This is a genomic window from Kribbella sp. NPDC056951, from assembly GCF_042674205.1.
GTDB lineage: Bacteria > Actinomycetota > Actinomycetes > Propionibacteriales > Kribbellaceae > Kribbella > Kribbella yunnanensis.
In genome coordinates, this window is record NZ_JBHUQZ010000001.1 from 1,340,255 (window position 1) to 1,397,925 (window position 57,671).

Genomic DNA, 57,671 nt, shown 5'->3' on the forward strand with positions numbered 1-57,671 from the left:
CTCGGCCACCACCTGTCGGACGAACTGGTCGTCGTACCGGTCATTGATCTCCCGCCCAGCCCAGTAGTAGCTGCCTGGTCTGCCAGCGACACCAACCCGCTGATCCCCACCTTCGTGCAGCTCGCAGCGACGGCGTACACGCCCTAGTGCATCACCGTCGCGATTAGCGCGGTCCCTGGAGCGGTGCGGCCGCCGGGGCCGGGTGTGGGCGTGACGTGCTCGGTGTCGAGTGGTTCACCACACTCGGAGCAGGCGACTGTCGGGGTCGTCCGGTGACCGCACGTCGTGTGGGTGAACTGGATCGGCGGGCCGCCGTCCGGAGTCACCCACCGGTCGCCCCAGGCGGTCAGCGCCATCAGGATCGGCAGGAGCTCGCGGCCGGCCTCGGAGAGCGTGTACCGGTACCGCACCGGGTTGTCCTGGTACGGCGTCCGCGCGATCAGACCGCCGTCCATCATGGTTTCCAACCGGTTGGTTAGTAGATTCCGCGAGATGCCCAGGTCGGTGACCAGTTGGTCGAACCGGTCCAGACCCAGGTAGAGATCGCGCAGGATCAGCGGCGACCACCAGTCGCCCATCACCTCCAGCGACTGGGCGAGTGAACAGTGGAATCCCGCGAACGACGTGTTCCGCATGATCTCCATCCTAGTCAGTTGCGTTATTGAACGCACTATCCGTAGGTTGGGTGGTGAAGCCGAGTCAGAGGAGTGAGCGATGTACCACCGATTCGTTGCGGCCCAGGTCCGGAAGGCCTTCGCCGAGATCACCGCCGGCAACTGGGAGGCGATGGTCCAGGGCATGGCGCCGACCTTCACCTACCGCTTCTACGGCGACCACGCCCTGTCGGGCGAGCGCCACACCCACGAGGCGTTGCGCCGCTGGTGGGAACGAGCCTTCCGGCTGCTGCCCAACACCCGGTTCACTGTCGACGAGATCCTGGTCTCCGGCTGGCCCTGGAACACCCGCGTCGCCACCGCCGTCACCGTCGACGTAGGCCTCGCCGACGGCACGCGGTACGAGAACGTCGTCAACCAGTTCATCCGGATGAGCTGGGGCAAGATCACCGAGGTCCGCACCCTGGAAGACACTGCAGTCCTCCAAGCGGCCCTAGACCGCCTAGCCGCCGCCGGCTACCCCGAAGCCCACGCCGACCCCATCACCGGCTGACCTATCCGGACCTGCGCCACTCACTAACCCTCCTTTGGGCACGTCGGGCGGCGGACGTTGAGCGTGAACTGCATCAGCTGAGCGAAGTTGATGAGTGGGGGCGGTCCGCCCTACGCGACCAATCCGGCGGGGCCGCGGCTCCGAAGCACCTCCATGGCGACGAGAGCGGTACGGCGATTCGCGGGCGTGGTCGGTGGAGTTGTGGCGGCCGGTGCCGCACTGGCGGTCGGCTACCTGGTCGCGGCCGTGACAGGCGGCCCCTGGCCGGTCGACGCAGTCGGTGTCCAGGTGATCGACCTGTCGCCGGGCCCCGTGAAGGACTGGGCGGTCCGCGAACTCGGTACCGCGGACCGCCCGCTCCTGCGCTTCGGCATCTGCGCAGTACTCGTCGTGGTAGCCGCCGTCGCCGGCCTCATCGCCAGCCGAGGCGGTCGCCGCATCGCGGTGGGGTTGGCAGCCGGCCTGGGCTTGGTAGGCCTGGCCTTCGCCATCATCAGCCGCTCAGCCGCCTCCGGCCTGCTGGACCGCCTGCTGCCGTCCATCGCCACCCTGCTCACCGCAGTCATCAGCATGTCGCTGGTGGCGCGAGTATTCAAACCCGAGCCACCGCAGGCGGGTGAGAAGGAGCAGTCGCCCGGGCATGGGCCGGCGGAGTCGGCGGGGCTTGGGGCGGAGGAGCCGCCGGCATCTGAGGAGCAGCCGGTGGGGTTTGATCGGCGGCGGTTCTTGGTGACTGTGTCGGCGTTGGGTGTGATGGGTGCTGCGGGATGGACTGCGACGAGGGTGCTGCCGGTTCGGGCCGGGGAAGCGTTGCGGGAGAAGTTCCGGGTGCCGGTGCCGGGTGATCCAGCGAGTGCGGTTCCGGCGGCGGCGCAGGTCGACGTACCGGGGGTGACGAGGTTTGTGACGCCTAATGCGAAGTTCTATCGGGTCGACACGCTTCTCGAGGTTCCGCGCATTGATCCCGACGACTGGGAACTGCGGATCCACGGCATGGTGGACAAGGAACTGCGGTTGTCGCTCAAGGAGCTTGTCGATCGGCGGTTGGTCGAGCGCGACATCACGTTGACCTGTGTCTCGAACGAGGTCGGCGGACCGTATGTCGGCAACGCCCGGTGGATCGGCGTACCGGTGGCGGACCTGCTGAATGAGGTCGGGGTCCGCGCGGGAGCCGATGCGGTGAAGTCGACGAGCGTTGACGGACTCACGATCGGTACGCCGTTGGCCGCGCTCACCGACGGTCGCGACGCGATCCTCGCCGTCGCGATGAACGGGGAACCGTTGCCGTTCGAGCACGGATTCCCGGTTCGCATGGTGGTTCCAGGCCTGTACGGCTACGTGTCGGCCACCAAGTGGATCGTCGACTTCGAGGTGACCCGGTTCCAGGACTTCAGCGCCTATTGGACCGACCGCGGCTGGTCCGTCGAGGCCCCGATCAAAACAGCATCCCGAATCGACGTGCCCAAAGGGTTATCCACCATCAAAGCCGGTCCCGCGATCGCCGCTGGTGTCGCCTGGGCTCAGCAGCGTGGGATCGAGAAGGTCGAGGTGCGCGTCGACGACGGCGAGTGGCAGCCCGCCGTACTCGCCGCCGAGGACACCATCGACACCTGGCGCCAATGGACGTTCCGCTGGAACGCGACCCCCGGCATGCACCGCCTCACCGTCCGCGCCACCGACAAGGCTGGCGAAGTGCAGACCGCCGCCCAGGCAGCACCCCGCCCGAACGGTTCCTCCGGTCTGCACGACGTCGTCTTCACTGCCGAAGAGATTTGACCGTCTCGATGACCTGGTCCACTTCTTCGTCGGTGTTGTAGTAGTGCGGTGACAGCCGCAGACACCAATTGACGTTCTTGTCGCCGAAGTCGAACTGCGCAAAGTTCCGGAAGCTCAACGCCGAATTGATGCCTTGGGCATCCAATGCGGACTTGAACTCTTCCGGCTGCCAGTCATCGACCGCGATCGTCACAAGCGCGCCCAACTGCTCACCACGGTCGAGCGCCCGCACACCTGGGATCGCGTCGAGCCCGTCGCGCAACCGGGCGGCCAGTTGAGGGGTCCGCCGGGAGATCGCCTCGATACCAACCTCCCGGGCATACCGTACGGCGGCCGCGCAGCCGAGGACCGTTGCGTACGGGAACTCCCATTCCTCGAACCGGGACGCGGTACGGCTCGGGGTATACGCGCCCGGCGCCGTCCAATTCGCACCATGCATGTCGATGAACAACGGCTCGTGGCCGGCCGCGAGCACCCGGTCGGACACATACAGGAATCCAGATCCGCGCGGTCCGCGGAGAAACTTCCGGCACGTTCCGGTGAGGAAGTCGGCGCCGACTTCCTCGACATCGATCGGGTACTGGCCGACCGACTGACAGGCGTCGACCAGGTACAGCAGGCCGAGTTCGCGGCAGTGCCGGCCGATCTCGGCGACCGGCTGGACCAGGCCGGAGTTGGTCGGGATGTGGGTGGCGGCGACCAGTCGGGGCCGGTGCTCCTTCATCAGCAATGCCATCGCCGCCACATCGACACCACCCTCGGGCAGATCGGGCGCATGGACGAGTTCGATGCCGAATCGCTTGCGCAGCGACAGGAACGCGATCTGGTTGGAGATGAAGTCGTTCCGCGTGGTGAGGATGACATCACCTCGCTCGAACGCGATCGACGACAGCGCGGTCGAGTAGGCGTGGGTCGCGCTACTGGCGAAGGCGAAGTTGTCCGGCCGCCCGCCGAGCAGTGCAGCCAGTTCCACATAGAACTCACGAACCTCGGCAGCGCGGGCCGCGGATGCCTCGTAGCCGCCGATCTGGGCCTCGAGTTGCAGATGCTCGAGCATCGTCGTCAGCACCGGAGTCGCGAGCAGCCCGCAGCCGGCGTTGTTGAAGTGGATGACCTGTTCGCAGCCCGGGGTGTCGGCGCGGAGTACGGGAAGCGATTCTCCCCAGGTCGCAGAAGCGCTACTATGTGCTCTCATGAATGACAGTAGCACTTCTGCAGAGCTGCTGACGACGCTACGAGCTGTCGTCCGCGAACTGGCCCCGGGGGACCGGTTGCCGAGCAGTCGTGAGCTGATCGACCGGCATCGGGTCGGTCCGGGGACGGTCGCTCGGGCCATCGCGCAACTCACCGCGGAAGGTGTCGTCATCACCAGGCCCGGCAGCGGCACCTACGTGGCGCCGCGCGCACGCCGTACCGAGGCTGTGATCGACACCGGCTGGCAGACGGTCGCGCTCGCCGACCGCAGCGTCGACGCCCAATCACTGGCCGACTCCGCGGCGCCGGAGGGGGCGATCCGGCTGGACGGCGGCTACCTGCACGGCTCGCTGCAACCAGCGCGGGCGTTGACCGCGGCGCTAGCTCGCGCAGCGCGACGGCCTGATGCTTGGGATCGCGCCCCGGCGGCCGGCTTGAGTTCGCTCCGGACTGTCTTCGCGGCACTGGCCGACGCTGACGTCCGCGCGGACGACGTGTTGATCACCTCGGGCGGGCAGAGCGGATTGTCGATCGCCTTCCGGGCCATCGCAGCGCCAGGAAGTCCGGTGCTGGTCGAGTCGCCGAGCTACCCGGGCGCCTTGGCGGCGGCCCGCGCGGCCGGGCTGAGTCCGATCCCCGTTCCGCTGGACGAGTACGGCGTACGGCCCGATCTGCTCGCGGAGGCGTTCGCTCGGTCGGGAGCGCGGTTGTTCTACTGTCAACCGACGTACCAGAATCCGACCGGAACCGTACTGAGCGACGAACGGCGGCAGCAGGTACTCGCGGTTGCCCGCGCGGCCGGCGCGTTCGTGCTCGAGGACGACTTCGCGCGGCTCCTTCATCACGGTGGAACTGTGCCGAAGCCCTTGCTCAGCATGGATCGGGACGGGACAGTCATCTACCTGACCTCACTGACCAAGCCCGCCGCGCCGAGTCTGCGCATCGGTGCACTGATCGCGCGCGGGCCAGTGCTCGAACGGTTGCGAGCGATCCGGCAGGTGGACGACTTCTTCGTCGCTCGTCCTTTGCAGGAGGCAGCGCTCGAGTTGCTCAGCTCGCCGACCTGGGACAGGCACCTGCGCGGTCTCGCGGTGGCGTTGCGCGATCGGTGTGGAGCGCTGGTCAACGCACTCGCCGATGCTCGGCCGGACTGGCAGGTGAATCAGGTCCCGACCGGCGGTCTGCACCTCTGGGTGCGTCTGCCGACCGATGATGTAGCCGCTGCGGTCGAAGCGCGGCAAGCGGGCGTCATCGTCAGCCCCGGCGACCGCTTCTTCGCCACCGAGAAGCCGGCCGCCTGGCTCCGCCTGAACTTCGCCGCCACCGCAGACCTCGCCGACCTGTCAGCCGCCGCCGATCGCCTGGGGAACGTTTCCAGTCAGTAACGAGACACTATGTCTCGAATCTGATAACCTCAGTACGGCGAGGTGCGTTGCCTCGTTCACGCTGGGGAGGAATGCCATGTGCCGGGCCTGCGGCTCGACCGACCATCAGCCGGGTCCCGCCCGGTCGCCACGTTTCGCTGGACTGCGCAACCGTGATGCGCGGCCGTACCTGTTCGGGACCGGGCTGGCGATGATGGGCGACAACGTCGAACACGTCATCACCTACTGGGTGCTGTGGCGTGAATTCCATTCACCCGCGCTGGCCGGCTTCCAGGTGATCAGTCACTGGTTGCCGTTCCTGCTCTTCTCGGTGCTGTCCGGGTCGCTCGCCGATCGGTACGACTGCCGGCGGATCATCCAGTCCGCGCAGGCGTTGTTCATGGTCGTCTCGCTCTGCTGGGGTCTGCTCTTCCTGACCGACTCGCTGCAGATCTGGCACGCCTGTGTCCTGCTCGTATTGCACGGCTGCGCCGGCGCGCTGTGGGGCCCGGCCGAGCAGATGATGCTGCACGACTTCGTCGGTCGCGACGACCTACCAAGCGCCGTACGGCTCAATGCGACGTTCCGAAGTCTGGGTGTGTTGTGCGGCCCGGTCGTCGGCTCGCTTTTCCTTCTCCTGCTGGGACCGACCGGCGGCATCTTCGCCAACATCGCCATTTACTTGCCGTTGACAATCTTCTTGTTCCGCACCCGCTTCACCGGCCACCTCCGCGAAGGCGTCGTCTCCCGCGCCCGCCTCGGACCCATCGCCGCCCTGCGCGCGAGTCGCGGCGTACCGCTCGGCCCGACCATCGCCGGCATGATCGTCCTAGCCGGGCTCGGCTCGTTCTTCGTCGGCGCCTCGATCCAAACCGCGATGCCCGAGTTCGCCGAGGACCTCGGAGCAGGCTCCGCCGGTCTCACGTACGGCGCTCTGCTCTTCGCCAGCGGATTCGGCGGCGTCGTCGGCGGCCTGGTCATCGAAGCCACCGGCTGGCTCCGACCGACCGTCAGGACCGCCGTCGCCGGCACAGTCCTCTACGGCCTCAGCATCGTAGTCTTCGCCATCACCAGCAACTACGTGCTCGCCCTGGCGGTCCTCGCCATCAGCGGTGTCGCGAACTTCGTCTCGATGTCGATCTCACAAACCGTCGTACAACTGGAAGCCCCACCCGCCGACCGAGGCCGAATCATCGGCCTCTACAACACCTCCTCCGGCGGCCTCCGCATCGGCAGCGGCCTCACCGTAGGCCTCACCGGCGCCGCCATAGGCATCCAACACTCCCTAGCCCTAAGCGCCGCCATCCTCACCATCGCCGCCCTAGCCACCGGCGCCTACGCAGCCCTACCCCGAAAACCCCTCCCCATCTGACCCCCTCACCCCCACCCATTTGACTCTCGGGGCAATCGGGCCATCCACTGCCGCCGCGACCGAAGCCACTGTGCGCCCGCGACCGAAGCCACTGCGTGCCCGCGACCGAAGCCACCGTGCGAGTGCGAGGAGTTGCCCGGCGAGTGGGAGGACCGTGCTCCCGGAAATCGAATTCCAGCGACATACTCGCCCCACTCGAGTGGCAGCCGCACGGTGAAGCCAGTCGGCGAGCGCACGGTGGCTTCACTGGGCGCCGGGGTGGGCGCAGGGTGGCTTCGGTCGCGGGGGTGGGGCCGACGGGTGGGCGCGTCGAAGGGTTGGGCGTGCGCGGCACGGTGGCTTCGGTCGCGGGGGCATGGTGGTGCGGACCTGGGGGCCATCACAAGTGGATGTTCTGAGGGAGTTTGAGCGTGGGGGCGGGGGAGGGCGGGTGATTGTGATGGGCTGTGGGTTCGGGCGCAACGAGGACCGGCCCGGCAGTCGGGAGACTGGCGGGCCGGTGGGGTTGTGGGTTAGTTGGATCGGGCGGCTAGTGCGGTGCCGTCGGCGGCGGGTTGGCGTTGGGCGCCTACGGTCCAGAGGCGGGTGCCGGTGGATTCGGCGCCGGTGAGGGTGCCGATTTTGGCGGCGGGGCTGGTGGTTTCGGCGAACTTGCCGTTCTGGAGAGCGATCACGAAGGGGTGCTCGGTGACGATGCCTTCGGAGGAGGTGGTGAACTTCTCGCCGACCGCGATCGGCTTGTTGTTGTGCAGGGTGATGTCGTACAGCTGCGAGTCCGTCTGCGGTGTCGCGACCTGCTTCCACGCCTTGCCGTCATAGTGCAGTACGAGGGGACGCTCACCCTTCACGGTGTGCACGACGCCGGACGCCCAGATGTCCGTCGGGCCGGCCGCGACCATGCCCGTGGGGATGTGTGAACCATCGGCCGGTACGTCGTCAACCAGCTTCCACGATTTCCCGTCGAAGTGCGCGATTCCGCCGTTCAGTCCGAGCCAGGCGTCAGTCGCGGACAGTACCGTCAACGTGTTGCCGTTGATGGAGTTCTCGAGTCCGGCGGTCAGTTGCTGCCAAGCGCCCTTGGTGTAGCGGTAGACGACCGCGTGTTCGCGGCCGCCGACATCCGCCCAGCCCGACACCCACGGCGTACCGTCCGGGGCGATCGTCACGTCGCTGAAGGACCCGGCCGGGACAGACGGTCCGGGGACGACCTTCCACGCCGTACCGTTCCAGCGCATCGCGAACGGCTTCGACTGCTCCGGTACGGCGTGGTCCTCGCCCACCGCCCAGACCTCCTTGGCGCCGGCGACCGCGACGCTGTTGAGAGTCGCGTTCGTGCGCACCGGCTGCGGTGTCTCGACCCAGCGCGTGCCGTTCCAGCGGAACGCCAGGGGCCGGGTATCGCTGTAGGAATCGATCAGGTCGACGCCGACCGCCCAGGTCTCGCTGCCCTTCGAGTCGATGTCAGCCAGCGAAGACGGCTTCGACTTGGTGGGCGTCACAGTCCAGGTCAGAGCTGCCTGGGCGGTCAAGGTCGGTGCCATCAGGACACCAGCCAGGGCAGCGGTCAGTATGGTCTTGCGCAGCATCATCGATTCAGATTCTTTCCGTAGTTGGCGGATGGGAAGCTCCACGAGTTGTTGTCGACCATCTCGAGGAGCTGGTCGATGGAGAGCGGTGGTTCGGGGCGCGTCGCCGGCGTCTTCAGAGCGAGGCTGTTCGTGCTGGTCAGGCTGATCGCGCGCCGGTCCGGGTACTCGAGGATCACCGAGTTGAGGGTGCCCTCGCCGTCCGAGCCCACGTACGACCGGAGGACTGTTCCGTCCGGCCGGACCTGGCAGTTCTGGCTCTCCGGCTGGTTGATGCAGTCGGGGTCGTACTTGACCGTCTGGACGCTCACCTCGAGCCACGCCTTGCCCTTGCCGTCGTCGACCAACAGGCCGACGGCGATGAAGTCGTCGCCCCAGGTCTTGTCGCCGGAGGTCGATAGTCCGGCCGGTAGCAGCGCCTTCAGCGTCTGCAACGTCTGGGCGGGACTGGCCGGAGGCAATGGAACGGGTTTCGTCGAGACCTTCGGCGAAGGCTTCGGCGTCGGCGTGCTGATCCCGGCCACCGGTGGCTGACCGGCGTGCTGCCCCAGATTCGCTTGTACGGCGGCAATCCCGCCGATCGTGATCGCGACCACGGCCGCGGTCGCCGCGGTGCTCACCACCCGACGCCGACGCCGCCGTACGACGCCTCGCTGCATCCCGCGTTCCACCAGATCGGGGTACCGGGGTTCGAGGGTCTCAGTGGCGCGCCGCATCAAATCGGGCAGCCGGTCGTCTGTCGTTTCCACGGGGTCCTTCTCCTGCCTGTTCACAGTGCGATGACCGCCTCGTCGCCGAGAACCGCCCGCACCCGGACCAACGCCCGGGCGGTGCGGTTCTTGATCGCGCCGGCGCTCTTGCCGAGATCGCGTGCCACCTGCTCGACACTGCGATCTTCGAAGAACCGCAGCACCAGCACCGCTCGATCCAGCGGAGGCAATCCGTCCAGCGCCTGCAACAACAGGAGTCGCAACTCGTGGTCCTCAGTTGAGACCGGCAGCTCCGGTACGGCGTCGGTCGGCTGCTCGTGCCAGCTCCGCCGCCGCCGTTGCGAGATGAACGTCCGGGTCAGCACGGTCTGCGCATAAGCCGCCGGCTTCTCCATCCGCCGTACTCGGCCCCACACGCCGAACAGCTTCCCGAGCGTCTCCTGCACCAGGTCGTCCGCGTGGTAGGAGTCCGCGGTCAGCAACCACGCCGTCCGGTACAGCTGATGCGTATGCGCCCGTGCGAAGGCCTCGAAGTCGCCCTCGGTGGAGTTCATCGCCGTCACATCCCTACCAACGCACTGAGCTACTCATCGGGTCACACCCACAACGAAGCTACTTTTCGATGAGGCCAGAAACGCTGTCCGTTACTGGCCAGATTCGTTGACCGGATTTTGCGGCGACTGCGATGGTTTGGGCCCGCACCGACCTGCACCAGCCCGGACGACTGGGGAATCATCGTGAAAGCTCTGGTTCTGCTTGCCTCTGCCTTATTGATCACGGCGACTCCGCTCACCGCAGCAGGTGAGGTGACCGCCACGGCGGCAGCACCCGTGGTGTCGTCTCTGCGGACCAACCACCTGACCGAGCCGCTCGCGGTCGTAGCCGGAGTGCCTCGACTCAGTTGGCAGTTGGCGGCAGACCGTCGTGGATTGAGCCAGCAGCGCTACGAGATCCACGTCGCGTCCTCGCCCGACAAGCTGCAAACTCCCGACATCTGGAACAGCGGCCAGGTCACGTCCGGCCAGTCGATCGACATCCCGTACGGCGGTCCCGCGCTCACCCGCTACTCGACGTACCACTGGATTGTCCGGGTCTGGGACGAGACCGGTACGGCGTCCGCGTGGAGTTCGCCGGCGAAGTTCGAGACCGGCGCACTGCAACCGTCCGATTGGACCGGCGAGTGGATCGGGGCCGATGACACGGTCGGTCCGGAGTGGACCGACTACACGGTCGACGCGGATGTCACTGTCCAACGCGAGGCGCTCGGGGTCTTCTTCCGCGGCCGATACATGTGGCAGCTGAATACCACCGAGGGCCGGATGCGGTTGCGCCCCCATGTCCGGCAGCCCGACGGACAGTACGTCGTACTGGCGGATGTCGACGTACCGGTCGACCTGCGGCAGCGGAACAACCTGCGCATCACCGTGGCCGGTCAGACGATCACCACCTGGATCAACGGGCAGCAGGTCGACCAGCGGAACCGGTCCGACGCTAACGGTCCGGGGCTGATGGGGTTCCGCACCTACGGCCAGGAGGAAGGTGTTGTACACCGGCTCAAGGTGACGAGTGCGGGTGGCGACGTACTGATCGAGAGTGTTTTCCCCGCGTACGACCAGACGTTCCCGGGTGCGCCGCTTCTGCCTGGTGGCGGGCTATCGCTCAAGGTTGCCCAGGGCGCCGAAAGTCATCTGCAGGTACCGAACAACGCGAAACCCCTGTTCCGTAAGGACATCCAGCTTCCGACCGGCAAGACCGTTGTCCGGGCGAGACTGCATGCGGCGGCCCAGGGCATCTACGAGCTGCGCATCAACGGTACGAAGGCCGGCGATCATGAGCTCGCCCCCGGCTGGACGGACTACCGCCAGCGGATTCAGACCCAGACGTACGACGTGACCTCGCTGATCCGGTCCGGAGCCGCGAACACCATCGGCGCCGAGGTAGCCGGCGGCTGGTTTACCGGTCAGCTCGGGGTCTTCCGGCCGGAGCGCTACGGCAAGAGCACGGCGCTGACCGCGCAGCTGCGGATCACCTACGACGACGGCAGTACGGCAGTCTTCGCAACGGACGGGACTTGGCGGACGAGCCAAGGACCGGTCCGAGCCGGCGACCTGCTGCACGGCGAGACGTACGACGCTCGCGCGGCCCAGACGGGTTGGGACAAGCCTGGTTACCCTGCGACCGGATGGAGAGCGGCCGTCGTCAGGCCGTCCGCAACCGCACGGCTGGTACCGCAGGCCGACCAGCCGGTGCGCGTGACGCAGCAGCTGAACGCTACGGCCATCCGTTCCAACGTGCCCGGGACGTTCCTGTACGACCTCGGCCAGAACATGGTCGGCGTACCGCAGCTCACCCTGACCGGGACGCCGGGGCAGACCGTGCGGCTGCGGTTCGCCGAGGTGCTCGACAAGGACGGCAACTTCTACACGGCCAACCTGCGCAGCGCACGCGCCACCGACTACTACACCTTCGCCAGCAGCTCGCCCGAGACGTACCGGCCGCGGTTCACCTTCCACGGCTTCCGGTACGTCGAGATCGCGGGGCTGGCGACGGCGCCGCCGGCCAGTGCTTTGAAGGGGCTGGTGATCGGCACGGACGGCGCGCGGACGAGCCGGCTCACGACGAGTTCGCCGTTGGTCAACCAGTTGCACAGCAACATCACCTGGGGCCAGCGCGGCAACTTCCTCTCGATCCCGACCGACACGCCGGCCCGGGACGAGCGGCTGGGCTGGACCGGCGACATCAACGTCTTCGCGCGGACCGCCGTCTACAACCAGGACTCGCAGGCGTTCCTGAGTAAGTGGTTGCGCGACCTGCGGCTCGAACAGCGAGCCGGCGGCGCGTATCCGAGCGTCGCACCGACCATCCCCGAGGATTTCGACGGCGGGAACAACAACTCCGGCTGGGCCGACGCCGGGGTGAACGTCCCCTGGACGCTCTGGCAGGCGTACGGCGAGACCGGGATCATCAGCGAGCAGTTCGACTCGATGAAGCTGTACGTCGACTCGCTGGCGCCCGCGAGTGGCTTCATCCGGCCCGGCGGTGAGTACAACGACTGGCTGAGTCTGGAGACCATTGCCAGCGACACCAACCTGATCGGAACCGCCTTCTACGCCAAGAGCGCCCGCCAGCTCAGCCAGATGGCGAGCGCGATCGGCCGGACCTCCGATGCGGATCGCTATCAGCGGCTGTACTCCGATATCCGCAACGCCTTCGCCGCCAGGTTCATCAAGGACGGCCGGGTGAGCCAGGGCAACCAGACCGACTACATCCTTGCCATCACCAACGATCTCATCCCGGCCGACCAGGTCGAGGCTGTCGGCAACAACTTCGCCGCGTCCATCGCCGCCGCCGGTCACCTGAAGACCGGATTCCTCGGTGTCGACGGCCTACTGCCGGCGCTGTCGAAGATCGGTCGCACCGACCTCGCCTACATGCTGCTGCAGCGCACCGAATTTCCCTCGTGGGGTTACGAGATCGGCAAGGGTGCCACCACGATCTGGGAGCGCTGGGACTCGATCAAACCCGATGGCAGCTTCGGCGACGTCGCCATGAACTCCTTCAACCACTATGCGTACGGCGCCGTCGGCCAGTGGATGTACGGCACGATGTCCGGGGTATCCGCGCTCGAACCCGGCTATCGCAAGGCGCTGATCGCGCCGACGCCCGGCCCCGGACTCAACTTCGCCGACTTCGGACACCAGACGCCGTACGGCGAGATCGCCACCCGCTGGGAGCGAGCCGGTACCGACGGGCTGAAGCTGGATGTCACGGTGCCCGGCAACATCACGGCCGTCGTTCGCGTCCCGGCGTCGGATCCGAGTCTGATCACTGAAGGGGGAGTCGCGCTGACCGCGGCGCCCTTCGTGACGAACATCGTCGACGAAGGTGACACGGTCGCCGTGACAGTTGCTGCAGGCAAGTACCAGTTCGCCGTACGAGGTGTCGAAGGTGCTTCCGACTATGTGGATCTCGGTCAGTCGGCCTCCGAGACTGCTCATGGGGTGACCGCGGCGCCGTCGTCCGGGACCGGGGTCGAGGCCGGGCGGACCCGGCGGTACTCGGGTCTGCAGGTACCGGGCTCGTGGTTCGAGTTCGACCTGCGGATCCAGGCCGGTCAGCCGTTCGTGATGCGGCTGGTCGAGACCTTCGACCGCGCTCAGGTGAAGGACTACGAGGTGCGGATCAACGGCGTACTGGTGCATCACCGGGTCAACAACCGCTCGAAGGGCGGTCTCGACACCTACCAGTTCCCCGTCGACGACCCGGCGTTGCTGACGAACCCGACCATCCGGGTCCGGATCCAGCACAACGCTGCCGCCTCCGGTTACGACCCGTCGCTGGCTGATGTCTGGGCGCTCCCGCGGACCTGACACGGGACCGGTTGCGCCGAGCGCGAGTCCGTTGTTGACTCCAGTCTCCGGGAGGGGGCTGGGGTCGTGGAGTTCGGAGTACTGGGCGAGGTCGAGGCGCGGACGGATGGCGTCACCGTTGAGCTGGGTACGGCGCGCCAACAGGTGGTGCTCGCGGTTCTGCTGATCGAGGCGGGGCGGTCGCTGCCGGTCGATCGGCTGATCGAGCGGATCTGGGGCGACCGGCCGCCCCAGCGCGCGAAGGAATCGCTCTACAGCTATGTCTCGCGCCTGCGCACTGCACTGGTTGCCGCAGGCGGTCCCGCGATCGAGCGGACCTCGACGGGCTACGCGCTGACTGCGGATCCATCGGCGGTCGATCTTCATCGGTTCCGGCAAGCCGTTGCCGAGGCTCGCGATGCCGGGGACGAGCGGCTCCCGAAGTTGGAGTACGCCTTGGCGCAATGGCAGGGCGAAGCGTTCGCCTCCCTCGACAATGAGTGGCTGAACCAGGTTCGCGCGACCCTGAACGAAGAGCGCTTGGCCGCGGAGCTGGACCGCGACGATCTCCGGCTGGAGGCCGGGCAGCACGCTGCGATGGTGGCCGAGTTGTCCCAGCGGGTCGCCGAACATCCGTTGCACGAGCGGCTGGTCGGCCAGCTCATGCTGGCTCTGCATCTCAGCGGTCGCCAGGCTGACGCACTTGCGCAGTACCGACAGGCCAGGCAGCGGCTGGCCGACGAGCTCGGTGTCCAACCCGGTACGGCGTTGCAGCGGTTGCACACGCGGATTCTCACCAGTGGTTCGGCGGCCGTGTCGCCGGAAAGGTGGCGTCCGGCTCAGCTGCCGATCAACATCGCCGCCTTCACCGGGCGCACGGACGAGCTCGCCCAGCTCGACAAGCGGTTGGCCGACCGCACGGTCGCGGTGATCTCCGGGATGGCGGGAGTGGGTAAGACGGCGCTGGCCGTTCAGTGGGCCCATCAGGTGGCAGACCAGTTCGTCGATGGGCAGCTCTATCTGAATCTGCGCGGCTTCGACCCGTCCGGTTCGCCGCTCACGCCCGAGAAGGCGTTGCGGGCGCTGCTGGAAGGCTTGCAGGTCTCGGCCGAGCGGATGCCGATGGGCCTGGACGCGCAGGTGAAGCTCTATCGCAGTCAGCTGGCCGGCAAGCGGGTGCTCATCATCCTCGACAACGCGCGCGACGCGGAGCAGGTTCGGCCGCTGTTGCCCCAGTCCGAGACCTGTTTCGTTGTGGTCACCAGTCGCAGCAGACTGACCGGGCTCGTTGATGCGCTTCCGGTCAAGCTTGATCCGCTGGCGGCTAACGATGCCCAGACGCTGCTGGCCAACCGCATCGGCCGCGCCCGGGTGCTCGCCGACCCCGAAGCGGCCGAGGCGATCGTCGACCTGTGCGCGCGACTGCCTCTGGCGTTGGCGATCGTGGCGGCCCGGGCCGCCGTACAGCCCGGGTTCCCGTTGGTTGCCCTGGCCAACGAACTCGCGGTGGGACGAGACCGCCTGGCAGCCTTCGACGGCGAGGACGCGGCGACCGACGTACGGGCGATGTTCTCGTGGTCGTACGAAGCCCTCGATCCGGCGACGGCACTGATGTTCCGGCTGCTGGGTGACAGTCCGGGTCCTGGTATCAGTGTGGCCGCGGCCGCCGCTCTTGCTGGGGTAAGCTCGGCCGCCGCGCAAGGGCTGCTGGGTCGGTTGGTCGAGGCGAACCTGGTTCAGCAACCGCATCCGGACCGCTATGAGCAGCACGACCTGGTTCGCATGTACGCGATCGAACTCGCGCGCAGTACTGACTCCTCGGCAGAGCTCGAGGCTGCGCTCCGGCGGGAGCTGAGCTTCTATCTCCACTCGGCCGCCAACGGCCGTGCCGCACTCGGCCGAGCTGGACCGCTGATGGAGATCGAGGCACCCTTCGACAACATCGTTCCGCTCGAGTTCGCCGACGATCGGCAGGCATTGGACTGGTTCGACACGATGCGTGAGACGACGCTTGCCGCCGTACAGCTGGCAGGTGAACGTGGGCTCGACCGGGTCGGCTTCGAGCTGAGCCATCTGATGGGCATGGCCTTCCACTACCGCCGCGCCTACGTCGACCTGCTGCGCGTGCATGAACTGGGTCTGGACTGCGCGCGGCGTACCGAGGAGGTTCTGTTCATCGCGATCTCGGAACGCGATGTCGGTACGACGGCCTCCGAGCTCGGCATGTCGGCTGCAGCGCTTGCCCACATGGAGCGGGCGGCCGAGCTCTTCGGACAGACCGACTCTGCACGCGGTCACGCGGACACCCTCGAATCCCTCTCCTGCGAATACGAACGATCCGGCCGCCATACCGAGGCGATCGAACTGATCCTGCGCGCCATCGAACTCACCCGCCAAGCCGGCGGAGATCCGACCGAAGCGCGGAAGCTCAACAACATCGCGGTGTCGTACCTGAGTGTGGGCGACTACGAGGCGGCGAGGACAGGCGCCCAGGACGCCCTGACGCTGTCCGGCGGATCGAACCGGATGCTGGCGTCCTACGCGTGGGACAACCTTGGCGTCGCCCAGGCCGCGCTAGGTCAGCACGCCGAGGCCGTCGACGCCTATCAACGATCCCTTGCCTTATGCAACGAGCTCCACCAGCAAGTGCTCAAGTCGGAAGTGCTCGGTCATCTCGCTGCGGCGCAACACGCGCTGGGCCACACCGTCCAGGCCCGCATCACTTGCCAGCAGGGCCTGCAGACCCTCGCCGGCCTTGAGGACGACCCGCTCGCGGAAGCCAGGCGATCCGAACTGCTCGCCATTCTCGACAGCATCAACTAGCCCAGGAGCGGGAGCGCCCGGAAGGTGTGGTCCTGCCAGAGCAGCCGAGACGCCTCCTCGGGATAGGCGCCGAGCGTCGAGGGTGTGTCGAACACCTGGGTCAGCTGGCCGTCGTACGGCTGCCAGCCCGGCGCCCCGTGGGTGGCGAAGTCGACCCAGGCCTTCTGCATCTGGTCTGACAGCGACTGTGCTTCGGGTGAGTCGCCGATCAGGGTGGAGGGCTGCCCGGTGGTGAGGTTGCCGAAGACCAGCGGGATGTCGAGGCCGTGGGTGGCGCCGAGTGCGCCGTTCCAGGTCAGTTCGTAGAGGTGAGCCTGGCCGCCACCGGCGAGTTGCGCGTCGGCCAACTGGAGGCTGGGCATGCGAAACAACCAATCCTGGTTGACGATTTCGTACAACTCCTCATCGGACGCGTCCGGAAACGCCCTTCGATAAGGGAGCCCTGGGGCAAGCATCTGCAGCGCGGCTTCGGTCTGCTCGGCCGTGACCTCGCCCAGTACGCCGTCGATCAGGCTGAACAACCGGTGTTCGTCGCGGGTGTGTCCGACGAGCAGGTTGATGTCACGAGCCGCACCGTCGGCCAACGCCTGCCAAGGAGTCGTCGGCAGCACGTCGCCGTCGACAACCGGGGCGAACGGGATCGGCCGATGGGCGATCGGTCCCCAGCGATCAAGCCATTGGATCGCCTTGTCCGAGATCGCGTCCCCGATGAGCGGCAGCATCTCCGGCTCCACAGTTGAGAGACTCACCCCGAGTTCGGCCGCGCAGGCCGCGGCGATATCGGCGGCCAACTCGGGAGAGAAGAACGTCCCCGGCATGCTCTGCACGATCGCTTGCCGGAAGAGTCCCTTCGCGCGAGGCATCGCAAGCAGTGCCGCCACCGAACCACCACCCGCCGACTGACCGAACACCGTCACCCGATCGGGATCACCGCCAAAGGCCCGGATGTTCTTCCGCACCCAATGCAGTGCCGCAATCTGATCAAGCAGTCCCCGATTGTCCGGAGCCCCTTCAATATGCCCGAACCCCTCGATCCCCAACCGATAATTCAGCGACACCACCACGACGCCACTCGCCGCCAGCCGCGCCCCGTCGAACTCCGGCCGGCTGGAATCGCCAGCCATATATGCACCACCGGGAATCCACACCAGCACCGGCAGCCCACCCACGTCCGGTGTCCAGACATTGAGCGTCAACCAGTCGTCACGTTGATCAACCCGAGCCCTCCCCAACAGCTCGGACTGCGGTGGCGCCGGACCGAATTCAGTCGCCGGCCGCACCCCGACCCACGGCCGAACCGGCTCCGGTTCCCCGAATCGCCGCGCACCAACGGGAGGTTCGGCGTACGGGATCCCCCGGAAGACCGCACACCCCGCCTCCCGAACACCCCGCAGCACCCCAACCGCCGTCCGAACCTCAGTCATCGAGCCCCTCCCGACCGGCGACCAGTTCACAGATTTGAGTACTGGGAGTACTTGCCCGGGGGTGCTGTCGTGAGATAGGTTCTTCTCAGGTCGACGAGCCCACCTCTGGGCGGCGACATAGCAATGCCCCGGGTGGCATGCAGAGCAGAGGCGTACCCGGGGCTTACTCGTGCATCGTAGCACGTCGTGTGCTGCCCAGATGAGATCGGAGGTGTTCGGGTGACCGTTGAGATTGACTGGATGTGGCACGCCTTGTCGCAGGCCAGGCTCAGGCCGTATGTGGAGAAGGCCAGCGGTGATCTGACCGCCGCCGCCGAGCTCTACTGGTGGAACGTCGACATCTCGGCTGCCTTCTACGCGCCTCTTCAATGCTTCGAAGTGGCGCTCCGCAACGCAGTGCACTCACAGCTGGTTCTGAGCTACGGCAGAGTTGACTGGTGGGCGATCGCTCCATTGCAGGAGGTAAGTCAGCGGCTCGTCGGGGCGGCCTGCCGGCAAGCTGCGAGTGCTCCTCGCGAGGGTACGGCCGACGATGTCGTGACCGAGTTGACGCTCGGTTTCTGGGTTGCTCTCCTCAGTCGACGCTACGACCGCACGCTGTGGGTTCCACACCTGCATGAGGCATTTCCGCACTACCGTGGACCGAGGCGCAGGCTGCACGAGGAGCTGGAGACAATCCGGCTCTTTCGCAATCGGATCATGCATCACGAACCGATCCACTATCGCCATCTCGAGGCAGACCACCGGACGATTCTCCGGGTCCTGCGTTACGTCTCGCCCGAGATGGCGTCGCACCCGGCTGTTACCACCGCGGTGGAGGTAGTGCTCCAGCGTCGGCCTCCAGTGCTGGAAGGGTGCTGATGGATGAGCCTGGAGATCGGCTGACGCCGATCGAGATCGCGGATCGTGTCGGCGTGCGGCTGAGCGCCGTCTCCAACTGGCGGAGCCGGCACGCCGATTTCCCGCAGCCGCTCGAGGCGTCAGGCCAGGAACGGTACGACCTCGCGAGCATGATCTCCTGGTTGCGAGGGCGGCAGATCCCAAGGAACCGGCTCCGCCCGAACGAAGCACCTGGTACGACGTACGGTGACCGGCTTGAGCGCGTGCCGACTGCGACAGTCATCGATTCAGCTGACCAGGCCGCACCTGTCCAGATGATGACCTGGCAGCAGGGTCTCTGGGCGGCGATGGACAGTCTGCGTGGCGCGCATGACGCCGCGGCATCGCGTGAGTTGCTTCTAGCGTTCGTCTACGTCAGGGCCTGTCATCCGGAGTTGTGGTCGCTGTTCGTGCAATTGAGACCGGGTGAGAACCTGGAAACAGCCGTCGGCCGGCTCGGGGTGGCTCTCGGCGATGACCGGATCTTTCTCGAGGCGATCAACGCTCTGAGGATCACCGCGGACCGCGCCGTGCTGGAGGCCATCGACAGCATCAGCAAGGTCGACCTCGGTCATGAGTTCGGTCCGACGTCGCCTGCCGCAGAACTGGCGGATGCGGTCCTCGCAGACCTGGAGCGAGGGATGGGCAGGGCCGGTGGGCAGTTCACTCCTGCAGGCGTTGCCGATTGTCTGGCCGGGCTCCTCGCGCCACGGCCTGATGACACCGTTCTTGATCCGTTCTGTGTCTCGGGAGAGCTGCTCCTGGCGGTCGGTGCCACACGCCGCTACGGCCAGCCTCCGAACGATCGGGCGATGGCGATCAGCACCATGAATCTTGCGCTGCACGGCGCGGATGCGGAGCTCAGCCGACCGGCCCTTGCACTGGATCTTGATCAATTCTCGAGTCACCGCTTCGATCGGATCATCAGCAACCCCCCGTTCAATCTTCGCTGGCAGGATCCAGATCCAGCATCCTGGCGGTACGGCGATCCGCCATCGAGCAACGCAAACTTTGCCTGGCTGCAGTACATGCTCAGCAAGCTGAATCCTGGAGGCAGAGCTGCGGCTGTCGTGGCCCCGGCCGCAGCGTTCAGCCAGAACAGCAGAGAGTCGGCCATTCGCCGAAACATGATCGAGGCGGGCGTCATCGAGTGCGTCATCTCGTTGCCTGCGCAGCTGTTCAGATTCACTGCTATCGCGTCAATGATCTGGATTCTCAGACCGGAGGACCCATCGGAACAGAGCCGAGAAACCCTGGTTATCGACGGTAGCGAGCTAGGTGAGCCGGACGGGCCCGCGAGGCGCCGATTGTCTCCGAGTGACGTCGAGCAGATCGTCAACGAGTACCGGTCATGGCGTGAGGACTGCACTGAGTTCGAGAGCACACGTGGATTCTCAAGGGTCATTGACATCGACGGGTTTCGCGAGAACGACTTCACGCTCGTTCCTGCGCGGTACGTCGTACCAGCACGGGACAAGGTGTGTGCCGCACCGTCGGCAGCCGACCTTGCTGCTGCGCGAGCTGAGTATCAGCTGGCCACGAGCGGGGTCCGACGAGCAGACGCGGCAGTCAACACCATGCTGGCCGCTTTCGGGCCGGATCAACCGAACAGCGACCGACAGATGCTTTCCCTCGGAGCTGTCAGCGAGATCGTTGCGGGGCCAGGAAAGGCAACCAAGGATGGCAGTGAACCGGACGGCGTCCCGCTGGTCTTGCCCAGGCATGTCAGCAATGGCCGGATCAGCATCGACAGTCTGAGCATGGTCTCTCCGAAGACGGCCAGCCGCATGAACCGGTACAGGTTGGCGCCAGGCGATGTAGTCAGCATTCGCGTGGGCACCCTCGGACGTTATGGGCGAATCGTGGACGAGCAGAACGGGTGGCTGCTCGGGCCAGGCTGCGTGAGGTTCCGGCCAGGCCCAGGAGTCGATCCTGACTTCCTCATCTGTTACCTGTCCGGACCGTCTGCGTTGCGATGGGTCAACGCCAACGCCTCGGGTTCCGCCGTCCAGCATCTCAGCGCGGCGACGCTTGGCAGAATGCCGATCTGGTTGCCGCCACTCAACGTCCAACGACAAATCTCCCGCACTTTGGCTGTGGTCAGTGGAGCTGTATCAGCTCACGAACAAGCGAAGGTGGCGGCCGGCAATCTGCAAGATCTCCTGAAGGAGATGCTTCTCCCTAGATGATGCCTCGGCGACAGTCCCAGACTGTCGCGATCACTCGCAACCACAGTCTTTTGGATCCCCGACGCCGTCGAAGCCCACGCCAATCTCTTCGCCGAGATCAGCAACGCCGCTCGACTCGCCACAGCGTGGCCCGAGAAAGTCCAGTAGCGGAAAGAGCTGGACGATCTGCTGATCGCCTTGCACCGCAACGAGTTCGGCGCCTTCGACGCCATCCGCCGCCGCCTCGAGTCCCTCCCGCCAGTGGGCCGAGCTAGATATTGATCGGGGTTTGAACGTCAATGCGCTTTCGCGCAGCTTTCCGGGTGTTGTCGCGGTCTTTGGCGGCTTTTACAGTGATCGCCGGGTGATCGACTGACGACGTGAGGTAATCAGCGTCACCTGGCTACCCTTGGGGAGGGTATTTTCATGAAAGGTATCCACCGTCGCCTGGCTGCCGCCGCCGCGGTTCTCGCGACACTCACCATCGGCCTGACCGGATCACCGGCCGGGGCCGCACCGCCCACCGCAACACCGGCACCGGCTGTCGTCGACAACGGTGACGTCTACACCGTCCAGCAGTTGCCCAACGGTCAGACCAGGATCGGTCTGCACCAGCACGCGGGGAACGCCGAGGCCTTGCGGAACTCCTTGCGCGCACAGGGCAAGAACGTTCTGGCGGCCGGTCAGGCACCGCCCGGCCAACGCATGGGCCTGCTGGCCTGTGAGTCGTACGGAACCGCTGTCCAGTGGTGTGATCACGCCTGGAGCTACGGGGGGTTCAACGACCCGCAGGTCTACTTCCTGGACCACACACCGGCCGGGTTCCCGGTCACCGACGCGGTGAACGACTGGTACCAGGCAGTCGGCATCGACGCCTACTACCGCTGGTACACCGCGGGTTGCCCTGGGGGCGGCCGGCACTGTGTCCACGTCCGGACCTACAGTCCGGGACCGGACGAGTTCGGTGTCACGTACTGGAACGCGAACGCACCTGAGGGACCGGTCGACGTCTACCTCGCCAGCCACATGGCCGGCACCAACCAGGCACGCAAGTCGACCTGCCACGAGCTCGGTCACGCACTCGGTCTCGGGCACAACTCCTCGACGAACTCCTGCATGAAGCAGGGCAGGATTGCTGCTGGCTGGTCGCTGCGGCCGTCCAGCCAGGACTTCGAGGTGCTGAAGCGGATCTACCCGCGGCCGGGTACGTAACCCGTTCGATGCTGTGAAGGCGGCGCCGGTCCTCGACGGGACCGGCGCCGCTGGTCTGTTCAGCGCAGGTCGTTCGACAGGGCTTCGGCGGCCTGCGTGAGCAGCGGGACAGCCCGATCGACCAGGGCTTCGGTCATCCGGGGAGCAGGGCCGGAGACCGAGATGGCCAGGGGAGTGGGCGCATCCGGTACGGCGACAGCCACGCATCGGACCCCGAGTTCTTGTTCGCCTTCGTCTGTCGCATAGCCGGACTTGGCGGCCTGATGGAGTTGGCTGGCGAACGCATCCGGAGTGCTGATGGTGTTCTCGGTGTGCTGCGGCATACCGGTCCGGGCGAGCAGCTCGCGGACCGCACCTTCGGGGTACTGGGCGAGGATTGCCTTGCCGACAGCCGTGCAATGCGGGAGGACACGGCGGCCCACCTCGGTGAACATCCGCATCGAGTGCCGCGACGGGACCTGGGCGAGGTAGACGATCTGGTCGCCGTCGAGCATCGCCATGTTGGCCGACTCGCCGAGTTCGTCGACCAGGCGGGCGAGATGCGGCCGGGCGAAGACACTGAGCATGTGCGACGAACTCTCGCCGAGGCGGATCAGCTTGGGACCGAGGACGTACTGCCGCGAGGGCTCTTGACGCACATAACCGAGGTCGACGAGGGTGCGAACCAGGCGGTGGATCGTCGGCAGCGGCAGGCCGGAGGCCGTGGCCAGCTGGGACAGCCCCATCATCCCGCCGGCGTCGGCCATCGTCTCGAGCAGGCCGAACGCTCGCTCGATCGACTGCACGCTGCCGGTCCGCGGCTTGCTGGTCTCAGTCATCGGTCACCCTTTCATTATCCGCAGAGTAGATATTAGTCTCCGCAATACGGAAAACGAAGGAGGCGAGCCCATGGGGCTGGAAGAGCTTGGTGCCGAGCTGGACCGGCGGCTGGGAGCGGCCGACGCGGCCCTCGCGGCCGACTATCCGGGGGATCGCGGTGTGCGGCAACCGGTGCACACGGTCTATGTCCCCGCCGACCGGTACGACGATCGCACGGTCGCCGACTGGGGCTCGCAGGCCCGCGCAGCCCTCGCCGGCCACGACCTGACCGCCGTACTGGGGATCTCTGCCGAGGTTCACGACCGGATGGTGGCAAAGCTCGAGCGGGAGCCCATCGAGGACCTGCGGATCGACTTCGAGGACGGGTACGGCGATCGCCCGGATCCGGAGGAGGATGCGGCGGCCGTGGCGGCGGCGCGGGTCGCGCGACAGACGCCGTACTACGGACTGCGGGTGAAGTCGTTGGAGGCGCCGACTCGGCGGCGGTCGATTCGGACGCTGGATCTGTTCGTCCGGGAAGGCGGTGTCGGCGACGGGTTCGTGGTCACGCTGCCGAAGGTGACGTCGGTCGAGCAGGTCTCGGCGTTCGTGTATGTGCTGGAGACGCTGGAGGCTACCTATCGCGTTCCGGAGCTGAAGTTCGAGATCCAGGTCGAGACTCCGCAGGCGATTCTCGGTGCCGACGGGACCGCGCTGATCGCTCGGATGCTCAAGGCCGGCGGGCGTCGGGTCACCGGGCTGCACTACGGGACCTACGACTACAGCGCCTCGCTGGGCGTCGCGGCGGCGTACCAGAGCATGGAACATCCGGTCGCCGATCACGCCAAGGACGTGATGCAGTTGGCCGCGGCCGGGACTGGCGTGTTCGTGTCGGACGGCTCGACCAACGTGCTGCCGGTCGGCGAGGCGACTCACGAGGCCTGGCAACTGCACTTCCGGCTGGTACGGCGTTCGCTTGCCCGCGGCATCTATCAGGGTTGGGACATGCATCCTGCCCAGCTGCCGACCCGCTTCGCGGCGACGTACCTGTTCTATCGCGAGGGCTTCGCGCAGGCCGCGCTGAGGTTGCGCGCCTACCTCGGCCAGGGCGAGTCCGGGTATCTCGATGAGCCGGCAACCGCTGTCGCGCTCGCTGGCTTCGTCCTGCGCGGTCTCGATTGCGGAGCGATCGACGAGGCCGAGATCGATCAACACATCGGCGTCGAGATGACGGCACTCGCCAAACTGGCACGCCGACCTTAGCCTCGCGGTATGCGATTGGTTGCCGAGTTCACCACTGAGCCGTTCGATGTCGAGGGTCCGCCGCCTGCGCACGTGACCGAAGCGCTGCGGGCCGCGGAGGAAGCCGGGCTGGACTGCGACTTCGGCCCGTTGGGCACGCTGGTTCGCGGCGAGCAGCAGGAGGTGCTCGCCGCGCTTCCGCATGTGCTCGAGGCGGCCTTCGGTGGAGGTGCGAGCCAGGTGACGCTTCAGGTACGACGCGATGCCTGAGCATCCGCTGGTGGCGGCGATCGCCCCGCTGATCGAGCGGCTGAACGCGGAACTCGTCGCGCCCGACGAGGCTCACGGTGACGACATTCCCTTGCTGTGGAAGGGGAAGCCGGTCGTCGCTGTCCGGCTGACGCCTAAGCCGGCGGACGGCGTACAGGGGTTGCTGGCCGAGGTCGCTGAAGAGCTTGGCGGTCCTCTCAACGAGTTGTCGCGTACTGACAAGCAGCAGGCGGTGTTGTTGCTGGAGGCCCGGGGTGCGTTCGAATACCGGAAATCGGCCGAGATCGTGGCCGAGGCGCTCGGTGTCACCCGCTTCACCGTCTACAACTATCTGAATCGCGCTCGGTAAAATTCAACAAACTGTTGACGGTAGGTCGGGTGAGATGTCAGGCTCTGGCCATGGATCTGGTGGAGTTCAACGCCTCGCCCGTCGATCGGCTGCGGCCGGAGCTGGCGAGCTGCTGTGACGTCCCACGCTGGATCGAGGGCATCCTGGACAAACGCCCGTACGCCGATCACGCCGCGCTGACCGCGGTTGCCGATCAGCTGGCGCGGGAGTTCGACGACAGCGAGGTCGATCGTGCTCTCCAGGCGCACCCGCGGATCGGCGACCGGCCGCAGGGTGCAGGGACCGAGGCCGAATGGTCCCGCAAGGAGCAGTCCGGCGTCGGTGACGACCCTGCTGTCCGCTCGGCGCTTGCCGAGGGCAACCGTGCTTACGAGGACCGGTTCGGGCGGGTGTTCCTGATCTGCGCGACCGGGTTGTCCGCCACGCAGATGCTGAGCAGTCTGCAGGATCGCCTCACGCACGACGACGTGACCGAGGCGGCTGTTGTCCACGAGGAGCTGCGCAAGATCGCATTGCTTCGATTGAACAAGTTGGTGACCGGATGAGCAGTCTTTCGACACATGTTCTGGATACCGCGCTCGGGCGGCCGGCGGTCGGCGTACCGGTCCGGCTGTATCAGGGGACCGTGCTTCTGGCGACCGCTACTACGGACGACGACGGCCGGATCGCCGAGTTGGCTCCGACGCTGGCGCACGGGACGTACCGGCTCTGGTTCGACGTGGCGGCGTACAACGAACACAGCTTCTTTCCGGAGGTCTCCGTGACCTTCACGGTCGTCGATGAGCGGCACTACCACGTCCCGTTGCTGCTCAGCCCGTTCGCGTTTTCCACCTACCGAGGGAGCTGACCGCAATGGCGATCCGCCTGGGAGCCAATCAGTACGGCAAAGCCGAGAGCCGCGTGGTGCGCATCTACCGCGACACACCCCGCCACCAGATCCGCGATCTGAACGTCTCCACGGCACTCCGTGGCAACTTCGCCGATGCACACACCACCGGTGATCAGAGCGACGTACTGCCGACCGACACGCAGAAGAACACCGCCTTCGCCTTCGCCAAGGAGAAGGGGATCGGCGCGATCGAGGACTACGCGCTGACGCTCGGCGCCCACTTCCTGGACGCGTCACCGGCCGCGGAAGGCGCGCGGATCTCCGTCGAGGAATATGCGTGGGAACGGATCTCGGTGGACGGTGCCGAGCATGACCATGCGTTCGTGCGCGGCGGGAGCGGTGTCCGGAACACGATCGTCAACGTCGAGGGCCGGGGTGCGGATCGTCGCGCCTACGTGGTCTCCGGGATCAGCGATTTGATCGTGCTGAAGTCGACCGGGTCGGAGTTCCACGGGTTCCTGAAGGACAAGTACACGACGCTGCCGGAGACCAACGACCGCATCCTGGCGACTTCGCTGGTTGCACGCTGGCGCTACGACCACACTGAGGTCGACTGGGACAAGTCGTACGACGCGATCAAGCAACTGCTGCTCTCGCGGTTCGCGACGATCCACAGTCTCGCTTTGCAGCAAACCCTTTACGGCATGGGCGAAGCGGTGCTCGCCGACCATCCGGAGGTCGCGGAGATCAAGTTCTCCGCACCGAACAAACACCACTTCCTGGTCGACCTCAGTCCGTTCGAGGTCGAGAACCCCGGTGAGGTCTTCATCGCCGCCGACCGCCCGTACGGGCTGATCGAGGCGACCGTCGTCCGGGACGAAGCGAGCGACGCCGGGAGCGCGTGGCACGCCGTACCAGGCTTCTGCTGATGTTGGTCATCGAGGGCGCCTATGTGGCGACCCTCGATCCGGCCCGGCGCGAGTTCGTCGGGCACGTGGTTGTCGACGGCAACAAGATCGTTGCTGTCGGCCCTGGATCGGCGCCTGGGTACGACGATGCCCGGGTGATCGACGGATCGGGGTGCCTGGTCACACCGGGTTTCGTCAACACCCACCAGCACCTGTACCAGTGGGTGACTCGCGGCCTGGCCGTCGACGACACCTTGTTCGGCTGGCTGCAGACGCTCTACCCGGTCTGGTCGCGCATCACCGAAGAATCCGTGTACGTCGCCGCGCAGGCCGCGCTCGCGCAGTTGGCGCTGACCGGCTGCACCACCGCCGCCGATCACCACTACGTCTTCCCCCACGGCGCCGGCGATCTCCTCGCAGCCGAAATCACCGCCGCAGCCGAGGTCGGCCTACGATTCCACCCGACCCGCGGCTCGATGGATCGCAGCCAAAAGGACGGCGGCCTACCCCCGGACTCGGTCGTCGAGGACCGCGACGACATCCTGGCCGCGACTGCATCCGCGATCGACCGCTGGCACGACCCCTCCTTCGGCTCGATGCTACGCATCGCCGTCGCCCCGTGCTCCCCGTTCAGCGTCAGCGCCGAGCTGATGCGCGAGTCCGCCGTACTGGCCCGCAGTAAAGGCGTCCGCCTCCACACCCACCTCGCCGAAACTACCGACGAGACCGCTTGGTGCCAGGAAACCCACGGCTGCACACCCCTCGAATACGCCGCCGACCTCGGCTGGACAGGCGACGACGTCTGGTTCGCCCACGGCATCCACTTCGACGACGCCGAGATCAAAGCTTTGGGCACCACCCGAACCGGCATCGCCCACTGCCCCAGCTCCAACGCCCGCCTAGGCGCCGGCATAGCCCGCACCGCCGACCTCCGCGCCGCCGGCGCCCCAGTAGGCCTAGGCGTAGACGGCGCCGCCAGCAACGAAGCAGGCAGCCTAGTAGAAGAACTCCGCAACGCCTTATTACTGTCCCGAGCCCGCAACGGCCCCCAGTCCCTAACAGTCCGAGACACCCTCGAAATGGCCACCCTAGGCGGAGCCCACCTCCTAGGCCGAGCCGACGAGATCGGTTCCCTAGAACCCGGCAAACTAGCCGACCTAGCCCTCTGGAACCTCAACACCCTCCAACACGCCGGCATCCCCGACCCGATCGCAGCCCTCGTCCTCAGCGCACCGCCGCCCCTGAAGCTCCTGCTGGTCAACGGCCGTCCGATCGTCGAGAACGGGACCCTGCGGACCCTCGACCAGCGCGACCTTTGCGTTGCGGTCGAAAGGATTGCTGCGCGTATGCGCTGATCCGATGGTGGTCTAGTCCTCTGAATCCGCCCTATCGGAGACCACCATGCGCAGAGCTGTTGTGGCTGCGGCGAGCTTGCTGCTGGCCGTGCCGTTGCTGACCGCCCCTCGAGCCGACGCCGATCCGCCCACGATGGGGACAGCCGCAGCGCCGTCCAGCGACTACGCCGACCGGGTGAACGAGACGTTGCGGCAGCGCGACGACCACTGGGGCGAGAAGCTGATCAAGCAGCCGGACGGACCGACGTACGAGAGCCTGCAGTCGTTGCTGCTGCCTGCCTACCAGGCGAACAACTTCCTGACCGACTCGTCGTGGGCCTACCTGCCGCAGACGTACCCGGCGCCGGAGCCGAACCAATGGGGGATCAACCGGCCGTTCTCGCTGCACGTGATCGACGGCAGCCAGCTGATCAGCAACTGGGCCGAACAGGACGCCCATCGCCCACGCCGGACCGCGACCTTCCTGGTCGACGACGAGATCTACGGCTCGCGGACCGCGTCCCTCGCGACACCGTCGCTGGCCGGCTGGTTGCCGCTCCTGCAGAACAGCTACACCGACGACTCCGGCACGAAGTGGGATCGGGAGTCGTTCGTCAGCCGAGTCAACGGAAATCTCGTCAGCTGGGTCAAGTTCACCGCGTACGGCGACGCCACCACGACCCTGAAGGTCCGGCTCGTCGGTGACGGGGTCGGCGGAGCGACGGTGAGCGGCCGGCAGTTGGTCAGCAGCAGCGGTACGCACATCGCCTGGTCCGGTACGGCGACCTGGTCCGGCTCGGAGCTGACGCTTCCGGTCGACGCCACGCCGGACGGCTCATCGGTCTACCTGATGGTCCCCAACGCACCGTCCGCTATCGACTCGACCACAGTGGACTCCACCAGCTACCGCCAGGCCAGCACGGGCGTCGTGGACTACTGGAGCAAGCTGCTGTCCGCCGGTGCGCACGTGGAGATTCCTGAGTACTACGCCTCCGACGCGATGAAGAACCTGCTGATCCAGAACCTGGTGATGGGTTGGCAGCAGAGCGTCGGCAACGGATACGAGTTCAAGGACGACACGTCGGCGTTCGTGCCCGAGGTGTCGGCGTCGGTGCAGGTTCTCGGCGAGTTCGGCCAGCAGGCGGCGTACCGGAAACACCTGCAGGAGATCCTGCGCCGCGGTCAGGGCGACAGTTTCTTCCCCGGCTGGGAGATGGGCATCAAGATGCAGAGCGCCGCGTCGTACTACGAGCTCACCGGCGACGCGTCGTACCTGACCGACAACCTCGGGACCTTCAACGGCTACCTCAACCGGTTGGCCGGTGAGCGGGACGCGGATCCGAACGGGCTGATCGCCAAGGCGCGGTACGGCTCGGACATCCCGCAACCGGTGTACGGCATACATCACCAGTCCGAGGCCTGGAAGGGCATGCGCGATCTCGGCCGTGCCCTGACGAAGGCAGGCCGGGCAGCAGATGGTGCGCGGTTCACCAACGAGGCCAAGGATTTCGAGACCGCCTTGCGCTCGGCCATCACCCGATCCCAGTCCTGGTTGGCGGATGGCTCCTTGTACGTGCCGATCTCGTTGCTGGACGCAACCGCCCCCGCGGCCTACGACCAGATCTCGGCCACCAAGGACGGTAGCTACTGGAACCTGACGATCCCGTACTTCGCCGCGACCGGACTGTTCGCACCGGGCAGCGCCGAGGCGAAGGGTCTGCTGAAGTACCTGGAGAAGCACGGCGGGATGATCCTCGGACTGACCCGGTTCAACATGGTCGGCATCGACCCAGGTGTCTGCTGGGCGGGTGACGGTCACTTCGGGATCAGTGCGCCCGGGTACAAGTCGTCCGGGGTCGACGAGCAGTACGGCTATTCGCGGGTGAAGTTCCTGTCCGACAACGACGAAGCGGACCGGTTGACACTGAACCTGTACGGCAAGCTCGCGCACGACCTGACGCCGAAGACCTTCATCGGCGGCGAGGGCGCGACCGTCTCGCCGTGCCCCGAGCTCGGCGAGTACTACCGGACCCAGTTCTACCCGCCGCTGTCCGCGAACAACGCGACGTACCTGGAAGCGATCCGGGGCACCCTGGTCCGTGAGGAGACCGCCGCGGACGGCTCGCCCGCGAACCTGTGGATCACCCCGGCGGCGCCGCGGCGGTGGCTGGCCGACAACACCAAGCGGATCGCGGCCTACAAGCTTCCGACGAAGTTCGGTCCGGTGTCGTTCGAGATCCAGTCGAAGCTGGCCGTGGGCGTCATCGACGCGACGATCACGCCGCCGACCCGGACCGCGCCACAGAGCGTGAAGCTGGGCCTGCGGCCGCCGGCCGGCTATCAGCTGACCTCGGTGGAGGTGAACGGTACGACCAAGCCGGCCAGTGGCGAGGTGATCGATCTGGGTCCGATCACCCAGGAGACGACCGTGCGGGCGAACTACCGGACCGTTCCCGTGCCGCGGGTGGACCAGGCCGAGGTGACCGTGATCGCGGGCCAATCGGCTCCGGCCCAGCGGGCGGTGTTCAAGCCTGGCCAATCCATCGCTCTGACACCGACGGTCGAGGTGCTCGGCGCCGAGCGGGTGCCCGGAATGTGTCGGTCACGCTGCCGAACGGCTGGACGGCGCCGCAGCCGGTGCCCTTCGACATCGCGAGCAACGGAAAGATTGCCTGGGGCAAAGTCCCGGTTAATCTTTCGGTACCGCTCAGCGCCCCGCCAGGGGAGTACAAGCTGAAGTTCGTTGCCACCCCCACGAGCGGTACGGCGACCACCACGGAATGGACGATCCGGGTCGCACAACCGTCGGCGACGGCATACCCGGACCTGGTCAAACAGGACGGCGCGACGGCCTACTGGCGGTTCGGCGAGACCAGTGGGACGACGTTCGCCGACAGCTCGCCGTACAACACCGTCGCGACCGCGCGGGATCAGGTGCAGCTCGGGCAACCGGGAGCGATCGCCGGCGACGGCAACGGGTCCGTCCGGCTGAACGGCGGGTATGTGGACACCCCGCACGCACTGGCGGTGACACCGAGCGGCCCGTGCACCTTCGAGGCGTGGATCAAGATCACTTCCGCCTACCAGCAAGGCATTCTGGAGAAGTACACCAAGCCGGCGTCGAACGGGTTCGCGCTGCGGCTGGTCGATCGCAACGTCGTCCAGCTGGAACTGATCGGCCCGAACGGTGTCGTCAGCCGGATCACCGGCCGCACCACCGTACAACCAGGCCAGTGGCATCACGTCGCGGTCGCCTACGACCGGTCCTGGATGGATATCTACGTCGACGGCAAGCTCGAGTTCCGCACGCCGGCCGGCGGCATGCCGACCGTCGGCGACGCCCCGCTCCGAATCGGCGCCCGCGGCGACGACGCAGCCTTCCGGCTGAACGGCTGGATCGACGAGGTCGCCATGTACGGCGTCCCGCTCACCGCGGCGCAGATTCAGGCCCACTACGACCGCGGCGCCCTGGGAGCTCCGCTCAGCTGAGCAGATCGCCGTTGATCCAGACGGCTTGTACGTCGGTGGTGGTGCCGAGGGTGAAGATTCGGGCTACTGCTTCTTCGTAGTCTTCGGCGTGGTTGATGCCGATGGCCAGGGGGGAGTCTTCGGCGGGGCGGATTAGTTGGGCGTCGAAGGCTTGGCCGGGGCTGAGGTGGCCTACTTGGGGGAGATTGAGGGCTTCGGCGCCGGCGGTGGTGGCGAGGTAGAGCAGGTGGGTGCCAGTGAGCGGGCGGCCCTGGTCGGCCAGGAGTTGCTGGCAGAAGTAGGCCTGGAGGCCTTCTTTGAGAAGGGAGAAGCCGGCGCCGGCGCCGACGTCCGAGCCTAGGGCTACGCGGACGCCGTACTGGAGGTGGCGGTGCAGGGGGAACAGGCCGCTGCCTAGGGCTGCGTTGCTGGTGGGGCAGTGGGCGACGCTGGCGCCGTTGACGCCTAGGAGCTTGAGCTCGACGTCGGTGGGGTGGACGTTATGGGCGAGCACGGTACGGCGGTCGACCAGACCGTGCCGCTCGTACGTCGTCACGTAGTCGCTGCCGCCGAACAAGTCGGCGACGGTGGCGATCTCGGCCTTGTTCTCGTTCACGTGGGAGGTGAAGAGGGCACCGGGAATCGCTTCCATGAGTTCGCCGCAGGTGGCGAGTAGTTCGTCGGTGCATGACAACGAGAACCGTGGTGTGACGGCGTACCGGTTGCGGCCGGTGCCGTGCCAGCGGTTGGCTAGCGCGAGTGATTCGGCGTACGCGCGAACGGGCGTGGTGAGCAGGTCGGGGCGCAGTAGGCGGTCGCTGAGGACGAGGCCGCTGGTGATTCGGAGGCCGACCTCGGAGGCGGCGCCGAACAGGGCGTCCATCGCGTCGCTGTAGTGCGCACCGAAGACGAGGGCGGACGTCGTACCGGCCGCGGCCAGGCCACGCACAAACTCCTTCGCGACTCCGGCGGCATAGATAGCGTCGGCCATCCGGGCTTCTTCGGGGAGCGCGTACTTGTCCAGCCACTCGAGCAGCGGCAGGCCGAGACCGCCGACGGCGCGGATCTGCGGGAAGTGCACGTGCGAGTCGACGAACCCGGGCAGTACGACGCCGCCGGTCAGGTCGACCACCGGTTCGGCCGGGTGCGCCCGGCGGATGTCGAGGAAGGGGCCGCGGGCAACGATTGTGCCGTCCTCGACCAGCAGTCCCGCGTCGGAGTCGACGCGCAGGACACCACCGGTGAACGGGTTCTCCGGGATGTCGATGAAAGTGCCACGGAAGATCGTCATGCCTTCGCCTCACGATGAGCCGGCGCAGGGCGACGCTCGGCGGTGAACAGTTCGAGCAGCCACGCCGCGACGCTGACTGCGATGACGGCCGGCTCCTTACCGGTGATCCCGGAGACTCCGATCGGAGTGGTGATGCGCGCGATGGATTCGGCGGCGTTGCCGTCCTCGGCGAGCTTGCGCTGGAAACGGGCCCACTTGGCCCGGGAACCGATCAGGCCGATCGTGGCCAGGTGGTCGTTGCGGATCGCGGCGTCACACAGGGCCGCGTCCTCGGCGTGATCGTGGGTCATGATCACCGCGTGCGTGCCCGGGGGCAGTTCGCCGACGACCAGTTCGGGCAGGACCGGCACATTGTGCACGTGCACCGAAGCGATCGCGTCATCCAGTACGGCGAGGCGTTCCGCGGTCAGTTGATCGGATCGCGAGTCGACCAGGTGCAGCTCGATGTCGTGGCGGGCAAGGATCCGCGCCAGTTCGAGCCCGACGTGGCCGACCCCGAAGATCGCGACAGACGGCACCACCGGCAACGGTTCGAGCAACAACGTGACCTCGCCTCCACAACACTGCACCCCATGCTGGTACGGCGCTTTGTCCGATAGCGCGGCGGTGAGTTCCTCAGGCGTGGTGACCGCCGAGGTGATCATCTCTCGTGCCCGCTCGATCGCCAGCGCCTCCAGGTTGCCGCCGCCAACAGTCGCCCAGACGTTGTCCAGGGCAACGACCATCTTCGCTCCGGCCTCTCGCGGCGCATGACCGCGAACCGCAGTCACGGTGACGAGGACTCCGGCACGACGCCCGGCCCGCAAGGTCTGGATCGCTTTCACCCACTCCACGAGACACCCCCACGGGCGCGTTCCAGCGCCCAGTAGACGGCCTCGGGGGTGGCAGGCGACGGCAGGTCGACGCTGGTACCGGCGGGACCGAAGGCAGCGGCCGCGTGTCGCAACGCCTCACGCACCGAGAAGGCCAGCATCAGCGGCGGTTCCCCGACAGCCTTGGAACCGTAGACAGCGCCGTCCTCATGAGCCTTCTCCAGCAACTGGACGTTGAAGACCTCGGGCATCTCGGAGAAGCTCGGGAGCTTGTAGGTGCTGGCGGCCTGAGTCGCCAGCCGGCCACGCCGCTCGCCGGTGCTCTCGTCCCACCGCAGGTCCTCGAGCGTCAACCAGCCGGCGCCCTGAACGAAACCACCCTCGATCTGCCCGATGTCGATCAGCGGACTCAGGCTGTCGCCGACGTCGTGCACGATGTCGACCCGACGCAGCCGGTACGCACCGGTGAACCCGTCGACCTCCACCTCGGACGCAGCAACGCCGTACGCGAAGTACTTGAAGGGCTCGCCACGCATCGCGTTGGCGTCCCAGTGCAGACCCTCGGTCCGGTAGAACCCGGCCGCCCACAGCTGCACGCGCTGCATGTACGCCGCAGCGACCAGCTCGTTCCACGGCAGACCGTCTCCAGATAGTCCCCGTACGACGCCGTCCGCGAACCGTACGTCGGACGGGCTGATGCCGAGTCGTCCAGCGGCCACTTGTGCCAGCCGCTCCCGGATCTGCTCGCACGCGTTCTTCACCGCGGCCCCATTGAGATCGGCGCCGGAGGAGGCTGCGGTCGCTGAGGTGTTCGGGACCTTGTCGGTGCGGGTGGGTGCGAGTCGTACTCGGCTGAGCGGGAGCCCCAGGGCGGTCGCGGCAACCTGCAGCATCTTGGTGTGCAGACCTTGACCCATCTCGGTGCCACCGTGATTGATCAATACGGATCCATCTTTGTACACATGGACCAATGCGCCGGCTTGATTGAAGGCAGTCAGGTTGAACGAGATGCCGAACTTGACCGGCGTCATGGCGAGTCCACGTTTGACGTGATCGTGCGATGCATTGAACGCCGCGATCTCGGCCTGGCGAGTCGCGACCTCGCCACCGGACAGCACCTGACTCCAGCAGGACTCCAGCCGATCCGCGTGCCGCACCGGCTGCGCGTACGGCGTCGAGTCACCGGGCTGGTAGAAATTCCGCCGGCGGAGCTCCAGGGCGTCGTACCCGAGTAGTGGTGCGCAGCGGCCGAGGATGTCTTCGATGACCAGCATTCCTTGCGGACCGCCGAAGCCCCGGAAGGCCGTCTGGGAGGTCTTGTTTGTCTTGGCGATCCGGCCGTCCACGCGCACATGCGGGATCTCGTAGGCGTTGTCGATGTGGCACATCGCCCGGGCCAGGACAGGTTCGGACAGGTCCAGACTCCACCCGCCGTCAGCGGTCAGCGTCGCGTCCAGGGCAACCAGTTTGCCGTCGGCGTCGAACCCGACCGTCCACGAGCTGTGGAACCCGTGCCGCTTCCCCGACATCGTCATGTCCTGAGTCCGGTTCAAGCGCAACCGCACCGGCCGACCGGTCAGCGTCGCGCCCAGCGCGGCGATCGCGGCGAACCCGTGTGGCTGCATCTCCTTGCCGCCGAAACCGCCGCCCATCCGCAGACACTGCACAGTCACCGAGTGACTAGACAACCCGAGTACATGCGCGACGATCTCCTGCGTCTCGGACGGGTGCTGTGTACTTGACTGGATAAAGATCTGTCCATACTCGTCAACCAAAGCCAATGCCGAGTGCGTCTCCAGGTAGAAGTGCTCCTGCCCGGCGAACTCGAACTCGCCCCGGAACACATGCGCTGCACCGGCCAACGCAGCCGAGACATCGCCGCGCTCCAGGTGCCGCCCGACGCCCTGGAAGCTCTCAGCCTCGATCGCCTCGCGAACCGTCACCAGCGAAGGCAGCGACTCGTACTCAACCTCCACCGCCAACGCACCGAGCCGCGCGGCTTCCAGTGTCTCTCCCAGCACCCAGCAAATCGCATGCCCGTGGAACATCACCTCGCCCGGGAACAGCGGCTCATCGTGCTTGATCCCCGCATCGTTCACCCCGGGAACATCCTCAGCCGTTAACACCCGCACCACACCCGGTACGTCGTACGCCGGCTTCACGCGGAGTGCCGTGATCCGTGCATGCGCGTACGGCGATTGCACCGGCCAGGCATGCAGTACGCCGTGGGTCCGCTGCACCAGGTCGTCGGTATACAAGGCGTTTCCGGTCACATGCAGCGCAGCACTCTCATGCGGCATCGGCACCCCGACAACCGCAGCGGCTGGTCGCTCCGACAACAGGCTCATGCGTCCAAACCCCCGAAATAGAAGCGCAGCAACGACTGCCCGAGCATCGCCGACCGGTACGACGAACTCGCCCGGTGATCGTCCATCGGCGTACCCTCATTCGCCATCACCGCGGCCACGGTCCGCACGGTCGTCTCGGTCCACGGCTGCCCGATCAATGCGGCCTCGGTCTCCCGCGCTCGCAACGGGGTCGCCGCGACTCCGCCGAGCCCGATCCGCGCGTCCCGGACGATCCCGTCGCGCACGTCGAGCGCGTACCCGATCGCGACACTGGAGATGTCGTCGAAGCGGCGCTTGGCGATCTTGTGGAACGCCGTCATCGGTGCCAACGGCAACGGAATCACGATCGTCCGGATCAGTTCGTCGGCGGCCTTCACGGTCTGCCGGTACCCGGTGAAGTAGTCGGCCAGCGGCACGACCCGCTCACCGCGGCGAGATGCGAGCACCAGGGACGCATCCAGCGCGACCAGTGCGGGCGGGAGATCCCCGATCGGCGATCCGGTGCCGAGGTTGCCGCCGATCGTTGCCCCGTTGCGGATCAGCCGCGACGCGAACTGCGGGAACACCTCGGACAACAGCGGAACACGCCCAGCCAGCCGCCGCTCGATCTCGGTCAGCGTCAACGCCGCCCCCAACCGCACCTCGCCCGAGGCGACGCGGTCCCCGCCCGATCCGGACCGGACCTCGCCCGAGCCAAACCCACCCTCGCCCGAGCCGACGCTGAATTCGCGCAGCTCGTCCAACCGGTCGATGGCGATCGTCAGCGCCGGCCGCGACCCGAAGATGTTGACCTGGACCCCAGTATCGGTGCACCCGGCAACGACCTGCGCGTCCGGCCGATCCGTCAGCAGCGCGAGGGCAGCGTCGAGGGTGGTCGGCCGAATGAACTCGCCCTCGCTGGAATGCATGCCAGTGGCAACCGCCGCGGGCGCGGGTTCCGCAGCGCGCGCCCCAAACGCGTCGTTCTCCGCAGGCGACCCGAGCGCATAAGCCGCATCCCGGATCGGCCGATACCCGGTACACCGGCAGAGGTTACCGCTCAACGCGTGCAGATCGAACCCGTTGGCCCCGTGCTCATGGTCACCAGCACAGGCCGACCGACCAGGACGGTAGTACTCCGCCGCCATGCTGCACACGAAGCCCGGCGTACAGAAACCGCATTGCGAACCACCGCGGACCGCCAGCTCCTCCTGCACCGGGTGCAGTGCGGCCGGCGTACCCAGGCCCTCGGAGGTGATGACCTCCTGCCCGTCCAGCGAGGCGATCGGCAGCAGACACGCGTTCACCGCGGTCCACTCGGTCGGCGTATCGATCCCCGGCCGCGCGACCAGCACCGAGCACGCACCGCATTCGCCCTCGGCACACCCCTCCTTGGCGCCGGTCAGGCCGCGATCACGCAGCCAGTCCAGCGCGGAGGTGTGCACCGGTACGGCGCCGATCGCGGTCCGCTCGCCATTGACGGTCAAGGACAGAGTGGTCATCGGTTGCTGCTCCAACGGGTTCTCGCACTGTGAATCGGGTTGGCTTCGGAGACGTAGTCGTCGAACCGGTAGCCGGCGATCTTCGCGATCTCGAGCAGCGCGGCGGCGTGCTCCTGGTTCTCGCAGTTGCCGAGCCGGATCCGGCCTTGCTCGACAATTCGAGCGTACGACTCGGCGTCCCGGACGCTGATCACAAGTGGGAAACCAAACCGTTCCCGGTAGGCGCCGGTAATCGTGGCCAGTTCGTCACGCTCCGGGTCGGACAGGAAGGTCAGACCCTTGTCGGACTGGTCCTTCAGGGACGCCGGACCGCTCAGACCGTCGGCGACGAACTGCGACCCGAGCTGCGGATACGCCTCGATCAGCGCCCGCTGCTCATCACGCGAGCCCGAGAACAGCGCCTCCTGGAACGACCTCCGGAGGGCGTGAGTGTCGGCGTACGGGCGCAGTTCCCAGGCGCGCTCGACTGCCCAGCGCGGCCCCTGGAAGAGGTCGCCGAACGTCTCGACGAACTCCTCACGCGACATCTTGTTGACCTGGTCGAGCCGGATCGAGTCGCCCGGCTGCCCGGCCACGGCAGGTCCGAAGTCCTTGCCGACGTGGTGGAACAGGATGTTCAGGAAGATCGCGGTCAGGCTGCCGAGGGTGATGCCGCTGCCGAAGATGATCTCGGCCCAGTCCGGGACCGCCTGGGCGACCTGCGGTTGTGCGGTGACGTACATGGCCAGGCCGACGCTGGTCGCGACGATCACCACGTTGCGGTGGTCGTTGAAGTCGACCTTCGCCAGGGTCTGGAAGCCGACCACGGCAACGGTTGCGAACATCGCCAGCGCCGCGCCGCCGAGCACCGGGTGCGGGATGCCGGCAACGATCGCACCGGCCTTCGGCAGCAAACCCAGCAGGATCATGATCGCGCCGGCCGCCGCGACCACCCAGCGGCTGCGGATCCGGGTCAGCCGGACCAGACCGACGTTCTCGGCGAAGCAGGTGTAGGGGAACGAGTTGAAGACGCCGCCGATCGTGGTCGCCAGGCCGTCGGCCCGGAGCGCCTTGGCGATGTCCTCCTTGCCGATCCGCTTCTCGACGATCTCGCCAGTGGCGAAGACATCGCCGGTCGTCTCGACGGCGGTGATCAGCATGACCACGACCATCGAGATGATCGCTGCCACTGAGAACTTGGGCCAGCCGAAGTAGAACGGCTGGGTGACTCCGACCCACGCGGCGTCGCCGACCGCGCCGAAGTGGGCGTCCCCGAACGCCCAGGCCACCAGGGTTCCGATCACCAGGCCGGCCAGTACGGCGATGGTCGCCATGAAGCCCTTGAACACCCGCTGGATGAGCACGATCAGCGCCAGCGTGCCGAGCGCGTAGGCCATGTTCTTCCCACTGGTCGGCGCCGCGGTCGGACCCGCGCCACCGACAGCGTCCCCAGCCGCGACCGGCAGCAACGCCAGGCCGATGATCGTGATCACCGAGCCGGTCACCACCGGCGGGAAGAAGCGGATCAGCTTGCTGAAGAACGGCGCGATGAAGAAGGTGGCCAGACCGGCGACCAGTACGGCGCCGTAGATCACCAGCAGACCGTTGGTTCCGCCGCCCGCTGCCATGCCGATCGCGATCATCGGCGAGACCGCCGTGAACGTGACGCCCTGCAACAGCGGCAGCCGGACGCCGACCTTCCAGAAGCCGACCGACTGGATGATCGACGCGATTCCGCAGGTGAAGAGGTCGGCGTTGATCAGGTGGATCAGCTGCTCGGTGCTCAGCCCGATCGCGTTCGCCAGCAGGATCGGCACGATCACGGCGCCGGCGTAGAACGCGAGCACGTGTTGCGCGCCGTACACGGCGAGTTTGCCGGGAGGCAGTACCTGGTCGACAGGGTGGCGGCTGGTGCGGGCTGCCTTCATCGGACATCGCTCCTCAGGGTTTGACCTGCACGCCAGCATCGGCCCGGAGCGGCCCGGATTGCACCCGAGGAACCTCCGAAGATGGACCGGCGACTCACCTCCGGATTTGGAGGATCCACCAATCAGAGTGACTTCAGGGCGAGAAACACGTCAACCCGGTTCTCGAGGGTCGACAGATCGCGCCCGGTCAGTTGCTCAACGCGTTCGATCCGGTACCGAACCGTGTTGACATGCAGGTGCAGAAGGTCCGCCGTACGGGTCCAGGAACCGTCGCAGCCGAGGAAGGCCTGGAGAGTGGTGAGCAGATCGGCGTTGGTACGGCGGTCCTGTTCGAGCACCGGGCCGAGAACGCGCTGGGTGTAGGTACGGCGGACGTCGTCGGGCAGCGTGGAGAGCAGGAGCACGTGCGAGGCGACCTCGTCGGACGTGACGACCGAGACCGGGGCCCGGCTGCCCGCGGCAGCGCGCTGGGCGAACCGGGCCTCCTCGAGCCCGCCCGCGAGCGCGTCGACGGCCGTTTCGCCGCTCACTCCGACCGCGAGCCGGGCTCTGTGCAGGCCGGGCGCGAGCCTTCCGAAGGCGCGTCGCAGCTGCTCCGCGAGGCCGGGGGCGGCCGGCAGGAATCCGACCAGCAGACCGTCCCGCGCAGCTGCGACCACGGCCGGCCCGACGGTCAGCGCAACGTCCTCGAAGAGGCTGAGCGCCACCTCGCTGGGGCCGTCGTCCCGCAGTTCACCGACCGCCACAACCAGCGGCTGACCCGACAACGCGCCCGCCTGCCGCAGCCTGGCGGCGACCTCGGCATGAGGTGCGCCTGACTCGACGAGGGCAAGCGCATCGGCCACCAAGGGCCGCAGCGCGCGCCGGCCTTCGTCCCGTCTGGCCCGATCCAGCGCGCCGATCGCGCACAGTTCGTGCACAGCTTCGACGTGATCGCGCGGCCAGGCGGTGTAGTCGCCGTCGATCACCAGCACCCACGCAGTCAGCCGGTTGCCGAGCCCGGAACCGACCGGAAACAGGCTGTACGACGCCTCGCCCGCTGTTGCTGTTGCCGGAGTCCGATCCGCCGTAAGGAACCGATGGGTGATCGTGTCCAGGACCTCGGCCGGCAGCTCGCCGGGGCCGGGGACTACATGGCGCCCGGTCGGGGTGAGTACCCGGCAGTCGTGCCCGATCTCGGAGGAGATCCGGGCGGCGAGCTCGTCCAGACTGCGGCCGGATGCGATCGACGACAGCAGCTGCCGCTGCCGGATCAGGCTCGCGGACAGGCGGGCTCCGGTCTCCGCCGACCCGGCAGCAGCGACGTACTCCGTGATGTCGGCGAACGCGATCTCGATCGGCACCTCGATCAACGTGACCTCGTGCCGCTGACACGCGTCCAGCAGGTCGGCCGGTACGTCGCCCAGTTGAGCTCGCCCGGCCAGGATCGTGCTGGCGCCGCGGGCGGCCATCGATGCGACAAACAGCTCGCTGTCGAGTGGTCGGCGGCGCCAAACCAGGCCGGTCAGGACGACTTCGCCGCCGTTCAGGTAGCGGCCCGGATCCAGGAGATCGGTCGTCACCAGTCGTCCGACATGCCGGTCCAGTGCGCCACCCGCGGCATGCATCAACCGCAGTCCGAGCTCCGGCGCATCCAGCAACTCCGACAGCAGCACGCCGTACCTCCTGATGTTGTGCCTGTTCAGGCCCCCAGCTCTGCCTTTAGAGGAACGTACAACGCGCACCCGCGTACGTGGGAGGCCGGGTGAGTGCTTGACGCGCCGTTGGTCGCGAACTTATGGTCCTTTCGCAGAACAGAATTCAACTTCCGCAATACGGAAACTGGAGTGACCATGGCCCATCAGCTGCGCCACACGGTGAACTGCTCGCTGCTCTTCACCGAGCTGCCCCTGCTGGAGCGCCCGGCCGCGGCGAAGCAGGCCGGATTCGGAGCGGTCGAGTTCTGGTGGCCGTTCGTCGAAGCGGTGCCGCCGGACCGGCAGGTCGATGCGTTCGTCACCGCGATCACCGACGCCGGGGTGCAGCTGACCGGGCTGAACTTCTTCGCCGGTGACATGCCGGGCGGTGATCGCGGTCTGGTGTCCTGGCCGAAGCGGGCGGGCGAGTTCCGCGACAACGTCGACGTAGTTGTCGGGATCGGTCAGCGGCTCGGGACTGCTGGGTTCAATGCGCTCTACGGCAACCGCCTGGACGACGTTTCAGCTGCCGAGCAGGACGAGCTCGCGATCGAGAACCTCGCTATCGCCGCCCGTGCTGCTGGCCGTGTCGGTGCGACGGTGCTACTCGAGCCGGTCAGTGGGGCAGATCGGTACCCACTTCTCACAGCTGCTGACGCTTTGGCGGTGATCGACCGGGTCGACGTACCGAATCTTGGGCTGCTTGCGGACCTCTATCACCTTGCGGTCAACGGGGACGACGTCGAGCGGGTGATCGCCGACCACACCAACCGGATCGCGCACGTGCAGATCGCAGACGCGCCGGGCCGGGGCGAGCCCGGATCCGGCACCTTGCCGCTCGACCAGCAGCTGACCGCCCTCGAGGCGCACGGCTACACGGGGTGGGTCGGGCTCGAGTACAAGCCGTCCACCAGTACTGACGAATGTTTCGGCTGGCTGCCGTTCGAGCGCCGCTGATCTTCCTAGGAGACAAACGAAATGACGAATATTGCCTTCATCGGTCTCGGGATCATGGGCAACCCGATGGCTGTTCATCTGGCTCAGGCCGGTCACACGGTCGCTGGGCTGGACCGCAGTGTGGAGCGGACCGCGGAGCTGGTTGCGGCGGGCGGTCGCGCTGCCTCGTCGGTCGCCGATGTGGTCAAGGGCGCCGACGTGATCTGCGTGATGGTGCCCGACTCACCGGACGTCCAGGACGTCCTCGAAGACGTCTTTCAGGAGGCCGAGACGGGGACCCTGATCATCGACTTCTCCAGCATCCGTCCCGACGTCACTCAGCAACTCGCCGCACAGGCCCAGGCGCTCGGCTTCCGGTTGCTCGATGCACCGGTCTCCGGCGGCGAGGCGGGCGCGAAGAACGCCGTACTGTCGATCATGGTCGGCGGATCGGCCGAGGACTTTGCGGAGGCTCGGGAGCTGTTCGATGTCGTCGGCAAGACGATTGTGCACGTTGGGCCGAGCGGTTCGGGCCAGACGGTCAAGGCGGCGAACCAGCTGATCGTTGCCGCGAACATCCAAGCGGTCGCGGAGGCTGTCGTCTTCTTGGAGGCGTACGGCGTCGATACCGCCGCGGCTCTTGAGGTTCTGGGTGGTGGGCTCGCTGGTTCGACCGTGCTTCAGCAGAAGAGGGCGAACATGTTGTCACGTTCCTTCGAACCTGGGTTCCGGATCGACTTGCACCACAAGGACATGGGCATCGTGACCGCGGCTGCTCGGGAAGCGGGCGTCGTCGTACCGCTCGGGTCGCTGGTGGCGCAACTGGTCGCGTCGGCGCGGGTCAACGGTGACGGTGGGCTCGACCACTCCGCGCTGCTGCGTGGCGTCGAGCGGCTGTCCGGGAAGGTGTCCTGATGGCTCTCATGCGTGCGGTCGACGCTGCCGTGCTGATCCTGGAGAAAGAAGGATCGACGCAGGCCTTCGGATTGCCGGGCGCCGCGATCAATCCGTTCTACAGCGCGATGCGCGCCCACGGCGGTATCCGGCACGTCCTGGCCCGTCACGTTGAGGCCGCGTCCCACATGGCCGAGGGGTACACCCGGGCGCGGGCCGGCAACATTGGCGTCTGCATCGGTACGTCGGGACCTGCGGGGACCGACATGATCACCGGTCTCTACTCCGCGTCGGCGGACTCGATCCCGATTCTGTGCATCACTGGCCAGGCGCCCGTGGCCAAGCTGCACAAGGAAGACTTCCAGGCCGTCGACATCTCGTCGATCGCTGCGCCAGTCGCCAAGTGGGCAGTCACCGTGATGGAGGCCGCGCAGGTTCCGGGTACCTTCCAGAAGGCCTTCCAGCTGATGCGATCTGGGCGTCCCGGTCCGGTGCTGATCGACCTGCCGATCGACGTTCAGCTGGCTGAGATCTCCTTTGATATCGACGCCTATGAACCCCTGCCGCTCGCCCGCCCCGCCGCTACTCGTCTGCAGGCCGAGAAGGTCCTGACGATGCTGGCCGCCGGGTCGCATCCCCTGATCGTGGCCGGCGGCGGCATCATCAACGCCGACGCCTCCGACCTACTGGTCGAATTCGCCGAGCTGACCGGGATTCCCGTCGTACCGACCCTGATGGGCTGGGGCGCTCTTGCTGATGACCACCCGTTGAGCGCGGGCATGGTGGGGCTGCAGACGTCGCACCGGTACGGTAACGCGACCATGCTCGCGGCGGACGTCGTACTGGGCATCGGCAACCGCTGGGCCAACCGCCACACAGGCGGCCTGGACGTGTACACCGCTGGTCGTCAGTTCATCCATGTAGACATCGAGCCGACGCAGATCGGCCGAGTCTTCGCCCCGTCACTCGGCATCGCCTCGGACGCGCGCTTGGCCCTGGAGGTCTTCATCGAGGTCGCCCGGGAGTGGGCCGCGGACGGTCGCTTACCCGACCGTACGACGTGGGCCGCAGAGTGCCGCGAGCGCCGTACAACCATGCAGCGCCGCACGCACTTCGACGCCGTACCGATCAAACCGCAGCGCGTCTACGAGGAAATGAACCGCGCGTTCGGCCCGGACACGCGTTACGTGTCAACGATCGGCCTGTCTCAAATCCAGGCCGCCCAAATGCTGCACGTCTACCGCCCCCGCCACTGGATCAACGCCGGCCAAGCCGGCCCCCTCGGCTGGACCCTCCCGGCCGCGCTCGGGGTCGCTGTCGCGGACCCATCGGCCACAGTGGTCGCGCTCTCCGGCGACTACGACTTCCAGTTCCTCATCGAGGAGTTGGCGGTCGGGGCGCAGTTCAACATCCCGTACATCCATATCGTCGTGAACAACTCTTATCTAGGGTTGATTCGACAGGCTCAACGTGGATTCAACATGGACTACTGTGTTCAACTCTCGTTCGAGAACATCAACAGTCCAGAGGTTCAGGGCTACGGTGTCGACCATCTCAAGGTGGCCGAAGGCCTGGGCTGCAAGGCCTTGCGGGTCGTCGAACCCGACGACATTCTCCCTGCTTTGGAGCAGGCGAAGAAGCTGATGGTCGAACACCAGGTCCCGATCGTCGTCGAGGTCATCCTGGAACGCGTCACCAACGTCTCCATGGGCCTCGAGATCGACAACATCATCGAGTTCGAGGACCTGGCCGTCGACCCGTCGGACGCGCCGACCGCCCTCGCCTTGCTCGACTGATGGTGCGGGTAGTCATCGCCTCCGACAAGTTCAAGGGCAGCCTGACAAGCGCTCAAGTGGCCGCTGCGGTCGGAGCCGGGGTACGGCGAGTCCACCCCGGCGCGACCGTGGTCGCCGTACCGGTGGCTGACGGCGGCGACGGCACCCTGGCCGCAGCCGTCGCGGCCGGCTACACCCTGGTCCCAGTAGTCGCCTCCGGCCCCACCGGCTTGCCAGTCCACTCCGGCTACGCCCGCCGCGGCAGCGCCGCAGTCATCGAGCTAGCAGACGTCTGCGGCCTAGTCCGCCTACCCGACGGCTTCGCCCCACTAACCGCCTCCTCCTTCGGCTGCGGCGAACTAATAGCCGCAGCCCTCGGCGCCGGCTGCACCCGAGTCATCCTCGGCATAGGCGGCAGCGCCTCCACCGACGGCGGAATCGGCATGCTCCAAGCCCTCTCGACTCCCGCCTCCGCCGCCGCACAGCCCTCCGCCTTCGCCAGCGGACCGCCCTCCGCCTTCGCCAGCGCACAGCCCTCCGCCACCGCACAGCCCTCCGCCATCTCACCTGGTTGGGCGCTCGACCTCGCCGCGCTGCGGGCCCGCCTTGACGGCGTACAGGTGATGGTGGCGTGCGACGTGGACAACCCGCTCACCGGACTACGGGGCGCGGCAGCCGTCTACGGCCCGCAGAAGGGCGCGTCCCCAGCAGAGGTGGCCATCCTGGACGCCAGACTCACCGACTGGGCCGGCCACGTCGCCGCAGCCACGTATCGCGACCTCCGCGACGAGCCGGGCGCGGGAGCGGCCGGCGGCGTCGGCTTCGCCGCGCTGGCCCTACTGAACGCCGAACTGCGCCCAGGCATCGACCTCATGCTGGAGCTGGTCGGATTCCGCAACCAGCTCACCGGTGCAGACCTGGTCATCACCGGTGAAGGCGCCCTCGACGAACAGACCCTGCACGGCAAGGCGGTCGCCGGCGTCGCGGCAGCCTCCGACGTACCGGTCGTAGCGGTCTGCGGCGTCAACAAACTGCGCCCCGACCAACTGACCACGATCGGCGTACAAGCGGCGTACGCATTGACCGATCTTGAGCCGAATGTTGCGCGTTGCATCGCGGAACCGATTCCGCTGCTGGAGAAACTTGCCGAGCGGATCGCAACCGAGCACCTTACGATGGCGAAAACCGGGGAGGGCAGCGCGTGACTGGATTGGATCTGGTGATCCGGGCTCGGCGAGTGGTGCGGGCCACGGGCGAGCAGGCGGGTTCGATCGGGATCAGCGACGGCCGGATCGTTGCCATCGCGCCGTACGACGCGGAGCTGGTGGCTGCGGCGGAGGTTCGGCTCGCGGATGACGAGGTGCTGTTACCCGGGCTCGTCGATTCACATGTTCACGTGAACGATCCGGGCCGGACGGCGTGGGAGGGGTTCACCTCCGCGACCCGAGCCGCGGCCGCCGGTGGTGTCACCACGATCATCGACATGCCGCTGAACAGCCTTCCGCCGACCTGCGACGTACCGGCGTTGACGTTGAAGCGGGAGACCGCAGCACCACAGGCGTTCGTCGACATCGGCTTCTGGGGTGGCGCGATCCCGGGCAATCTGGCGGAGCTTAAGCCGCTGCACGAGGCCGGTGTCTTCGGGTTCAAGTGCTTCCTGCTGCACTCCGGGGTTGACGAGTTTCCGCCGCTCGACTCGGCTCAGCTGGAACAGGCGATGGTCGAGCTCAGTTCGTTCGACGGTCTGCTGATCGTGCATGCGGAAGATGCCCACAGCATCGACCACGCCCCGCCGCCGCGCGGCGCGTCGTACCGGGACTTCCTGGGCTCACGCCCGCGCGCTGCCGAGAACCAAGCCGTTGCCCAGGTCATCGATCTCGCCAAGCGGACCGGCTGCCGCGTCCACATCCTGCACGTCTCCAGCGCTGAGGTCCTGCCGCTGATCGCGGCCGCGAAGGCCGACGGCGTCCGGATCACCGCGGAGACCTGCCCGCACTACCTGACCTTCGCCGCCGAGGAGATCCCCGACGGCGCCACGCAGTACAAGTGCTGCCCGCCGATCCGCGAGGCGTCGAACCGCGACCAACTGTGGGCCGGCCTGCGCGCCGGCACGATCGACCTCGTCGTCTCCGACCACTCGCCGTCGACGATCGACCTCAAGCACCTCGACACCGGCGACTTCGGTACGGCGTGGGGCGGCATCGCATCCCTCCAAGTCGGCCTCCCGGCAGTCTGGACCGAGGCCCGCCGCCGCGGATTCACCCTCGCCGACGTCGTCGGCTGGATGTCGACCGCACCCGCCGTCCAGACCGGTCTGACCGCGAAGGGCCGGATCGAGGTCGGCGCCGACGCGGACCTCTGCGTCCTCGCACCCGACCAGACCTTCGTCGTCCACGCTGACGAACTCCACCACAAGAACGCCATCACGCCGTACGACGGCCGCACCCTGTACGGCGTCGTCCGCGGCACCTGGCTTCGCGGCGTACCGATCGATTCCGATCCGTCCGGCCGCCTGCTGACCCGAGGAGAACCCCGATGAACTACTACGCCCCCAAGGGCGGCCTGCCCGGCCAGACCGACCTCACCACGGACCGGGCAGTCTTCACCGAGGCCTACGCGGTCCTACCTCGCGGCACCATGCGCGACATCGTCACCAGCCGCCTCCCGTTCTGGGACGACACCCGCCTCTGGGTCATCGCCCGCCCACTCTCCGGCTTCGCCGAGACCTTCTCGCAGTACATCGTCGAAGTAGCCCCCGGCGGCGGCAGCACCAAACCCGACACCGACCCCGCCGCCGAAGCCGTCATCTTCGTTGTCGACGGCAATATTGTTTTGACCGTCTCCGGTGTCGAACATGCGTTGTCGCCAGGCGGCTACGCCTACCTACCGCCGGGTGGCAACTGGACGGTCCGCAACACGACCGACGCCACCTGCACCTTCCACCTGATCCGCAAGGCCTACGAGCAGATCGAAGGCATCGACGTACCAACTCCCTTTGTCACCAACGAGACCGACGTCGAAGGCATCCCCATGCCTGGCACCGACGGCGCCTGGCAAACCCAACGCTTCGTAGACCCCGACGACGTCCGCCACGACATGCACGTCAACATCGTCACCTTCCAACCCGGCGGCGCCATCCCGTTCCCCGAAACCCACGTCATGGAACACGGCCTCTACATCCTAGAAGGCAAAGCCGTCTACTTACTCAACAAGGACTGGGTAGAAGTCCAAGCCGGCGACTTCCTCTGGCTCCGCTCCTTCTGCCCCCAAGCCTGCTACGCCGGCGGCCCCACCCCCTTCCGCTACCTCCTCTACAAAGACGTAAACCGCCACCCCAACCTCACCCTTTAAGGGAAAGACCTTCCCCGCGTGCTACGCAGTCACTCCTTCGTCGCGCCAGCTACGCGCGCACCCGCCCATTAGCACCCTCCGGGCTACCGCCCGGTCTTGCGGGCTACCGCCCGCGCCAACCACCCGTGGCCGGCGCCATCCGGCAAGTGCCGCATCACAGCAACTGAGTATGTGACGGCTGCTGGTCGACTCCTGGGTCGGTAACCCGCCGTACCTCGACATCCCTGGGTATGGCCTCCGTGTCGGCCCTTCATCGAACGAACCGATCTCGTGGGCGACAGACTTGCTCATGGATCCTCGAATCAGGCCCATCGAGGCGGAGTCCGGCGAGCCATCGAAGTGGTCGCTGCTATCTGTCCTCGCGGAGGACGTCTCGTCGATTAAGGACGGCAATGAGGGTTTCCCCATACCCGTCCGCTTCTGACCCCGATGTTGACCGTACGATCGTCTGCCATGACGCCACTCGTTGCGGAGCATGGTCTAGCGCTCGAACGCATCGGTCCTCAGATACCCGGTGAGTCGGGCCTCATGAGCCGAGTACGATTTCATCAATCGTGGTATCGATCTGAAGTGATGCAACTTCCGTACTTCGGACGTGCTGCTGGCTCGGGAGGGCGACTGCTCGGCAGTGTCTTGACAGATAGCGACGCCGCTCTCGGTCTGAACTTCACCTCACGAGCGGCTCACGATCTATATCTGCGTCGTCGAAAAGTTGGTTGGGGAGTCGATCCGGTGCGATGCACTAAATATATGACTTCGAGCCAAGCGCTGACGTTGAATCTCTTCGGTCCGCTCGCCGATTCTCCAGCGTGGTGCCGAAACTTGCTCAATAAGCTACTCGGGCGCGACGACCTTCGTCGGGTTCTGGCGACTGATATTGAATTCGCCCCACGTCGCAGAAGTGAATACCTCGGCGATATGACTCGCGTTGACGTACTCATGCACATCGAGACCGATCGAGGTACTGAGGCGATCGTTGTAGAAGTGAAATATGCGGATCGATTCAATAGCCGCTTCGTTGACCTGAGACGAAATTCGTCTTATCGGAACCTGGCCGATACTACGCAGCTTTGGGCGAAACCGGATGTAATTCTCGCAAGCAGGCAGGTGAATCAGTTGGCGCGAGTACATGCTTTAGCTGCCTCAATACTGGGGCCAACTCACAGTCGGACGCTGCCACCTACGCTTATAGTAATCCATCACCCCGACGATGCTCGCGCTCATCACTATGTCGATGCCTACCGGGGACTCGTCACTAGCCCTGATACTGTCGCATCGGTCGATATGCGGGCTCTCTTCGATGCGATGCAAGGGACAGCTATCGCATCCCCGGACCAGTCGATCGTTGAAGAAATGGCGACGAGGTATATCGGGCATGCGTACAGCGATGCGGCGTGGAACGCCTACAGGTCAAGACCATGTGACGCTCAACTTCAGTCTCATGAGCCTGCGCATTAACCTCAGTCCGGTGGCATAGGCCAACCTATCGCCACCGGATCCAGCGCATCTATTATCCGAGCGAGCAGTTGCCCTTGGCCGACTATCAGCGTCCAAGCCGCGCGCCAATTGTTATCTGCTACCAGGTCGCGGTGTGCTGCTGGTATGCGGTAGCTGCGATTCATGGTTTCTAGGTCGCTCAGCAATAGTCGAACGACCGCCAGGTCTATCCGTCTATTGTTCATGAATCTGCGGAGTGCATCATGCAGCGGTTCGTGCCCATTTCCTAAGGACTTCCGCACCGAGTAGATCGCTTGTCCGAGCGTCTTGCATCCGTTACCTAGTTGAGGATCATGGGCTACCGCAGGCGTGATGAGAAGGTCGTGCATTGCAGATTCGACGCTGGCGGCGATGCCGATTACGGGACCGGAGAAGTCTGCGCCGGAGTCCAATGAGAACCCGACATGTTCGGATGTTGCGAGCATGGTTTGAACCCCGGATGGGATACGTTGCCAGCGGCCGTCGCCGAGCAGGGCCTGAACTCGTCGCCGGGAGGCGTCGAGTATTGTTACTGGGAGCGTTGTGCTGAGAGCGTGGAGCTCAGTGATCCGTGCACGTGCCCGCGCCTCCACAGCCAATTCCGGATCAGTCGCCTCGGACGATGGAAGTCCCTTGTCCAGACGGGGAATTTCCAGAAGTCCAAGCAGCATAGTGGCAATTGGAATCATCGCTCTCCGGCTAGGCTCCTGAGCCGCCGGATTGAGAGCGACGGCGTAAAGCATGCCGTCTGCGTCTTGCCGTCGATAGACATGACTAGGCAAGCTGTGATGGCTGGTTGTGTGGTAAAGAATTGCTCCATACGGGGACGATGTTAGTCCGTAATTGTCTAGATATCCAATAACTTTGTACAGTTCTTCGGTTGGGCTCCCGCTGCGCTGGCGAAGTTTTGGATCGAGGATTGCTAATCGAACTTGGCCGTCGGTCCGCCGTGTTGCCTTTACTACGATATCGGGCACACCTCCCAGCGGTCGCGCCTTAGCATCTGCCTGCACCCACCGGGGCGCGTGCTCCGCCGCTATGAGGGGTACGGATCGCTGGTAGTACATCTCGAGCGTTCCTGCTGGACGGTCCCATACGAAGGCCACCCCGCCTCGGCGCCAGCGTAGATTCAACGCGGGCACATCGACTGCTAGCTGACGAGATACTTCAATCGCCAGTGTGCGCAAACACCAGAGTTCGAACAACTTGGTGTCGAACCGGTCACCATAGAAGGACCAATCGAGTTCGCCCGGCTGAGCGGCAGGGTGCCCGTCAAGACAACGCACTATCCACGTTAGAAGGTCAATATAGGGCGAGGCGTTGGCAACCTCTCGCCGACGTAGGCGGCGGCGAACTTCGTCGATCAGCTGTCGCTCGCCGGCCCGCCGATTAATCTCGGATGCGCCGGGAAGGCAACTCGCAAGAGCGGGAAGGCGCAGTGCTTCATTCAAGGCGCGGGCCTGCACTCGGTACGCGGCGCGCTCGGGGCTGTCTGCAAGGGCGACACTGTCAGCCATGGCCGCCGTTAATTCGCGCAGCACCCACATAGTCGAGTATGCAGCGAGCATGTTCTCGGGCGTCTGCTCGCCTCGTCGCACTTCAAGTGTTGGATACGTAGGAACCTCACCAAGTGAGACTCCGTGGGTGCTGTAGCGGTTGATATCAAGCGCGCCAGTCAGGGCACCTATGCTCTCGCCGCTCGTCAGCGTGTACCGAAATGTTGGCCTACTGAGCAATCTGTCCAAAATCGCCTGCAGCCTGTCGGCTGCGGCCAGGGCGACCCGCAGTCGTATCCCGGCTAGGAGTTGACTCTGGGCAGGATCCAGCGTATCAGCCTTGCCGATTGCCGCCCGCACCTCCAGTGGTTGGCTGCCTGAACTGAAGTAGAGGCCAAGCAATGGCAGAGTCGAACCAATTGCAGCAACACGCCCCTCGGTGCTCAATGCACCGCCGAGGGCCGCGGACTCGTCCGCGGCCTCGCTGTCGGTCTCGATCTCAAACCACTCAGCTGCAGATGAGTCAGGCCCCGTCATGACTACGCACGCGAATGGGGGTCGATGAGATGGTCCAGCGCTACAGCTGACCGAACTAGCTTGGCGGCGTTCAGGACCTGTCGATACTGGCCGTACTGGAGATCGTCGATGCTGCTCATCTGCGGTACCAGCCGGTCCGCCACTGCCAGATCGAGAGCATCGAGTGGTGTCGTGTCGGAGTTGGTCGACGTATACAGCAAGACGATTCGGAGTATGTCGACCACTTGGGCTGTCCCGACTGGCCAGCCAGTGCCTGATTGAGGTCGACGCAGACTGTCGACCAGGGCCTGAAGCTGAAGTAGTACAGGTTGATGTGTTTGGGTCGCGCCGCTGAGCTCTTCCATCGTTAGCGATGACCCGTAGGTCCTGTCCAGCCAGCTATGAGCGCCAGCGAAGGCGTTAAGTACTTCGAGTGTGACAGGTACATCGTTGCTTCCGCCCGTTTGCGGTACCCCGACCGTCACAAACTGAAAACGGCGGGTGAGGCCCTGTGAAATTCGGTTCACAAAGGATGTATCGAGATCGTTCATGGCTGCGACGATTCGGAAACGGGCAGGTGCCCACAACTGGCGCGCTGAGGCAGACGACTCGAACCAGAGGTCTATTGGCGCATCCCTTAAATCTGTGGGGTCACATGATGAGAGGACGGTATACAGTGAGCCGATCGCTTTGTCGATGTCAGCACGGTTGAATTCATCGATGAATAACCATGCTGCTTGTGGTGAGTTTGAGAGGCCGTTCGGTCCGACTACGGGGACTCCAAATTGCTCGATCCCATTTGACGCTTGATTTGCAGAGGTGCGAACGATCTCGGCACACGCCAATAGGGCTTCAGTCACCTTTCCGTGCACTGCGGACAGGCCTCCATCCGCGTTAGGGCGGAGTCCACCGACCACATGAAATGGGGACCAATCACTTGTAGCCGTGCATTCAAAGAGCTTTGCATTGAATGCACGAGTCAACGCCCGAGCGAGCGTGGTCTTGCCGGTTCCTGGCGGACCTTGCAGAACAAGATGTCCGACGAGCAGTGCGGTGACGCATCTCCTAACGAGTTGTTCGGCTTCAGGCAAGACGACATGTCGCGCGGCCAGATCGGCAAGCACTATTTCCGTGATCGTCTTGGAGTCGCTCTCAAGGAGCGTGTATTCGCAAACTTCTCGAGTCCATGTGAGATCGACCCCGATACCAGGTCCCGCGTCGGGCAGGGCGCCAAGGTTATCGCCGGATGGAGTTCGCGGAGTCACGACTGTATTATTAGCGATATTGTAGACATCGAGGATCGTTTCGTCCGAAACAGGTTCAGGGGACCAGGGGTTTTCTACTGCTGATAATCCGGCAGGAATCTCATCCGTATAGAAAGTGTTTAGATCGGTCCCTGCAGTCGGGAACTCATTGTCAAACCATGTGGTGAGGCTGTCTAGGTCTTCGAACCGTTCATGGCGGCCAAGCCATGTCGCCAAGGCTGCCTTGCTCACCAGTGGCTGGGCCTCGCGCAACCTGTGGCCCGCGCCATCCTGGATCGAGAACTTTGTCCGCTTCTTGTTGCCGTCTTGTCCAAAGTCGTCGGTCAAGATCGATCGGCCGAGAATGTCCTGCGTCCGAAGCCTTTGGAGAGTTGAGCCGGGGTAGTCATGGTTGACCAAGCTAGGTGGGTCCTGCCATATCGCGAGGTACGGCTTCTTGTCGTCCTTCACCTGGAATGATTTGAGAACGCGTCGTTCTTGTGCGGATCCAAATAGCTGCAGTTCAGTGGGTTGTGTCTCGGAATCCTTCGCTGTACCAAGCAAAGCTGGAATACTGATGATTGACAAAGGATGCCGGCCTGCCAGTTCGGTGGCCGCGGCACGGAGTAGGTCAAGGCTCGGATATGGCACCCATCGATGCTAGCCGAGACCTTCGGAGACGTCTGCCCCCAGAGTTTGCTCCTTCAGTACTCCGGCGATGTGTCCACAGAACTGTTCGCTGAGCTCGACCCCCACGGCATCCCGTCCCATCGACAACGCGACGGACATTGTGGTGCCGCCTCCGACGAACGGATCTAGCACCGTTCCGCCCTCTGGGCAACCTGTCTCGATGCAGCGGCGCACTAGGGACCGGGGGTAGGGAGCGTAGTGGGTGCCACGCGCGATGGAGTTCCGCTCGGGCTCGATCTGCCATACGTCCTCCTCGCCCTCTAGTCCGTCACGATTGAAGTAGTAGCGCGGCGACTTCGTGAACAAGAAGATATGTTCAAATTTGCGCCATGGGCGATCCTTGGCGGTCGGTTCCGGGATGCTGGTTTTGCGAACCCAAACGATGTCGCTGCGCAATGTCCAACCAGCGTCTTGCATTGCAATCGCGACGCGCCAGGGGATGCCGATGAGCGACTTTCTCGGAAGCCCAAGACCTGGCCCGTCAACGGCTCGCAGAACGGACATGCGGCGTCTCGGATGTTTGTCGTCGACGCCATGTGGTCTGCCCTTGGCGTTGTAATAGGTATCGCCGAGGTTCAGAAAAACAGTGCCAGAGGACTTGAGGGCCTTCCGCATGCCTTCAAAGGTATCTACCAAATTGCTTACAAAACCATCAATATCCGGTTCCATGCCGAATTGGCCTTCGACGTCGTAGTCTCGCTGCCAGAAGTATGGGGGCGATGTAACGACGCAATCGATAGAATTGGGCTCCAATGTTGGCAGGACATCGTGGCTGTTGCCTTTGTGTAAGGTCCAGGCTTGACCGTTATTCTTCCCGTTGGCATAGATGGTCGAGGTCTCGCTCGTACTCATGTCTTTGTCACTATCCTTGATCTCGATCATGCCCACAGGCTGTACACACTGCGAGTGTAAGAGAACTCCGACGGACAGGGAAGCGCGACACTCCGCAACGCAACCAGAGACCACGGGCGCCGTTGAGTACGGTTCCAACATGGACATCGCGTTCCTTGCCGGCCCGGCAGAGGTTGGCTACGTGCTGGGAGTCGCGCCGAACACGGTGAACGCGTGGAAAGTTCGAGCGAACCAGTTTCCGGAGCCTGTGTTGCAGCTGAGAGCAGCTGCGATCTGGGATATCCGCGAGGTGATCGCGTGGGCTGATGCCTCCGGACGTCCGGTGGTCCACAGGGAATATCGGGCGTCGGCGCGCTGCAGCCACGCTGAGTGACCGCCCGCCCATGATCGTCATGTGTCCGCACGATACGAGGTGCCGTGGACAGTTTTGACGCCGACCTCCGCAATGAGCGTCGACTCAGCCGTAGGCTTGCCGGGGCTGAGCTCGATCGCTACGAGGAGCGGGCCGGATCCTCCGGCTGCTGGACGCTGGTTGATACTGCTTTCTTTGATCCTGCCGGCCGGACGATTTCCAAGCCCCGCCTGGCGTTACGTTGTCAACTGTATAGTCTGTGGGTCGTATCTTTCTAGACATGTCTTGAGCGCTACGGCGAAGCTCTCTCCAGGGCAGGCACGGAACGTGTACCGGTGCCACCGGGAGGGATGACGGGGCTCGCCGCCCACCAAGAAGATGGGCACGCGTCGGTTCCTGATCTGTGCCTCCAGCCACCTAACTTGCTCTCGGTGATGTAGCCCAGCTGGCCCGCTCGGGTCGCTAACGCCATATGCCAGGAGCACAGCGGCTGCATCTTCAAGCGACTCTAGGAGAGGACGCCGGGCATCGAGCCAGCCGTCTGCCTTGAGGCCGCTGGCGGAGATATTGCCGGTACGGTAGGTGGGAATGCTGAAGATGTTCGCAAGGCGAACCTCGTCGTACCCGAGTGCCTGCCGTGCTTGTTCCGCCCGAGCTCTTGTTCTGACACCGGACGTCGTCGGCGGGTTGCTGCCCACTACTAGAAGGATCCGAGGGGCATAGGGTGAAACGTCCACAGCCACACTATGCCGGGAGTACCATTACGACCTGACACTGGCCCACCATTAGTCATTTAGTCAATGTGAGCGACGCCGATTCGCCATTCCGGCATCGGCAGGTTGGTGACGATGGCGAACACGGCGATCCGCTCGGATTCTGACCGCGGCCTCGCCAGGGGTTTGATCCTTCGACATAGCGATGATCGCCGGGTATGTGCTCCTCTAGCATCAGCTCGAGAGGCCGAATTCGGCCCATGCCCGGGTGGCTTAAGGCCGCGGCCCAGGTGGCGCGGTGAGTTCAATTGAGATCGCAGCAGCGATCTTGTCTACGTCCTCTGGGAGCCACGCCCATTGGCCGTTGGCGTTGATCTCCAGGAAGTTCCAGGTGCCGTCTGGTTCGACGACGAAGTCGAGCACGCCGAAGGTCAGGTGCAGCTGATTCACCAGTCGGCCGACCCCGGTGCGTATCTCCTCGGGGATTGCAGCTGGTCGGAAATACAATGCGTCGTAGTCGGTGCGCCAGTCGATCGTTTCCTCTGGGCTGTGTGCGTGGATCTGGGTGGCGAACATCTGCGTTCCGACCACGGTTAGACGGACGTCATGGATCTTGGGGACGAGTTGCTGAAAGAGGTGCGCCGTTAGGTGCACGGATTCGTCGACCTCCTCAGCCGTGACGGGCCGGACCATCGGTGTGGGCATCTGGGCTGGGTCTTGGGCGAAGTCGCGCCCAAGACCCTTATAGATCACTGGTCCGGCCTGTCCGGCGATGAAGTGTCGGGCAGCGGTTGGATCGTTGGTGATGATTGAGCGAGGGGTGGCGAGTCCGGATGAGCGGGCGAGCATGAGTTGGTAGGGCTTGTAGGAGGCGGCGCGTTCTGCGACCGGGTGGTTGATCCAGAGGCAGGGCAACGACATTAGGACGCCGGTGAAGCCTGCTTGTGCTTCTGTTGCTGCGAACTCGAGTTCGTCGGGTGTCATGTCAGCTGGCAATCGGAAGGTTGTCGGCCGGCGGCAGTAGATGCTTCGGATAGCAGAGAGGGCGACTGAGCGGCCCGCGTATGTGAGGACGCCGTCCCACCCGTCTTCGTTGCGGGCTTCCAGGGTGAGTTCGGTTGGGAAGTCAGCTACGTCGCAACGAAAGACGGGGGTTCCGGATTCGTGGAGCTTTTGAACGACGAGGTCGGCGGTGAGGTCCTTCGGGTTGGTTAGCACCAGGACGGTCGGCTCGTCGCTCATTGGCAACTCCGGTCAGGCGAGCATGGCGTTGGCGTCGTCATTGCCGTCGCCGGGGTGGCATCGCTCGGCGGCCAGAGCACCGGGCTGTGCTATCGAGGGGACGCCGTCTGCAGATGTGTTGAGCTGGAGTTCCGCGTCGTACTGCTGATCATCTGATGGTCCTTGCTCGCCGGTGGAGCGGACGAGGTGTGACATGCCAAACGGACGACTAGACATAGTTGGTCCCTTCTTAGAAGAGTCAGATGGAGTTGGCGTGCAGGGGGAGGATGCTGATGTCCTCGACTGGCCAGTGGGCATAGGTCTGGGTGTTGCCGACCTTCTTCCAGCCCCAGCGTTGGTACATCGCGTGTGCCTGCGCGCCCGGGCGGGAGATCAGGCTGGCGAACTCTTCTGGGCGGTCGGTTAGGAGCGCGTCGACAAGTTGGCGAGAGTAGCCGTTGCCACGGGACGCCTTCCGGATGCCGAGCTCGATTACCGCGAAGATAGGATCGGCGGAGATTTCGTCGGGGCGTGGATCGGTCGCGACACCGGTCCACCATCGCTCCGGCGGGAACGTGAATCCGTAGGTGAAGCCTATGAGGTCGCCGTCGACGTTGCCGGCGATCAGTGTGAAGCCTGGCAGGTTGGCATGCTTCGTGATGCGGATCTCGAACTGTTCGATGTCCTCATCTGACATCTCGTACGGTGGCTCGGAGTAGGCGTCTGCATAGAGCGGCTTCAGATCGGGAATCAGGGCGAGCGTCTCGGCGCCTGTATAGCGGGTCAGGGTCAGTTTCATGCTGTCTCCGAGTCGAGTCCGGCTTGGCGTGCATGGTCGGCAAAGGAGATGCCGCGCGAGGATCGTGAGGCGCGTGCTGCCCGAGCTACTGCCTGAACGTGGTGTCGGGTTCGTCGTGAACCGCTGGCTGCAACCGAGTCGAGGTGAGGCGTGAGGATTTCGGTCGCCCCAACGATGTCGCCCTTGCTGACCGAGGATCTGGCTAACAGAGTTGTGTAGAGCAGTTGGTTTCGCTGGAGGTGCGGCGGGATGCGGTCGATCATGGCTCGGTAAAGAGACTCGGATCGACTCGAGTCGCCGAGTAGGCCGTAAGAGAGGGCCCGAAGGCCGTCGAATTCCGCCCGATCGTAGAAGTCGAGCCAGCTCGGATCATCGTCTGACGGTCTGTCGGGCAGCAGACTCGCCGCCTTGCGCTGCATTCGATCGAACTGCGATGTCTCGTGACGCGCCGCCCATGCTGCCGCTTCACGAAGTAGAAGGAGCGACTTGAGCCTGGGCGACGCCCATCCGCTGGCTACCGACAGCGCCCGTTGAGCGAGCAGGAGGCCCTCAGGTGCACGCTGCAGGCTGAACGTCGCCTGATTCGAAAGACTGGTCAGCGCGAAGACTTCTGTCTCGA

The 57,671-nt window shown here is 65.6% G+C and carries 47 protein-coding genes (2 of these 47 running past the window's edge); 27 read left to right on the top strand and 20 right to left on the bottom strand.

Annotation, left to right across the window (positions count from 1 at the left end; genetic code table 11):
* Positions 1–147, top strand: the final stretch of a protein-coding gene (locus tag ACFTSF_RS06300) for a LysR family transcriptional regulator (protein WP_380152778.1). Its footprint begins 696 nt before the window's first position; the window shows 147 of its 843 coding nt (coding positions 697–843); its start codon lies beyond the left edge, outside the window; the stop codon is at positions 145–147.
* On the opposite strand, the gene ACFTSF_RS06305 is transcribed toward ACFTSF_RS06300, so the two are convergent.
* Positions 144–635 carry a winged helix-turn-helix transcriptional regulator gene (locus tag ACFTSF_RS06305; RefSeq protein WP_380152779.1) on the bottom strand — a complete coding sequence of 164 codons (492 nt, stop codon included), beginning with the start codon at positions 633–635 and terminating at the stop codon, positions 144–146. The two genes, ACFTSF_RS06300 and ACFTSF_RS06305, sit on opposite strands and share 4 nt — an antisense overlap.
* A 79-nt stretch (positions 636–714) precedes the next feature.
* Here ACFTSF_RS06305 and ACFTSF_RS06310 point away from each other — a divergent pair, with 79 nt between their 5' ends.
* Positions 715–1,167 (top strand): nuclear transport factor 2 family protein, encoded by a 453-nt coding sequence (locus tag ACFTSF_RS06310; RefSeq protein WP_380152780.1) that lies wholly within the window; start codon positions 715–717, stop codon positions 1,165–1,167.
* Between the two features lie 153 nt (positions 1,168–1,320).
* Positions 1,321–2,943 (top strand): molybdopterin-dependent oxidoreductase, encoded by a 1,623-nt coding sequence (locus tag ACFTSF_RS06315; protein ID WP_380152781.1) that lies wholly within the window; start codon positions 1,321–1,323, stop codon positions 2,941–2,943.
* Here ACFTSF_RS06315 and ACFTSF_RS06320 read toward each other — a convergent pair.
* Positions 2,924–4,138: an aminotransferase class V-fold PLP-dependent enzyme gene (locus ACFTSF_RS06320; RefSeq protein WP_380152783.1), complete on the bottom strand. Its 1,215-nt coding sequence runs from the start codon at positions 4,136–4,138 to the stop codon at positions 2,924–2,926. The two genes, ACFTSF_RS06315 and ACFTSF_RS06320, sit on opposite strands and share 20 nt — an antisense overlap.
* Between ACFTSF_RS06320 and ACFTSF_RS06325 the strand changes: the two genes are divergently transcribed.
* Both ACFTSF_RS06325 and ACFTSF_RS06330 read left to right on the top strand, forming a co-directional pair.
* On the top strand, positions 4,137–5,522 hold the full coding sequence (locus ACFTSF_RS06325; RefSeq protein WP_380152784.1) for a PLP-dependent aminotransferase family protein: 1,386 nt from the start codon (positions 4,137–4,139) through the stop codon (positions 5,520–5,522). The two genes, ACFTSF_RS06320 and ACFTSF_RS06325, sit on opposite strands and share 2 nt — an antisense overlap.
* A gap of 76 nt (positions 5,523–5,598) precedes the next feature.
* Positions 5,599–6,873: an MFS transporter gene (locus ACFTSF_RS06330; protein WP_380152785.1), complete on the top strand. Its 1,275-nt coding sequence runs from the start codon at positions 5,599–5,601 to the stop codon at positions 6,871–6,873.
* A 512-nt stretch (positions 6,874–7,385) separates the two neighbouring features.
* On the opposite strand, the gene ACFTSF_RS06335 is transcribed toward ACFTSF_RS06330, so the two are convergent.
* The 3 genes from ACFTSF_RS06335 to ACFTSF_RS06345 are packed head-to-tail and all read right to left on the bottom strand — an operon-like array spanning position 7,386 to position 9,723.
* Positions 7,386–8,462 carry a hypothetical protein gene (locus tag ACFTSF_RS06335; protein ID WP_380152786.1) on the bottom strand — a complete coding sequence of 359 codons (1,077 nt, stop codon included), beginning with the start codon at positions 8,460–8,462 and terminating at the stop codon, positions 7,386–7,388.
* Positions 8,459–9,208: a hypothetical protein gene (locus tag ACFTSF_RS06340; protein WP_380152787.1), complete on the bottom strand. Its 750-nt coding sequence runs from the start codon at positions 9,206–9,208 to the stop codon at positions 8,459–8,461. The genes ACFTSF_RS06335 and ACFTSF_RS06340 overlap by 4 nt, the downstream gene beginning before the upstream one ends.
* Before the next feature lie 20 nt (positions 9,209–9,228).
* Positions 9,229–9,723, bottom strand: a complete 495-nt coding sequence (locus ACFTSF_RS06345) for a SigE family RNA polymerase sigma factor (protein ID WP_380152788.1) — start codon at positions 9,721–9,723, stop codon at positions 9,229–9,231.
* Positions 9,724–9,906: 183 nt separating this feature from the next.
* Between ACFTSF_RS06345 and ACFTSF_RS06350 the strand changes: the two genes are divergently transcribed.
* Together ACFTSF_RS06350 and ACFTSF_RS06355 are read left to right on the top strand one after the other, a co-directional pair.
* The gene (locus tag ACFTSF_RS06350) at positions 9,907–13,539 is read left to right on the top strand and encodes a family 78 glycoside hydrolase catalytic domain (protein ID WP_380152789.1); all 3,633 of its coding nucleotides are present in this window, start codon (positions 9,907–9,909) and stop codon (positions 13,537–13,539) included.
* Positions 13,540–13,605: 66 nt separating this feature from the next.
* Positions 13,606–16,341: a BTAD domain-containing putative transcriptional regulator gene (locus ACFTSF_RS06355; RefSeq protein ID WP_380152790.1), complete on the top strand. Its 2,736-nt coding sequence runs from the start codon at positions 13,606–13,608 to the stop codon at positions 16,339–16,341.
* Here ACFTSF_RS06355 and ACFTSF_RS06360 read toward each other — a convergent pair.
* The gene (locus ACFTSF_RS06360; RefSeq protein WP_380152791.1) at positions 16,338–17,765 is read right to left on the bottom strand and encodes a carboxylesterase/lipase family protein; all 1,428 of its coding nucleotides are present in this window, start codon (positions 17,763–17,765) and stop codon (positions 16,338–16,340) included. The two genes, ACFTSF_RS06355 and ACFTSF_RS06360, sit on opposite strands and share 4 nt — an antisense overlap.
* A gap of 219 nt (positions 17,766–17,984) precedes the next feature.
* On the opposite strand from ACFTSF_RS06360, the gene ACFTSF_RS06365 reads away from it, so the two are divergent.
* The 3 genes from ACFTSF_RS06365 to ACFTSF_RS06375 all read left to right on the top strand — a co-directional run bounded on the left by ACFTSF_RS06365 (position 17,985) and on the right by ACFTSF_RS06375 (position 22,024).
* Positions 17,985–18,626 (top strand): hypothetical protein, encoded by a 642-nt coding sequence (locus tag ACFTSF_RS06365; RefSeq protein WP_344155976.1) that lies wholly within the window; start codon positions 17,985–17,987, stop codon positions 18,624–18,626.
* On the top strand, positions 18,626–20,833 hold the full coding sequence (locus ACFTSF_RS06370) for an N-6 DNA methylase (protein ID WP_380152792.1): 2,208 nt from the start codon (positions 18,626–18,628) through the stop codon (positions 20,831–20,833). The genes ACFTSF_RS06365 and ACFTSF_RS06370 overlap by 1 nt, the downstream gene beginning before the upstream one ends.
* Positions 20,834–21,238: 405 nt before the next feature.
* Complete coding sequence (locus tag ACFTSF_RS06375; RefSeq protein WP_380152793.1) at positions 21,239–22,024, top strand: hypothetical protein; 786 nt, start codon at positions 21,239–21,241, stop codon at positions 22,022–22,024.
* 59 nt (positions 22,025–22,083) lie between these two features.
* Here ACFTSF_RS06375 and ACFTSF_RS06380 read toward each other — a convergent pair whose 3' ends face one another.
* Positions 22,084–22,842 carry an IclR family transcriptional regulator gene (locus ACFTSF_RS06380; protein ID WP_380152794.1) on the bottom strand — a complete coding sequence of 253 codons (759 nt, stop codon included), beginning with the start codon at positions 22,840–22,842 and terminating at the stop codon, positions 22,084–22,086.
* Between the two features lie 70 nt (positions 22,843–22,912).
* Here ACFTSF_RS06380 and ACFTSF_RS06385 point away from each other — a divergent pair, with 70 nt between their 5' ends.
* Genes ACFTSF_RS06385 through ACFTSF_RS06425 form a run of 9 tightly spaced genes read left to right on the top strand, consistent with a single transcriptional unit; the run spans position 22,913 to position 31,243 of the window.
* Positions 22,913–24,085 (top strand): DUF6986 family protein, encoded by a 1,173-nt coding sequence (locus tag ACFTSF_RS06385; RefSeq protein WP_380152795.1) that lies wholly within the window; start codon positions 22,913–22,915, stop codon positions 24,083–24,085.
* A 9-nt stretch (positions 24,086–24,094) separates the two neighbouring features.
* Positions 24,095–24,334, top strand: coding sequence for a thiamine-binding protein (locus ACFTSF_RS06390; protein ID WP_380152796.1), 240 nt, complete (start codon positions 24,095–24,097; stop codon positions 24,332–24,334).
* A complete protein-coding gene (locus ACFTSF_RS06395; protein WP_380152797.1) occupies positions 24,327–24,683 on the top strand; it encodes a helix-turn-helix domain-containing protein in 357 nt (118 codons plus the stop codon). The genes ACFTSF_RS06390 and ACFTSF_RS06395 overlap by 8 nt, the downstream gene beginning before the upstream one ends.
* 50 nt (positions 24,684–24,733) lie before the next feature.
* A complete protein-coding gene (gene uraD, locus ACFTSF_RS06400) occupies positions 24,734–25,228 on the top strand; it encodes a 2-oxo-4-hydroxy-4-carboxy-5-ureidoimidazoline decarboxylase (RefSeq protein ID WP_380152798.1) in 495 nt (164 codons plus the stop codon).
* Positions 25,225–25,530, top strand: coding sequence for a hydroxyisourate hydrolase (uraH, locus tag ACFTSF_RS06405; RefSeq protein ID WP_380152799.1), 306 nt, complete (start codon positions 25,225–25,227; stop codon positions 25,528–25,530). The genes uraD (ACFTSF_RS06400) and uraH overlap by 4 nt, the downstream gene beginning before the upstream one ends.
* Positions 25,531–25,535: 5 nt before the next feature.
* Positions 25,536–26,441 carry a factor-independent urate hydroxylase gene (gene pucL / locus ACFTSF_RS06410; protein ID WP_380152800.1) on the top strand — a complete coding sequence of 302 codons (906 nt, stop codon included), beginning with the start codon at positions 25,536–25,538 and terminating at the stop codon, positions 26,439–26,441.
* The gene (locus tag ACFTSF_RS06415; protein ID WP_380152801.1) at positions 26,441–27,775 is read left to right on the top strand and encodes an 8-oxoguanine deaminase; all 1,335 of its coding nucleotides are present in this window, start codon (positions 26,441–26,443) and stop codon (positions 27,773–27,775) included. Before pucL ends, ACFTSF_RS06415 begins: the two co-directional genes overlap by 1 nt.
* Positions 27,776–27,821: 46 nt before the next feature.
* Positions 27,822–30,491, top strand: coding sequence for a hypothetical protein (locus tag ACFTSF_RS06420; protein ID WP_380152802.1), 2,670 nt, complete (start codon positions 27,822–27,824; stop codon positions 30,489–30,491).
* Positions 30,392–31,243 carry a LamG domain-containing protein gene (locus ACFTSF_RS06425; protein ID WP_380152803.1) on the top strand — a complete coding sequence of 284 codons (852 nt, stop codon included), beginning with the start codon at positions 30,392–30,394 and terminating at the stop codon, positions 31,241–31,243. The genes ACFTSF_RS06420 and ACFTSF_RS06425 overlap by 100 nt, the downstream gene beginning before the upstream one ends.
* On the opposite strand, the gene guaD is transcribed toward ACFTSF_RS06425, so the two are convergent.
* The 6 genes from guaD to ACFTSF_RS06455 form a co-directional block, all read right to left on the bottom strand.
* Positions 31,236–32,513: a guanine deaminase gene (gene guaD, locus ACFTSF_RS06430; protein WP_380152804.1), complete on the bottom strand. Its 1,278-nt coding sequence runs from the start codon at positions 32,511–32,513 to the stop codon at positions 31,236–31,238. The genes ACFTSF_RS06425 and guaD overlap by 8 nt on opposite strands.
* Positions 32,510–33,346 (bottom strand): xanthine dehydrogenase accessory protein XdhC, encoded by an 837-nt coding sequence (xdhC, locus tag ACFTSF_RS06435; RefSeq protein WP_344156018.1) that lies wholly within the window; start codon positions 33,344–33,346, stop codon positions 32,510–32,512. The genes guaD and xdhC overlap by 4 nt, the downstream gene beginning before the upstream one ends.
* A complete protein-coding gene (xdhB, locus tag ACFTSF_RS06440) occupies positions 33,334–35,673 on the bottom strand; it encodes a xanthine dehydrogenase molybdopterin binding subunit (protein ID WP_380152805.1) in 2,340 nt (779 codons plus the stop codon). Before xdhB ends, xdhC begins: the two co-directional genes overlap by 13 nt.
* On the bottom strand, positions 35,670–37,154 hold the full coding sequence (locus tag ACFTSF_RS06445; RefSeq protein ID WP_380152806.1) for a xanthine dehydrogenase small subunit: 1,485 nt from the start codon (positions 37,152–37,154) through the stop codon (positions 35,670–35,672). Before ACFTSF_RS06445 ends, xdhB begins: the two co-directional genes overlap by 4 nt.
* The gene (gene uraD, locus ACFTSF_RS06450) at positions 37,151–39,061 is read right to left on the bottom strand and encodes a 2-oxo-4-hydroxy-4-carboxy-5-ureidoimidazoline decarboxylase (protein ID WP_380152807.1); all 1,911 of its coding nucleotides are present in this window, start codon (positions 39,059–39,061) and stop codon (positions 37,151–37,153) included. Before uraD (ACFTSF_RS06450) ends, ACFTSF_RS06445 begins: the two co-directional genes overlap by 4 nt.
* A 122-nt stretch (positions 39,062–39,183) precedes the next feature.
* Positions 39,184–40,716 carry a PucR family transcriptional regulator gene (locus ACFTSF_RS06455; protein WP_380152808.1) on the bottom strand — a complete coding sequence of 511 codons (1,533 nt, stop codon included), beginning with the start codon at positions 40,714–40,716 and terminating at the stop codon, positions 39,184–39,186.
* Between the two features lie 177 nt (positions 40,717–40,893).
* Here ACFTSF_RS06455 and ACFTSF_RS06460 point away from each other — a divergent pair, with 177 nt between their 5' ends.
* The 7 genes from ACFTSF_RS06460 to ACFTSF_RS06490 all read left to right on the top strand — a co-directional run bounded on the left by ACFTSF_RS06460 (position 40,894) and on the right by ACFTSF_RS06490 (position 49,151).
* Complete coding sequence (locus tag ACFTSF_RS06460) at positions 40,894–41,694, top strand: hydroxypyruvate isomerase family protein (RefSeq protein WP_380152809.1); 801 nt, start codon at positions 40,894–40,896, stop codon at positions 41,692–41,694.
* 21 nt (positions 41,695–41,715) lie between these two features.
* Positions 41,716–42,588: a 2-hydroxy-3-oxopropionate reductase gene (locus ACFTSF_RS06465; RefSeq protein ID WP_380152810.1), complete on the top strand. Its 873-nt coding sequence runs from the start codon at positions 41,716–41,718 to the stop codon at positions 42,586–42,588.
* The gene (gcl, locus tag ACFTSF_RS06470; RefSeq protein ID WP_380152811.1) at positions 42,588–44,363 is read left to right on the top strand and encodes a glyoxylate carboligase; all 1,776 of its coding nucleotides are present in this window, start codon (positions 42,588–42,590) and stop codon (positions 44,361–44,363) included. The genes ACFTSF_RS06465 and gcl overlap by 1 nt, the downstream gene beginning before the upstream one ends.
* Positions 44,363–45,547: a glycerate kinase gene (locus tag ACFTSF_RS06475; RefSeq protein ID WP_380152812.1), complete on the top strand. Its 1,185-nt coding sequence runs from the start codon at positions 44,363–44,365 to the stop codon at positions 45,545–45,547. Before gcl ends, ACFTSF_RS06475 begins: the two co-directional genes overlap by 1 nt.
* A complete protein-coding gene (gene allB / locus ACFTSF_RS06480) occupies positions 45,544–46,881 on the top strand; it encodes an allantoinase AllB (RefSeq protein WP_380152813.1) in 1,338 nt (445 codons plus the stop codon). The genes ACFTSF_RS06475 and allB overlap by 4 nt, the downstream gene beginning before the upstream one ends.
* Complete coding sequence (locus tag ACFTSF_RS06485; protein ID WP_380152814.1) at positions 46,878–47,693, top strand: bifunctional allantoicase/(S)-ureidoglycine aminohydrolase; 816 nt, start codon at positions 46,878–46,880, stop codon at positions 47,691–47,693. The genes allB and ACFTSF_RS06485 overlap by 4 nt, the downstream gene beginning before the upstream one ends.
* Before the next feature lie 573 nt (positions 47,694–48,266).
* On the top strand, positions 48,267–49,151 hold the full coding sequence (locus ACFTSF_RS06490) for a PGN_0703 family putative restriction endonuclease (RefSeq protein ID WP_380153086.1): 885 nt from the start codon (positions 48,267–48,269) through the stop codon (positions 49,149–49,151).
* A 2-nt stretch (positions 49,152–49,153) separates the two neighbouring features.
* Here ACFTSF_RS06490 and ACFTSF_RS06495 read toward each other — a convergent pair whose 3' ends face one another.
* Genes ACFTSF_RS06495 through ACFTSF_RS06505 form a run of 3 tightly spaced genes read right to left on the bottom strand, consistent with a single transcriptional unit; the run spans position 49,154 to position 53,997 of the window.
* Positions 49,154–51,202 (bottom strand): hypothetical protein, encoded by a 2,049-nt coding sequence (locus ACFTSF_RS06495; RefSeq protein WP_380152815.1) that lies wholly within the window; start codon positions 51,200–51,202, stop codon positions 49,154–49,156.
* 2 nt (positions 51,203–51,204) lie between these two features.
* Positions 51,205–53,076: an AAA family ATPase gene (locus tag ACFTSF_RS06500; protein WP_380152816.1), complete on the bottom strand. Its 1,872-nt coding sequence runs from the start codon at positions 53,074–53,076 to the stop codon at positions 51,205–51,207.
* A 9-nt stretch (positions 53,077–53,085) separates the two neighbouring features.
* Complete coding sequence (locus ACFTSF_RS06505) at positions 53,086–53,997, bottom strand: DNA-methyltransferase (RefSeq protein ID WP_380152817.1); 912 nt, start codon at positions 53,995–53,997, stop codon at positions 53,086–53,088.
* Between the two features lie 109 nt (positions 53,998–54,106).
* On the opposite strand from ACFTSF_RS06505, the gene ACFTSF_RS06510 reads away from it, so the two are divergent.
* Positions 54,107–54,340 (top strand): hypothetical protein, encoded by a 234-nt coding sequence (locus tag ACFTSF_RS06510; RefSeq protein ID WP_380152818.1) that lies wholly within the window; start codon positions 54,107–54,109, stop codon positions 54,338–54,340.
* A gap of 965 nt (positions 54,341–55,305) precedes the next feature.
* Here ACFTSF_RS06510 and tgmB read toward each other — a convergent pair.
* The 4 genes in view from tgmB to ACFTSF_RS06530 are tightly spaced (at most 22 nt apart) and all read right to left on the bottom strand, a layout consistent with a single transcriptional unit that may run on beyond the window.
* The gene (gene tgmB / locus ACFTSF_RS06515) at positions 55,306–56,274 is read right to left on the bottom strand and encodes an ATP-grasp ribosomal peptide maturase (RefSeq protein ID WP_380152819.1); all 969 of its coding nucleotides are present in this window, start codon (positions 56,272–56,274) and stop codon (positions 55,306–55,308) included.
* Positions 56,275–56,286: 12 nt separating this feature from the next.
* Positions 56,287–56,490 carry a putative ATP-grasp-modified RiPP gene (gene tgmA / locus ACFTSF_RS06520; protein WP_380152820.1) on the bottom strand — a complete coding sequence of 68 codons (204 nt, stop codon included), beginning with the start codon at positions 56,488–56,490 and terminating at the stop codon, positions 56,287–56,289.
* 22 nt (positions 56,491–56,512) lie between these two features.
* The gene (locus ACFTSF_RS06525; RefSeq protein WP_380152821.1) at positions 56,513–57,052 is read right to left on the bottom strand and encodes a GNAT family N-acetyltransferase; all 540 of its coding nucleotides are present in this window, start codon (positions 57,050–57,052) and stop codon (positions 56,513–56,515) included.
* On the bottom strand, positions 57,049–57,671 hold the 3' portion of the coding sequence (locus ACFTSF_RS06530) for a helix-turn-helix domain-containing protein (protein ID WP_380152822.1). The gene runs 676 nt beyond the window's last position; only the last 623 of its 1,299 coding nucleotides appear in the window; the start codon falls outside the window, past its right edge; its stop codon occupies positions 57,049–57,051. Before ACFTSF_RS06530 ends, ACFTSF_RS06525 begins: the two co-directional genes overlap by 4 nt.

Excerpts from the sequence above, each read along its gene's own strand:
- ACFTSF_RS06305 (WP_380152779.1), bottom strand. The coding sequence starts at position 635 with ATGCGGAACACGTCGTTCGCGGGATTCCACTGTTCACTCGCCCAGTCG.
- ACFTSF_RS06310 (WP_380152780.1), top strand. The coding sequence starts at position 715 with ATGTACCACCGATTCGTTGCGGCCCAGGTCCGGAAGGCCTTCGCCGAG.
- ACFTSF_RS06315 (WP_380152781.1), top strand. The coding sequence starts at position 1,321 with ATGGCGACGAGAGCGGTACGGCGATTCGCGGGCGTGGTCGGTGGAGTT.
- ACFTSF_RS06325 (WP_380152784.1), top strand. The coding sequence starts at position 4,137 with ATGAATGACAGTAGCACTTCTGCAGAGCTGCTGACGACGCTACGAGCT.
- ACFTSF_RS06320 (WP_380152783.1), bottom strand. The coding sequence starts at position 4,138 with ATGAGAGCACATAGTAGCGCTTCTGCGACCTGGGGAGAATCGCTTCCC.
- ACFTSF_RS06330 (WP_380152785.1), top strand. The coding sequence starts at position 5,599 with ATGTGCCGGGCCTGCGGCTCGACCGACCATCAGCCGGGTCCCGCCCGG.
- ACFTSF_RS06335 (WP_380152786.1), bottom strand. The coding sequence starts at position 8,462 with ATGATGCTGCGCAAGACCATACTGACCGCTGCCCTGGCTGGTGTCCTG.
- ACFTSF_RS06345 (WP_380152788.1), bottom strand. The coding sequence starts at position 9,723 with ATGAACTCCACCGAGGGCGACTTCGAGGCCTTCGCACGGGCGCATACG.
- ACFTSF_RS06360 (WP_380152791.1), bottom strand. The coding sequence starts at position 17,765 with ATGACTGAGGTTCGGACGGCGGTTGGGGTGCTGCGGGGTGTTCGGGAG.
- ACFTSF_RS06370 (WP_380152792.1), top strand. The coding sequence starts at position 18,626 with ATGGATGAGCCTGGAGATCGGCTGACGCCGATCGAGATCGCGGATCGT.
- ACFTSF_RS06375 (WP_380152793.1), top strand. The coding sequence starts at position 21,239 with ATGAAAGGTATCCACCGTCGCCTGGCTGCCGCCGCCGCGGTTCTCGCG.
- ACFTSF_RS06380 (WP_380152794.1), bottom strand. The coding sequence starts at position 22,842 with ATGACTGAGACCAGCAAGCCGCGGACCGGCAGCGTGCAGTCGATCGAG.
- ACFTSF_RS06385 (WP_380152795.1), top strand. The coding sequence starts at position 22,913 with ATGGGGCTGGAAGAGCTTGGTGCCGAGCTGGACCGGCGGCTGGGAGCG.
- ACFTSF_RS06390 (WP_380152796.1), top strand. The coding sequence starts at position 24,095 with ATGCGATTGGTTGCCGAGTTCACCACTGAGCCGTTCGATGTCGAGGGT.
- ACFTSF_RS06395 (WP_380152797.1), top strand. The coding sequence starts at position 24,327 with ATGCCTGAGCATCCGCTGGTGGCGGCGATCGCCCCGCTGATCGAGCGG.
- uraD (WP_380152798.1), top strand. The coding sequence starts at position 24,734 with ATGGATCTGGTGGAGTTCAACGCCTCGCCCGTCGATCGGCTGCGGCCG.
- uraH (WP_380152799.1), top strand. The coding sequence starts at position 25,225 with ATGAGCAGTCTTTCGACACATGTTCTGGATACCGCGCTCGGGCGGCCG.
- pucL (WP_380152800.1), top strand. The coding sequence starts at position 25,536 with ATGGCGATCCGCCTGGGAGCCAATCAGTACGGCAAAGCCGAGAGCCGC.
- ACFTSF_RS06415 (WP_380152801.1), top strand. The coding sequence starts at position 26,441 with ATGTTGGTCATCGAGGGCGCCTATGTGGCGACCCTCGATCCGGCCCGG.
- ACFTSF_RS06420 (WP_380152802.1), top strand. The coding sequence starts at position 27,822 with ATGCGCAGAGCTGTTGTGGCTGCGGCGAGCTTGCTGCTGGCCGTGCCG.
- guaD (WP_380152804.1), bottom strand. The coding sequence starts at position 32,513 with ATGACGATCTTCCGTGGCACTTTCATCGACATCCCGGAGAACCCGTTC.
- xdhB (WP_380152805.1), bottom strand. The coding sequence starts at position 35,673 with ATGAGCCTGTTGTCGGAGCGACCAGCCGCTGCGGTTGTCGGGGTGCCG.
- ACFTSF_RS06445 (WP_380152806.1), bottom strand. The coding sequence starts at position 37,154 with ATGACCACTCTGTCCTTGACCGTCAATGGCGAGCGGACCGCGATCGGC.
- uraD (WP_380152807.1), bottom strand. The coding sequence starts at position 39,061 with ATGAAGGCAGCCCGCACCAGCCGCCACCCTGTCGACCAGGTACTGCCT.
- ACFTSF_RS06460 (WP_380152809.1), top strand. The coding sequence starts at position 40,894 with ATGGCCCATCAGCTGCGCCACACGGTGAACTGCTCGCTGCTCTTCACC.
- ACFTSF_RS06465 (WP_380152810.1), top strand. The coding sequence starts at position 41,716 with ATGACGAATATTGCCTTCATCGGTCTCGGGATCATGGGCAACCCGATG.
- gcl (WP_380152811.1), top strand. The coding sequence starts at position 42,588 with ATGGCTCTCATGCGTGCGGTCGACGCTGCCGTGCTGATCCTGGAGAAA.
- ACFTSF_RS06475 (WP_380152812.1), top strand. The coding sequence starts at position 44,363 with ATGGTGCGGGTAGTCATCGCCTCCGACAAGTTCAAGGGCAGCCTGACA.
- ACFTSF_RS06485 (WP_380152814.1), top strand. The coding sequence starts at position 46,878 with ATGAACTACTACGCCCCCAAGGGCGGCCTGCCCGGCCAGACCGACCTC.
- ACFTSF_RS06490 (WP_380153086.1), top strand. The coding sequence starts at position 48,267 with ATGCAACTTCCGTACTTCGGACGTGCTGCTGGCTCGGGAGGGCGACTG.
- ACFTSF_RS06495 (WP_380152815.1), bottom strand. The coding sequence starts at position 51,202 with ATGACGGGGCCTGACTCATCTGCAGCTGAGTGGTTTGAGATCGAGACC.
- ACFTSF_RS06505 (WP_380152817.1), bottom strand. The coding sequence starts at position 53,997 with ATGATCGAGATCAAGGATAGTGACAAAGACATGAGTACGAGCGAGACC.
- ACFTSF_RS06510 (WP_380152818.1), top strand. The coding sequence starts at position 54,107 with ATGGACATCGCGTTCCTTGCCGGCCCGGCAGAGGTTGGCTACGTGCTG.
- tgmB (WP_380152819.1), bottom strand. The coding sequence starts at position 56,274 with ATGAGCGACGAGCCGACCGTCCTGGTGCTAACCAACCCGAAGGACCTC.
- tgmA (WP_380152820.1), bottom strand. The coding sequence starts at position 56,490 with ATGTCTAGTCGTCCGTTTGGCATGTCACACCTCGTCCGCTCCACCGGC.
- ACFTSF_RS06525 (WP_380152821.1), bottom strand. The coding sequence starts at position 57,052 with ATGAAACTGACCCTGACCCGCTATACAGGCGCCGAGACGCTCGCCCTG.